The 57,671-nt window shown below is 71.2% G+C and carries 47 protein-coding genes and 2 pseudogenes (1 of these 49 running past the window's edge); 21 read left to right on the forward strand and 28 right to left on the reverse strand.

Going from position 1 to position 57,671, the window contains the following annotated elements; all coding sequences use genetic code 11:
• Positions 1-207: 207 nt before the first annotated feature.
• A pseudogene (locus ACZ7DL_RS32345) lies at positions 208-621 on the reverse strand (IS5 family transposase); the annotation flags it as partial.
• A gap of 291 nt (positions 622-912) precedes the next feature.
• Here ACZ7DL_RS32345 and ACZ7DL_RS32350 point away from each other — a divergent pair.
• From ACZ7DL_RS32350 to ACZ7DL_RS32360, 3 genes and pseudogenes are all read left to right on the forward strand, one after another.
• Positions 913-1,743, forward strand: a pseudogene (locus ACZ7DL_RS32350) (IS110 family transposase); the annotation flags it as partial.
• A gap of 326 nt (positions 1,744-2,069) precedes the next feature.
• Positions 2,070-3,299, forward strand: coding sequence for an IS110 family RNA-guided transposase (locus tag ACZ7DL_RS32355; protein ID WP_470779650.1), 1,230 nt, complete (start codon positions 2,070-2,072; stop codon positions 3,297-3,299).
• A gap of 255 nt (positions 3,300-3,554) precedes the next feature.
• Positions 3,555-4,241: a phosphatase PAP2 family protein gene (locus ACZ7DL_RS32360; protein WP_470779653.1), complete on the forward strand. Its 687-nt coding sequence runs from the start codon at positions 3,555-3,557 to the stop codon at positions 4,239-4,241.
• 12 nt (positions 4,242-4,253) lie between these two features.
• On the opposite strand, the gene ACZ7DL_RS32365 is transcribed toward ACZ7DL_RS32360, so the two are convergent.
• The 21 genes from ACZ7DL_RS32365 to ACZ7DL_RS32465 form a co-directional block, all read right to left on the reverse strand.
• A complete protein-coding gene (locus ACZ7DL_RS32365) occupies positions 4,254-5,597 on the reverse strand; it encodes a glutamate-1-semialdehyde 2,1-aminomutase (RefSeq protein WP_470779655.1) in 1,344 nt (447 codons plus the stop codon).
• A gap of 7 nt (positions 5,598-5,604) precedes the next feature.
• The gene (rfbC, locus tag ACZ7DL_RS32370; protein WP_470779657.1) at positions 5,605-6,156 is read right to left on the reverse strand and encodes a dTDP-4-dehydrorhamnose 3,5-epimerase; all 552 of its coding nucleotides are present in this window, start codon (positions 6,154-6,156) and stop codon (positions 5,605-5,607) included.
• Complete coding sequence (locus ACZ7DL_RS32375; RefSeq protein WP_470779659.1) at positions 6,153-7,385, reverse strand: polysaccharide pyruvyl transferase family protein; 1,233 nt, start codon at positions 7,383-7,385, stop codon at positions 6,153-6,155. The genes rfbC and ACZ7DL_RS32375 overlap by 4 nt, the downstream gene beginning before the upstream one ends.
• A complete protein-coding gene (locus ACZ7DL_RS32380; RefSeq protein ID WP_470779660.1) occupies positions 7,382-8,329 on the reverse strand; it encodes a glycosyltransferase family 2 protein in 948 nt (315 codons plus the stop codon). Before ACZ7DL_RS32380 ends, ACZ7DL_RS32375 begins: the two co-directional genes overlap by 4 nt.
• On the reverse strand, positions 8,326-9,615 hold the full coding sequence (locus tag ACZ7DL_RS32385; RefSeq protein ID WP_470779807.1) for a hypothetical protein: 1,290 nt from the start codon (positions 9,613-9,615) through the stop codon (positions 8,326-8,328). The genes ACZ7DL_RS32380 and ACZ7DL_RS32385 overlap by 4 nt, the downstream gene beginning before the upstream one ends.
• A 5-nt stretch (positions 9,616-9,620) precedes the next feature.
• A complete protein-coding gene (locus tag ACZ7DL_RS32390; RefSeq protein ID WP_470779808.1) occupies positions 9,621-10,895 on the reverse strand; it encodes a DUF4910 domain-containing protein in 1,275 nt (424 codons plus the stop codon).
• Between the two features lie 20 nt (positions 10,896-10,915).
• A complete protein-coding gene (locus ACZ7DL_RS32395) occupies positions 10,916-11,941 on the reverse strand; it encodes an NAD-dependent epimerase/dehydratase family protein (RefSeq protein WP_470779662.1) in 1,026 nt (341 codons plus the stop codon).
• A gap of 3 nt (positions 11,942-11,944) precedes the next feature.
• Positions 11,945-12,592 (reverse strand): PIG-L deacetylase family protein, encoded by a 648-nt coding sequence (locus ACZ7DL_RS32400; RefSeq protein WP_470779663.1) that lies wholly within the window; start codon positions 12,590-12,592, stop codon positions 11,945-11,947.
• Positions 12,589-13,398 (reverse strand): glycosyltransferase family protein, encoded by an 810-nt coding sequence (locus tag ACZ7DL_RS32405; RefSeq protein WP_470779665.1) that lies wholly within the window; start codon positions 13,396-13,398, stop codon positions 12,589-12,591. Before ACZ7DL_RS32405 ends, ACZ7DL_RS32400 begins: the two co-directional genes overlap by 4 nt.
• Positions 13,395-14,630 carry a class I SAM-dependent methyltransferase gene (locus ACZ7DL_RS32410; RefSeq protein ID WP_470779667.1) on the reverse strand — a complete coding sequence of 412 codons (1,236 nt, stop codon included), beginning with the start codon at positions 14,628-14,630 and terminating at the stop codon, positions 13,395-13,397. Before ACZ7DL_RS32410 ends, ACZ7DL_RS32405 begins: the two co-directional genes overlap by 4 nt.
• Positions 14,627-15,868 carry a glycosyltransferase gene (locus tag ACZ7DL_RS32415; RefSeq protein WP_470779671.1) on the reverse strand — a complete coding sequence of 414 codons (1,242 nt, stop codon included), beginning with the start codon at positions 15,866-15,868 and terminating at the stop codon, positions 14,627-14,629. Before ACZ7DL_RS32415 ends, ACZ7DL_RS32410 begins: the two co-directional genes overlap by 4 nt.
• Before the next feature lie 2 nt (positions 15,869-15,870).
• The gene (locus ACZ7DL_RS32420) at positions 15,871-17,109 is read right to left on the reverse strand and encodes an O-antigen ligase domain-containing protein (protein WP_470779673.1); all 1,239 of its coding nucleotides are present in this window, start codon (positions 17,107-17,109) and stop codon (positions 15,871-15,873) included.
• Positions 17,102-18,637: a right-handed parallel beta-helix repeat-containing protein gene (locus tag ACZ7DL_RS32425; protein ID WP_470779675.1), complete on the reverse strand. Its 1,536-nt coding sequence runs from the start codon at positions 18,635-18,637 to the stop codon at positions 17,102-17,104. The genes ACZ7DL_RS32420 and ACZ7DL_RS32425 overlap by 8 nt, the downstream gene beginning before the upstream one ends.
• 9 nt (positions 18,638-18,646) lie before the next feature.
• Positions 18,647-20,590, reverse strand: a complete 1,944-nt coding sequence (locus tag ACZ7DL_RS32430) for a heparinase II/III family protein (RefSeq protein WP_470779678.1) — start codon at positions 20,588-20,590, stop codon at positions 18,647-18,649.
• The gene (locus ACZ7DL_RS32435; RefSeq protein ID WP_470779680.1) at positions 20,587-22,758 is read right to left on the reverse strand and encodes a bi-domain-containing oxidoreductase; all 2,172 of its coding nucleotides are present in this window, start codon (positions 22,756-22,758) and stop codon (positions 20,587-20,589) included. Before ACZ7DL_RS32435 ends, ACZ7DL_RS32430 begins: the two co-directional genes overlap by 4 nt.
• Positions 22,759-22,775: 17 nt before the next feature.
• Complete coding sequence (gene asnB / locus ACZ7DL_RS32440; RefSeq protein ID WP_470779682.1) at positions 22,776-24,710, reverse strand: asparagine synthase (glutamine-hydrolyzing); 1,935 nt, start codon at positions 24,708-24,710, stop codon at positions 22,776-22,778.
• Positions 24,711-24,713: 3 nt separating this feature from the next.
• Positions 24,714-26,276: a Wzz/FepE/Etk N-terminal domain-containing protein gene (locus tag ACZ7DL_RS32445; protein ID WP_470779684.1), complete on the reverse strand. Its 1,563-nt coding sequence runs from the start codon at positions 26,274-26,276 to the stop codon at positions 24,714-24,716.
• Positions 26,273-27,667 (reverse strand): Wzz/FepE/Etk N-terminal domain-containing protein, encoded by a 1,395-nt coding sequence (locus ACZ7DL_RS32450; protein ID WP_470779686.1) that lies wholly within the window; start codon positions 27,665-27,667, stop codon positions 26,273-26,275. The genes ACZ7DL_RS32445 and ACZ7DL_RS32450 overlap by 4 nt, the downstream gene beginning before the upstream one ends.
• Positions 27,664-28,929: a glycosyltransferase family 4 protein gene (locus tag ACZ7DL_RS32455; RefSeq protein ID WP_470779688.1), complete on the reverse strand. Its 1,266-nt coding sequence runs from the start codon at positions 28,927-28,929 to the stop codon at positions 27,664-27,666. The genes ACZ7DL_RS32450 and ACZ7DL_RS32455 overlap by 4 nt, the downstream gene beginning before the upstream one ends.
• On the reverse strand, positions 28,919-30,235 hold the full coding sequence (locus tag ACZ7DL_RS32460) for a nucleotide sugar dehydrogenase (protein ID WP_470779689.1): 1,317 nt from the start codon (positions 30,233-30,235) through the stop codon (positions 28,919-28,921). The genes ACZ7DL_RS32455 and ACZ7DL_RS32460 overlap by 11 nt, the downstream gene beginning before the upstream one ends.
• Positions 30,236-30,309: 74 nt before the next feature.
• On the reverse strand, positions 30,310-31,788 hold the full coding sequence (locus ACZ7DL_RS32465; RefSeq protein WP_470779691.1) for a sugar transferase: 1,479 nt from the start codon (positions 31,786-31,788) through the stop codon (positions 30,310-30,312).
• Positions 31,789-32,390: 602 nt separating this feature from the next.
• Here ACZ7DL_RS32465 and ACZ7DL_RS32470 point away from each other — a divergent pair.
• A complete protein-coding gene (locus tag ACZ7DL_RS32470; RefSeq protein WP_470779693.1) occupies positions 32,391-32,585 on the forward strand; it encodes a hypothetical protein in 195 nt (64 codons plus the stop codon).
• Positions 32,586-33,139: 554 nt separating this feature from the next.
• Here the strand turns inward: ACZ7DL_RS32470 and ACZ7DL_RS32475 are convergent.
• Together ACZ7DL_RS32475 and ACZ7DL_RS32480 are read right to left on the reverse strand one after the other, a co-directional pair.
• Positions 33,140-33,403: a hypothetical protein gene (locus tag ACZ7DL_RS32475; protein WP_470779694.1), complete on the reverse strand. Its 264-nt coding sequence runs from the start codon at positions 33,401-33,403 to the stop codon at positions 33,140-33,142.
• Positions 33,404-33,418: 15 nt separating this feature from the next.
• On the reverse strand, positions 33,419-34,471 hold the full coding sequence (locus ACZ7DL_RS32480) for a hypothetical protein (RefSeq protein WP_470779695.1): 1,053 nt from the start codon (positions 34,469-34,471) through the stop codon (positions 33,419-33,421).
• A gap of 687 nt (positions 34,472-35,158) precedes the next feature.
• Between ACZ7DL_RS32480 and ACZ7DL_RS32485 the strand changes: the two genes are divergently transcribed.
• Together ACZ7DL_RS32485 and ACZ7DL_RS32490 are read left to right on the forward strand one after the other, a co-directional pair.
• A complete protein-coding gene (locus ACZ7DL_RS32485) occupies positions 35,159-36,031 on the forward strand; it encodes a trypsin-like serine protease (protein WP_470779697.1) in 873 nt (290 codons plus the stop codon).
• A gap of 168 nt (positions 36,032-36,199) precedes the next feature.
• Positions 36,200-36,460, forward strand: coding sequence for a hypothetical protein (locus ACZ7DL_RS32490; protein WP_470779817.1), 261 nt, complete (start codon positions 36,200-36,202; stop codon positions 36,458-36,460).
• On the opposite strand, the gene ACZ7DL_RS32495 is transcribed toward ACZ7DL_RS32490, so the two are convergent.
• The gene (locus tag ACZ7DL_RS32495; RefSeq protein ID WP_470779698.1) at positions 36,453-37,337 is read right to left on the reverse strand and encodes a TIGR03619 family F420-dependent LLM class oxidoreductase; all 885 of its coding nucleotides are present in this window, start codon (positions 37,335-37,337) and stop codon (positions 36,453-36,455) included. The two genes, ACZ7DL_RS32490 and ACZ7DL_RS32495, sit on opposite strands and share 8 nt — an antisense overlap.
• 366 nt (positions 37,338-37,703) lie before the next feature.
• On the opposite strand from ACZ7DL_RS32495, the gene ACZ7DL_RS32500 reads away from it, so the two are divergent.
• The 7 genes from ACZ7DL_RS32500 (at position 37,704) to ACZ7DL_RS32530 (ending at position 44,764) form a co-directional block, all read left to right on the forward strand.
• Positions 37,704-38,705: a 3-oxoacyl-ACP synthase III family protein gene (locus ACZ7DL_RS32500; RefSeq protein WP_470779700.1), complete on the forward strand. Its 1,002-nt coding sequence runs from the start codon at positions 37,704-37,706 to the stop codon at positions 38,703-38,705.
• Complete coding sequence (locus ACZ7DL_RS32505; protein WP_470779702.1) at positions 38,702-39,442, forward strand: glycosyltransferase family 2 protein; 741 nt, start codon at positions 38,702-38,704, stop codon at positions 39,440-39,442. The genes ACZ7DL_RS32500 and ACZ7DL_RS32505 overlap by 4 nt, the downstream gene beginning before the upstream one ends.
• Positions 39,442-40,920, forward strand: a complete 1,479-nt coding sequence (locus ACZ7DL_RS32510) for a class I adenylate-forming enzyme family protein (RefSeq protein ID WP_470779703.1) — start codon at positions 39,442-39,444, stop codon at positions 40,918-40,920. The genes ACZ7DL_RS32505 and ACZ7DL_RS32510 overlap by 1 nt, the downstream gene beginning before the upstream one ends.
• Positions 40,917-41,681 (forward strand): glycosyltransferase, encoded by a 765-nt coding sequence (locus tag ACZ7DL_RS32515; protein WP_470779705.1) that lies wholly within the window; start codon positions 40,917-40,919, stop codon positions 41,679-41,681. Before ACZ7DL_RS32510 ends, ACZ7DL_RS32515 begins: the two co-directional genes overlap by 4 nt.
• 44 nt (positions 41,682-41,725) lie before the next feature.
• Positions 41,726-42,799 carry a cytochrome P450 gene (locus tag ACZ7DL_RS32520; protein WP_470779706.1) on the forward strand — a complete coding sequence of 358 codons (1,074 nt, stop codon included), beginning with the start codon at positions 41,726-41,728 and terminating at the stop codon, positions 42,797-42,799.
• The gene (locus ACZ7DL_RS32525; RefSeq protein WP_470779708.1) at positions 42,796-43,707 is read left to right on the forward strand and encodes an NAD-dependent epimerase/dehydratase family protein; all 912 of its coding nucleotides are present in this window, start codon (positions 42,796-42,798) and stop codon (positions 43,705-43,707) included. The genes ACZ7DL_RS32520 and ACZ7DL_RS32525 overlap by 4 nt, the downstream gene beginning before the upstream one ends.
• Positions 43,708-44,149: 442 nt before the next feature.
• On the forward strand, positions 44,150-44,764 hold the full coding sequence (locus tag ACZ7DL_RS32530; protein ID WP_470779709.1) for a hypothetical protein: 615 nt from the start codon (positions 44,150-44,152) through the stop codon (positions 44,762-44,764).
• Between the two features lie 278 nt (positions 44,765-45,042).
• On the opposite strand, the gene ACZ7DL_RS32535 is transcribed toward ACZ7DL_RS32530, so the two are convergent.
• Together ACZ7DL_RS32535 and ACZ7DL_RS32540 are read right to left on the reverse strand one after the other, a co-directional pair.
• Positions 45,043-45,660, reverse strand: a complete 618-nt coding sequence (locus ACZ7DL_RS32535; RefSeq protein ID WP_470779711.1) for an SUKH-4 family immunity protein — start codon at positions 45,658-45,660, stop codon at positions 45,043-45,045.
• A gap of 264 nt (positions 45,661-45,924) precedes the next feature.
• Entirely contained in the window at positions 45,925-46,926 is a 1,002-nt protein-coding gene (locus ACZ7DL_RS32540) for a ScbA/BarX family gamma-butyrolactone biosynthesis protein (protein WP_470779713.1), read from the reverse strand.
• Between the two features lie 142 nt (positions 46,927-47,068).
• On the opposite strand from ACZ7DL_RS32540, the gene ACZ7DL_RS32545 reads away from it, so the two are divergent.
• From ACZ7DL_RS32545 to ACZ7DL_RS32560, 4 genes are all read left to right on the forward strand, one after another.
• Entirely contained in the window at positions 47,069-47,692 is a 624-nt protein-coding gene (locus tag ACZ7DL_RS32545; RefSeq protein WP_470779715.1) for a ScbR family autoregulator-binding transcription factor, read from the forward strand.
• Entirely contained in the window at positions 47,689-48,558 is an 870-nt protein-coding gene (locus ACZ7DL_RS32550; protein WP_470779717.1) for an NAD(P)H-binding protein, read from the forward strand. The genes ACZ7DL_RS32545 and ACZ7DL_RS32550 overlap by 4 nt, the downstream gene beginning before the upstream one ends.
• A 206-nt stretch (positions 48,559-48,764) precedes the next feature.
• The gene (locus ACZ7DL_RS32555) at positions 48,765-49,532 is read left to right on the forward strand and encodes an SDR family NAD(P)-dependent oxidoreductase (RefSeq protein WP_470779719.1); all 768 of its coding nucleotides are present in this window, start codon (positions 48,765-48,767) and stop codon (positions 49,530-49,532) included.
• A 405-nt stretch (positions 49,533-49,937) separates the two neighbouring features.
• Positions 49,938-50,519: a TetR family transcriptional regulator gene (locus tag ACZ7DL_RS32560; RefSeq protein WP_470779721.1), complete on the forward strand. Its 582-nt coding sequence runs from the start codon at positions 49,938-49,940 to the stop codon at positions 50,517-50,519.
• 85 nt (positions 50,520-50,604) lie between these two features.
• Here ACZ7DL_RS32560 and ACZ7DL_RS32565 read toward each other — a convergent pair whose 3' ends face one another.
• Entirely contained in the window at positions 50,605-51,723 is a 1,119-nt protein-coding gene (locus tag ACZ7DL_RS32565) for an IS701 family transposase (RefSeq protein WP_470779723.1), read from the reverse strand.
• A gap of 655 nt (positions 51,724-52,378) precedes the next feature.
• Here ACZ7DL_RS32565 and ACZ7DL_RS32570 point away from each other — a divergent pair.
• The 4 genes from ACZ7DL_RS32570 to ACZ7DL_RS32585 all read left to right on the forward strand — a co-directional run.
• On the forward strand, positions 52,379-53,617 hold the full coding sequence (locus ACZ7DL_RS32570) for an MFS transporter (protein ID WP_470779724.1): 1,239 nt from the start codon (positions 52,379-52,381) through the stop codon (positions 53,615-53,617).
• 988 nt (positions 53,618-54,605) lie between these two features.
• Positions 54,606-55,061, forward strand: a complete 456-nt coding sequence (locus ACZ7DL_RS32575) for a winged helix-turn-helix transcriptional regulator (RefSeq protein WP_470779726.1) — start codon at positions 54,606-54,608, stop codon at positions 55,059-55,061.
• A gap of 265 nt (positions 55,062-55,326) precedes the next feature.
• Positions 55,327-56,124, forward strand: coding sequence for a ParB/RepB/Spo0J family partition protein (locus ACZ7DL_RS32580; protein WP_470779728.1), 798 nt, complete (start codon positions 55,327-55,329; stop codon positions 56,122-56,124).
• Positions 56,125-56,782: 658 nt separating this feature from the next.
• Positions 56,783-57,671: the 5' portion of an NAD(P)/FAD-dependent oxidoreductase gene (locus ACZ7DL_RS32585; protein ID WP_470779729.1), read on the forward strand. It continues 128 nt past the right edge of the window; the window shows 889 of its 1,017 coding nt (coding positions 1-889); it begins with the start codon at positions 56,783-56,785; the stop codon falls past the right edge of the window.

Raw genomic sequence — 57,671 nt, forward strand, 5'->3', positions numbered from 1 at the left:
GAACTCCTCGGCGACATCACGGAGGAGCAGTACGCGACTGCGGTCTCCGTGCTCCAGCGCGTCACCGACAACCTCGCCCAGGGGCTGTTGTGAAGGTTCTGGTCGCGGCAATCCGTTGATGGCCGCGACCAGCACGGTCGCCTCGTGGCGAACGGCAAGCTTCGCGGGCCAGACCACCACCCAAGGCGGCACCCCAACATCCTCACAGTCGTATCTCGTTGCCACCGCGCGGTGGCGCTTGAGGCGATTGATCCCGCATTCAACCGCATGGCGCTCTTTGTAGTCGGCCTTGTCGAACTTGGGCGGGCGACCGCCACGGAAGCCGAGTTTCTTGCGGCTGCGGATCTGGTCGGCCTTCTCCGGGATGGTGCAGCGGATGCCGCGCCTGCGCAGGTAGGCGCGGTTCGCGTGGGAGCCGTACGCCTTGTCGGCGCGGACCCTGTCCGGCTTGTTGCGCGGCCGACCCGTGCCGATACGGGGCACGCGGATGCCCTCCAGGACCGGCTGGAACTGCGGGCTGTCGTGCCGCTGACCGGCGGTGACGGGCAGAGACAGCGGCTTCTGTCCCTGCTCGACCGCCAGGTGAAGCTTCGTTGTCAGCCCACCGCGCGAGCGCCCGAGGCCGTGGTCGTCGGGTTCGCTGCCGACGCCACCGGGAGGCTCCTTCTGCATATCCCCGTTACCTTTTCCACGGCCCCGCTGTTGGGGCTCCGGTCTCCGGGTCCGGTATGACTTGGTCCCCTCGTCGACATGATCGAAAAGGTGGTGTCACCGGGCCGGGAGGCATTGGCAGACCGCTGATCAGGGGCATGACCGCTCACATCCGCACCATGGATGAGCAGGCCTTCGTAACGTGGATGCCGGCACGCTGATGCCGCACGCGAGACCGGGTAGAGGCTGCTGGGGAGGGGCATGAACCACGACGGTGAGATCGACATCTACCTCGGTCTGGACGTTGGCAAGGGCGAACATCACGGCACTGCGCTGACTCCGGCGGGCAAGAAGGTGTTCGACAAGCCGATGCCAAATAATGAATCGCGGCTGCGTGAACTGTTCGAGAAGCTGCAGGCCAAGTACGGCAACGTGCTGGTCGTGGTAGACCAGCCGGCCTCGATGGGTGCTCTCCCACTGGCAGTAGCTCGCGATACGGGCTGTCGGGTTTCCTATCTGCCAGGGCTGACGATGCGGCGCATCGCCGACCTCTACCCGGGCGAGTCGAAGACCGATGCCCGCGATGCGGCGATCATCGCCGATGCCGCCCGCACCATGCCCCACACCCTCCGCGACCTGGCCCCGGACGACGAAACCGTCGCCGAGCTGAACATGCTCGTGGGCTTCGACGACGACCTGGCCGGCGAGGTCACCCGCATCAAGAACCGTCTGCGCGGACTGCTGACCCAGATCCATCCTTCGCTCGAGCGGGTCCTGGGCCCTCGACTGGACCACCCGGCAGTGCTGGTCCTTCTCGAACGACACGGCTCACCAGCCCAGTTACGGAAAGCCGGCAGGCGACGGCTGGTGACCCTGCTGCGACCCAAGGCGCCACGCATGGCAGAACGACTCGTTGCGGACCTCTTCGACGCACTCGACGAGCAGACTGTCGTCGTTCCGGGCACCGAGGCCTCCACGCTGATCGTCCCAAGTCTGACTGTCTCGCTCTCCGCGGTGCTTGACCAGCGCAAAGTCCTTGCCGCAAGGATCGAGGAATTGCTGGAGGCACACCCTCTTTCGCAGGTCCTGACCTAATGGCGGTGCACGACGGTGACGGAGGGCCGGAGGACGTCTGGTCCTGACCCGGAGCTCGACTCCTGCTTCATTGAGGCTGTGCGCAACCTGCCCTCCGTTTCCGGCACGTCGTGATCATCCGCTGGGTAGTGCGTCTTCCGAGCCGCCAGCAAGGAGACCTCTCATCGACACCAGAGCCACCTGCTCCGCATACAGAGCGAGGCCCTTGCCGACCGCTGGGGATGCGAACTGCCAATCGGATGCCGGACCTGCGAGTCCTCCCATTAGGGCGCGGCGTGTCCCTGCACTGGCTCCTGCACCATCTGTGTTCGAGGAGGACCTACTTGAAGATCTTCTGCGGCATCGACTGGGCGGAGGACCACCACGACGTCGCCCTGGTCAACGAGCGGGGCGACCTGGTCGCCAAGCAACGGATCAGCGACGACCTCGCCGGGCTGGAGACCCTGCAACATCTTCTCGCCGAGGCCGGGGACGGGCCCGAGGATCCGATCCCCGTCGCGATTGAGACCTCCCGGGGCCTGCTGGTGGCCTGCTTGCGAGCTACCGGCCGTGCCGTCTATGCCATCAACCCCATGGCGGTCGCTCGTTATCGTGAGCGACGCTCGATGGCACGGGCCAAGTCGGACCATGCGGACGCTCTCGCTCTGGCGAACGTCCTGCGCACGGACGCGGACCACCACCGCCCGCTGCCCGCCGACTCCGAACTCATCCAGGCGATCGCCGTCCTGGCCCGGGCCCAGCAGGATGCGGTTTGGAACCGCCAGCAGCTGGCCAACCAACTCCGGTCCCTGCTGCGCGAGTTCTTCCCGTCCGCACTGGCCGCCTTCCAGGTCAAGAACGTGGGCCTGGCCCACCCGGAGGCCCGCGCTGTCCTCGCCGCAGCTCCCACTCCTGCCACGGCTGCCGCGCTGAGCAAGGCACGGCTCCGCTCTCTTCTGCGCAAGGCCGGCCGCCAGCGCCGTATCGAGACCCGGGCCGAGCACCTCGCCGGGGTCCTGCGTGAGCCGCACATGCGTCAGCTCCCGCGCGTCGAGGAAGCCCTCGGTCAGCAGGTCAGGGCACTTGTCCTGCAACTCGATGCCGCCGCCCAGGCAGCCGACGACCTCGCCGCCGCATGCGCCGAGAGGTTCACTGAACACGAGGACGCGGAGATCATCACCAGCTTCCCCGGCCTTGGTGAACTCACCGGCGCCCGCATCCTGGCCGAGATCGGCGATGACCGGTCCCGGTTCGCCGACGGCCGGGCGCTCAAGGCATACGCAGGCTCGGCCCCCATCACCAGAGCCTCCGGCAAGAGCTTGATCGTCCACCACCGCAAGGTGAAGAACCAGCGACTTGCCGCAGTCGGCTACGTCTGGTCCTTCGCCGCTCTGTCCGGATCCCGCGGAGCTCGCGGCCACTACGACCGCCGTCGAAGTATCGGGGACCGGCACACAGCCGCTCTGCGCAACCTCTTCAACCGGCTCCTCGGCCAACTCCACCACTGTCTCATCACACGCCAGAACTACGACGAGAACACCGCCTTCCCCACCCCGCTACCGGCCGCGGCTTGACGTCATAGACCGATCGGATGTCTCGATGCCCGGCATTGGGGTCAGGACCGCAAATGGCAGACAAGGACGTCACCGAAAGCAGGCCGGGTAGTGTTCAAGGGGGCCTGGAACAGGGGAACAGTAGGCCGCTGATTCAGGGCTGCCCACCGGTCGGACGAAGGGCCGCACCCGCACGCTGTCTCAAGGAGTCAAGATCCGGAACGCCATCTACCGATTCCGGCAAAGTACCGCCGGTCGACCGGACGCGGTGGGCGTGTGACCGGCCGGCCGGCGCCCGCGGTGCTGGCGTCGTCGCTGCGCGTGGGGCTGGGGCTGATCGCGGTCCTCGCCGCGCTGGTGGTCGGCGTGCTCGGGGTCCTGTACGCCGGCCACAGCGAGCCCGGCAGGGTGGACAGGTGGATCATCCGGCCGACGGCGGACAGTGTGCGGCCGCCGTGGCGGTACGTCGCTCTGGCCATGGACTTCTTGGGGGAGCCTGCCGGAGCGGCGACGCTGGTCGTGGCCGCCGTGACGGGCTGCCTCCTGTTTCGGCGTCCTCGCGCAGCGGTGCTCGTCGTTGCCGGCGCTGCCATGACCGTGGGGACGGCGACGCTGCTCAAGCACTTGGTGGGACGCACCATCCACGGCGACGGCAACCTGTCCTATCCGAGCGGGCACACCGCCTTCTTCACCGCACTCGCCCTCATCGTGGCGCTGCTCGCGACGGGCCGGCTCGGCCTCGGCGGGACGGCCGGCACGTCACTCGTGCTCGCCGCGGCGCTGTTGGCCGGCGCCGCGATGGGATGGGCGCAGGTCGCCCTGGGCGCGCACTATCCGACCGATGTCCTCGGTGGCTGGTGCACCGCGCTGGCGGTGATTCCGGCGACCGCGTGGCTGGTCGACAGGATGGCTGACCGGCTGTGCGATCGGATGGCCGACGCCGGTCGGCGGGAGGGTCGCTGACGTCGCGTCATGTCACGCCGAGCGGCGGAACACGGGCTTCACCGGTCGTCCGGCCAGCCAGGGGGTGGGGTCGGCGGCGTCCAGTGCTTTCCGGTACACCGCACATGCCTGGGCCACCACGTCGACGGTGTGATCGATGTCGGCGTCGCTGAGCGCGCTGCTCACCACGAACGACGGGGCGAGCACCCCACCCGTGAGGAGCCGGCGCAGGAACAGGGTGCGGTACTGCTGCGACGGCTGCCGGTTCTCGTCGAGGGTGGCGAAGACCAGGTTGCTGGCCCGGCCCCGGACGACGATGTGGTCGCCGACGCCCATGCCGGCCGCGGCGTCGCGGACACCGGCGGCCAACCGCTCGCCGAGGGCGTGCAGCCGCGCGGTGACGCCCTCTTCGACGTAGGTGGTCTGCACGGCCATCGCGGCTGCCAGGGAGTGCGTTTCCGCACCGTGCGTGGTGGACAGCAGGAACACCCGGTCGCCGGAGTGACGCAGCCCGCCCAGCTCCATCAGCTCGCGGCGCCCGGCCAGCGCGGAGACGGCGAACCCGTTGCCCAGCGCCTTGCCGAACGTGGAGAGGTCGGGGACGACGCCGTACAGGCCCTGGGCGCCCGCCTCGGACCAGCGGAAGCCGGTGATCATCTCATCGAAGATCAGTACGCAGCCGTGCCGGTCGGCCAGCTCGCGCAGGCCGGCGAGGTACCCGGGCGGCGGTTCGGTGTGGGTGGCGGGTTCGAGGATCAGGCAGGCGACCTCGTCCTGGTACCGGGTGAGCAGTTCCTCCGTGGCGGCCAGGTCCCCGTAAGGGAAGGCCACGGTGAGCTCGTTGGTCGCCGCCGGAACACCGGCGGACATCGGCGTGGTGCCGATGAACCAGTCGTCGACGGAGAAGAACGGATGGTCGGCACAGATGGCCACCCGCGGGCGCCCGGTGGCGGCGCGGGCGAGGCGCACCGCGGCGGTGGTGGCGTCGGAGCCGTTCTTCGCGAACTTCACCATCTCGGCGGTCGGCACCGTGGCCAGGAAGCGTTCCGCGGCCTCAACCTCCACGATGGATGGCCGGACGAAGTTGCTGCCGCGGTCGAGTTCCCGCCGCACCGCCTCGATCACGCGTGGGTGGGCGTGGCCGAGGCTCACCGACCGCAGGCCGGAGCCGTACTCGACGTAGCGGTTGCCGTCGATGTCCCACACGTGGGCACCGCGGCCGTGGCTGATGACCGGGGCAAGGTTCTCGGGGTACTGGTCGTCGCCCTTGGCGTAGGTGTGCGCGCCGCCGGGGATCATGGCGTGCAGCCGCTCGTTCGCCGTCCGCGACCGCGGCAGGACGAACTCCCGGGACTCTCCGGTGTCTTCGGTGTCCACGCCGACCTCAACTCTCTTTCTGCTTCAGGGCCTCGGCGAGGCTCGGCGCCTCCCGGTCCCGCTGGGACATCGATGTGACCGGCAGCGGCCACGGAATGGCGAGCTCCGGGTCGTCGAAGGCGATCGTCACGTCCTCGGCCGGATCGTGCGGGCGGTCGATCCGGTACGAGACGTCGGCGGTTTCGGTCAGAGCCTGGAAGCCGTGCGCGCACCCCGCCGGGATGTACAGGGTCGCCTGCGTCTCGTCGGACAGCTCGATGAAGGCCCGGCCCAGGTATGTCGGCGAGTCCGGCCGCAGGTCCACGACGACGTCGAAGATCTGCCCGTACGAGCACCGCACCAGCTTGGCCTCGCCGGTGCCGGAGCGCAGGTGCAGGCCACGCAGCACGCCCCGGACCGAGCGGGACAGGCTGTCCTGGACGAAGGCGTCCGGGTCGAGGCCCACCGAGCGGACCACGTCGGCGTCGAAGGTGCGGCAGAAGAAGCCGCGCTCGTCGGCGTACGGCGTCGGCTCGAAGAGGTACGCACCCGCGATCGCCGGGACTTCGGTCGCTTTCATGGTGCCTCCCGCAGGGCGTGGGTGTGGTCGGTTGCCGGGAACAAGGCCGCGGTCAATGCGGTGAACTGGTGGGCGAGTTGCCGGGCGGCGGCCAGGTTCCGTTCGGTGAGGGTCTGCCGTAGCTCGGCCGACCGCTTCTCCAGCGTCCGGAACTGCTCGAGCAGCCGGTCGGCGTCCACCTCGCGGGCCGGATGGCAGTACGCGCCGAGCCCCATCCGAGCCATGAGCGCATCGCTCTTCGCCGCATAGCTGACTGCGAGCGTCGGCGTGCCGGCCTTCAACGCGCAGATCAGGTTGTGGTACCGGATCGCCACCACGGTGTCGGCAGCCGCCGTCTCCTTCATCAGGTCGGCCAGCGAGGCCGCCTCGGCAGCGGTGACCAGCGGGGAGTCCACCGCGTCGAGGATCGCGGCGACCACCGGCGCGTCGCACTCGTCGCCGGTGAGCAGCCGGACCGGCCTGCCGTCCTCGACCAGCGCGCGGACGAACCGGGTCGTCCCGTCGAGGTAGCGCCGGTGGATCTCCTCGGCCCGGGCGCGGTCGTCGTTGCCGCCGTGGAAGGCCATGACACCGACGCAGACCAGGCCCGGCGGGCCCGCGGGCGCGCTCGCCCGCGGCGTCGGCAGGGCGAACGCGAGGTCCGGGTAGACCTCGTCGCGCGCGGTGTCCACGCCCATCGCCCGGATCGCGTCACGGGACGGGGCGTCCCGGTACGACCGGTACGCGGCGAGCCGCGCCGACCAGCGCACCAGGGCTCGGGTCGGCCGGCTGCCGATCGCGGCGGCGCCGACGCCGACCAGCGCGACCCGGGTGCGCAGCAGCCGGCCGGTCGCGCACAGCAGGAACAGCGAGTACGGGAAGCCCCACGGCCGCAGCGGCAGCGTGGCCTCCAGGACGCCCATGCCCGGCACGATCACCACGTCGTGCCGGCGCACCCAGGCAGCGGTGCGGAAAGCGTCGACGAGTTTGCCCAGACCCTTCGCCGCGATCGCGCCCGCACGCGACGCGGTCCGGTACTCCCCGCGGTACCAGTGCATCCGCGTCGCGGGGATCCCGTACCGGGTCGCGACGACCTCGGGTCCGCCGCACAGCGCGTCCACGACCGCGTCCGGGTGCTCGGCGCGGAGATACCCGAGCACGGCCTCGAGCGACCCGTCGTTGCCGAGGTTGCCGGAGCCGAGCAGGCCGAACACCCCGACGCGCACCGGAGTTTCGTTCGCGGGCTTCATGCCTGCCTCCCCTCGCGGCCGGCGACGAGGGCGTCGACGGAGACGGTGAGCAGGGCCGGGTCGACCGGGGCGCGGTCCTCGACCCGCTCGCCGGCGCCCGGCCGGACCCGGCTGGTCATCCATGCGGCCAGGTGGCGGTAGCACGCGCGCCGGTCGGCCGGGGACAACGGCGCCCGGCGGATCGCCGAGACGAAGCCCCAGACGTACTCGGCGAGCAGTCGGGGCGTCGGATGCAGCGGGCCCGCCCGGCGCGGGTCCAGGTTGACGCACCGGGAGCGCTTGCTCGGGTTCGCCCGCTCGGCGCGGGTGGGGTGGTCGCGGCGGAAGTAGAGTAGCTCCGGCACCTGGTGGAAGGGCCCGTGCAGGGCGATCTCGGCGACGAACGTGCGGTCCGCGTGGTGGTAGCTGTCCATCGGCTTCACCCGGCGCAGCACGTCGGCCCGGATCACCCCGTAGAAGTCGTCGCCACCGGGCTCGAACAGCAGGCTGCGGAAGCGCTCCGGCGGGTGCGGCGAGTCGGTGGCGAGCCCGTACTCGTACGGGACCTTCACCTGGCCGTCGCCGTCGATGACCGCCTGGTCGCTGTGCGCGAGGATCACGTCCGGCCGCTCGTCCAGCGCCTGAACGCAGCGCCGCAGCAGGTCCCGGGCGTACAGGTCGTCGTGCGAGGCCCACTTGAACAGCTCGCCGCGGCACTCGGCGAACACATGGTTGTGGTTCGGCGTGGCGCCGATGTTCCGGGGCAGCCTGATGTACCGGATGCGCGCGTCCTGCGCGGCGTACTTGCGGCAGATGTCCTCGGTCCCGTCGGTCGAGGCGTTGTCGGAGATGACCAGCTCGAAGTCCTCGTAGGTCTGGCCGAGCAGGGCGTCGAGCGATTCGGCCAGGTACTCCTCGCCGTTGTACACGGGCAGGCCGATGCTCAGCCTGGGTCGGGCGGTCATGGCGTCCTCACTTCGGGGATGGAGTCGTGGTGGCGCTCGCGCAGGGCGGACCGCAGGTGCAGCCACCACACGGCCGAGCCGCTGACGGTCGCGGCGGCGACGCCCCAGGCCGAGCCGACCGTGCCGGCGACGGCCGCCCCGCCGAGCCCGCCGCCGACATAGCAGGCGGAGGCGAACAGTTGAGAGCGCAGGCTGCGCCGGGCCGCGCCGAGCGCGCGCAGCCCGGCCGCCGCGCCGGTGCCGAGGCCCGCGCCCGCGACGCCGAGGGTGACCGGCACGATGAGGGCCGCGGCGGAGTGCCAGACATCGCCGAGCACGAACTCGCCGAGCCGGTCCGGCATCAGCAGCAGCGCCCCGCCCCAGAGCAGCGCGGCGGCGGCCTGCCCGCCGCCCAGCAGAAGGCAGAACGAGCCGAGGCGGTGCGGGGCCTGCCGCAGCACCCGGGCCGCCTCCGGGACGGTGACCAGCGAAAGACCCATCAGCACGGCGAGGAACGGGCCGAGCAGGAGCTCGGCGCCCCGCACCGCACCCACCGCGCCGACCCCGACGATCGCGCCGAGCCCGTACGCCCGCAGCTGGCTCGCGCCGCTGAGGCTGACGTTCTCGACCAGGTAGCGGTAGCCGAGATCGCGCTGCTCGCGCAGCCACCCGCGTGCCCCGGTCACCCGGGGCCGGATACCGGACTGGAGGTAGCCGTACCCCGCGGCCACCGTGGCGGACGCGCCCCAGGCGAGCACGAAGGCGGCCACGGTGCCCACGTGGGCCGCCACGACCATGGCCGGGACGAGCGCGACGCCCCATACGACGTCATTGACGAACGCCTTCCGCCCGGAGCCGGCCGCGAAGAACGAGAACCGCCAGGCGTCCTGCAGCAGCAGCCCCGGCAACATGACGCCGAGGCAGACGAACGCGGGCCCCACGCGGCCGCCGAGAGCAAGGCCGACCACCAGACACGCCGCGCCGAGTGCGGCACCGACGCTGAGTGCGGTACCCGACGACCGGGCCACCGCGCCGCGCCAGGACGCGTCCGACACGCCGCTGAAGCGCACCACGAGCGGATCGGTGGCCAGCCCACGGGAGACGTTGAGCACCACGCCGTAGGTCACCCAGGCGAGGCTGAACACGCCGAACGCGGTCACCCCCAGCGAGCGGGCCACGTAGATGCCCACCGCGAAGTTGCTCATGCTGGAGGCCGCCTGGTCGGCCAGCCCCCAGGACAGCCGGCCGACGAGGGCCCGCTTGGCGGATCCGGCCGGTGCCGTCGCCTTCTCCCCCTCGGTGGTCATCGGCGTCATGCCTTGATCAGCCCGGCGCCGTGCAGGGCGCCGGCCGCGGCGGCGACGGTGTCGAACGGCAGCCCGGACCGCTCGGCGACGTCCAGCAGACTGTGCTCGCCGTCGGAGAGGCTGAGCACCCAGAGCATGGCCATCTGGGCCTGCTTCGCGTCGCTGCGGCCGCCGAGCGAGTCGTACAACCCACGTCGGCCCAGCTGCGGTTCGCCGTAGGGGCTGAGGTTGACGTACCGCCGGTTGCGGTCCAGCACGCCGAACGCCTCGCGGCAGACGGCGAGGGTGTCCGCCATCGCCTCCGGGGAGACGAAGTCCAGGTTGTCCGCCGAGGTGTGATACTCGGGGTAACCGGCGTACGGGGTCCGGCTGAGCGAGCCCACGCCGAGATTGAACCCGGGCGAGCAGAACTGCCGCTCGTCGTAGCCGTACGGAGTGAACTCGGTGACGCGGTGCGGGCGTTCGGAGGTGGCCAGCACGCGCCGCATCACCCGGTCGATCTCCGCGTCACCGCGCCTGCTCTGCTTGTACGTCAATGGGCCCGGGTCGCCGGCGCAGGCCAGCACCAGCCCGTGCTTGACCCGTTCCACCCGCTCCGCGTTGCGGGCCAGCCAGGTGATCGCCCCGATGGTGCCGGGCGCGAACAGGAACCGGTAGGTGTGGTACGGCGTCTGCTCCGCCAGCGCCCGGGCCAGGAACGTCGCCACCGCGATGCCGGCCAGGTTGTCGTTGGCCAGCGACGGGTGGCAGACGTGGCAGGAGACGATCACCTCGTCGGAGACCTGCCCGGGGACGATGTGCTCGGCGTAGGTGAGGTGGCCGTCGGTGAGTGTGGAGTCGATGCGCACCTCGTACTCGCCGTCCGGCAGCGCGTCCAATGTCTCCTGAGCCAGACAGAACCCCCATTCCGGCTTGTAGTAGCTGGTGCGGTACGGCACCCAGGCCGGGTGGTCCGGCAGGGTGTGCAGGTGCGCGCGAAGCTCGGCCAGCGGCATGGTCGCCGACACCGGCACGCTGTAGCCGAGCACGTGCAGGCTGGACGCGGCGAAGTCGACGACCCGGTTGCCGGTGGTGTCGGCGATGTACGCGTCCCGGATGTTCCACTCCTTCGGCACCGTCCAGTCGAGCACCTGAGTCCCGGTCGGCACCTCGTGCACCTGCAGCGGAACGTACTCGTCGACGATCTCCAGGGTGGCGCGCACACCGTCGCCGGTGATGCTCCGGCACAGCGGGTACAGCCGCTCCACCAGCGCGTACATCTCTTCGCCGGGCGTGGTCATCGGCTGGTCGCCGGCCGCGGTCACCGGCGCCACCGCAGGGTGCCGTCGACGGCGCCGGCGTCGGACGCCGCCCGCAGCACGGCAAGCCGCGTGAAACGTCGCTCGAAGTCCTCCCGGGTCAGCCCGTGTTTCCGGTAGGCGTCCGCGAGTTCGAGCGCGCCCTGCTTCACCGTCCACTCGCAGTCGAAGCCGGGCACCGCGGCGCGGAACCGGGAGAAGTCCACCCGGTACGAGCGCGGATCGGCACCGGTCTCCCCGGTGATCACGACCTTGGAGCCGGATACGGCCTCGGCGACCTGCTCGGCGATCTCGGCGACCGTGACGTTGTTGGTCTCGCTGCCGATGTTGAACGCCCGGTCGTGCACCGCTTCGCGCGGCGCGGTCAGCGCGGCCGTGAAGGCCCGTGCGATGTCGGCGGCGTGCACCAGCGGGCGCCACGGGGTGCCGTCGGAGAGCACCAGCACCTCGCCGGACAGGAGCGCGTGGCCCACCAGGTTGTTCAGCACGATGTCGGCGCGCAGCCGGGGTGAGTAGCCGAAGGCGGTGGCGTTGCGCATGTACACCGGGCTGAAGTCGCCGTCGGACAGCGCGTGCAGGTCGTCCTCCACCCGCACCTTGGACTCTGCGTACGGCGTCACCGGGCGCAGCGGGGCGTCTTCGGTGACCAGGTCGTCGCCGCCGGCGGCGCCGTAGACCGAGCAGGTCGACGCGTACAGGAAGCGCCGCACTCCGGCGTCGCGGGCCAGCCGGGCCAGCCGCACGGACGCGTGGTGGTTGATGTCGTAGGTGAGCTCCGGCGCCAGCGATCCCAGCGGGTCGTTGGACAGCGCGGCCAGGTGGATCACGGCGTCGACCCCGGCCACGTGTTCTTCCGTGATGTCGCGCAGGTCCACCCGCGGCCCCGGCGGGTCCGCGGGCGGCGGGCCCAGCACGCAGTCGGCGAACAGGCCGGCGTCAAGGCCGACGACCTCGTGCCCGGCGGCGGCAAGGACCGGGGCCATCACGGTGCCCAGATAGCCCTGGTGTCCGGTCAGCAGTACGCGCAAGGTTCAACCCCCCAGGTTGAGCGTGAGTTTGGTGACGGCGAACGCCTCGGCGTATCGCTCGTGGCATTCGATGCCGCGGATCCGCGCAAGCCCGAGGAAGGCCTCCCGGTCGTACCAGGGCCGGTGCCGCTGCGAGGGGTAGTGCTCCTGCAGCAGCCGCACCTTCTGTTCGGCGATCTCCGGCGACAGCGGCTGGTACGCCGCCGGACGGCCGAGATCGCCGTCCCACTTGACGATCTCGTAGCCGAGCACGAGGTGGTCGCGGAAGGCGGTGGGTATCAGCTTCGCCAGGCCGCGGTGATCCTGGTGCGCGTCATCGGTGCGCGGCGCCAGCACCAGATCCGGCTCGGTCTGCGTGCGCAGTTCCTCGACCGCGGCCTTGGCCTCTTCCCAGTGCACGGGCAGCCGTCCGTCCGGCAGCTTGTGCACGGTCAGCCGCAGGTCGGCGCCCGGGCAGAAGGCGGCGAGCGCGGCCTGCTCCTCCTGCTCCCGTTCGCTGCCACCACCGGAGAGCACCAGTGCGTCGACACGGATACCCGGACGTGCGAGGCACATCGCGAGCAGCGTGCCGCCGGCGCCGATGGCGATGTCGTCGCAGTGCGCGCCCACCGCGACGATCCGGTCCAGGCGCCCGGCGCCGAGCCGTATCACGCGGTCCTCGTTCCGGCGGCCGCCCCCGAGCCGTCCCGTTCCCACACGGCCCACGGGCGGTCGCCCCGGGCGTAGGCGTCGTCGAGCGCGGCCCGCTCCTTCACGGTGTCGGTCGGCTTCCAGAAGCCGCGGTGCTGGTGCGCCACCAGCCGGCCGCGCTTGGCCAGTTGGGCGCATCCGTCAGCGACCAGGTCCCCGTTCTCCGGGATGTGGTCGAAGACCTCCTGGCGGAGCACGAAGTAGCCGCCGTTCTCCCACAGCGGCAGTTCGCTCACCGGAGTGATGCCTCCCACCAGGCCGTCCTCGCCGAGGTCCACGCAGTGGAACGACGACTGCGGCGGCACCACCATCATCGACGCACCGGCGTCGCGGCGGGCGAACCGGTCGATCATCTCCGGCAGCGGGGCGTCGGTGAGGACGTCGGCGTAGTTGGCGAGGAACATCTCGTCGCCGTCCAGGTGGTGCCGCACCCGGCGCAGCCGCTCTCCGATCGGTGACTCGATGCCGGTCTGCGCGAACGTGATCGTCCAGTCCGAGATGTCGGTGGACAGCAGCTCGGTCCGCCCGCCTCGCAGGACGAAGTCGTTGGACGTCGTCTCCTCGTAGTTGAGGAAGAAGTCCTTGATGTGGTGAGCCCCGTACCCGAGACACAGGATGAACTCCGTGTGCCCGAAGTGCGCGTAGTAGCGCATGACGTGCCAGATCAGCGGTCGCGGGCCGACCATCGCCATCGGCTTGGGCACGTCGTCCGCGGCACCGCTTCGCATCCGCATCCCGTAACCGCCGCAGAACAGGACGACCTTCATCGCTTGACCTCGACAATGCTCAGTTCCGGGATGGGGAAGACCAGCCGGCCGCCCCAGTCGTGCACGAAGGACAACTGCTCGACCAGTTCGGTGCGCAGGTTCCACGGCAGGACCAGGACGTAGTCCGGCCGGTCGGCCGCTATCTGCTCGGGCGCCAGGATCGGGATGCGGGTGCCGGGGGTGAACCTGCCGTGCTTGTAGGGGTTGCGGTCCACCGTGTACGGGAGCAGGTCGGGCCGGATGCCGCAGTGGTTGAGCAGGGTGTTGCCCTTGCCGGGGGCGCCGTAGCCGACGACCGTCTCGCCGCGCTCGGCCGCCTCGATGAGGAACTTGAGGAGGTCCCGGCGCACCTTGGCCACCCGGGCCGAGAACTCGGTGTACCCGGACAGCTCCTGAAGCCCGGCGGCCTTCTCCCGGGCCAGCACGTCGGTCACCCGCGCGGTGGGCTCGCCGGCCACCTCGGCCGGCCGGGCCCACAGCCGGATGGAGCCGCCGTGCGTGGGCAGCAGCTCGACGTCCACGAGCGTGAGCCCGCCGCTCGCCAGCGCCCGGATCGCGGAGGCGACCGTGTAGTACTGGAAGTGCTCGTGGTAGATCGTGTCGTACTGGTTCTCCTCGATCAGGGTCAGCAGGTGCTGCACCTCGATCGAGACCCAGCCGTCGTCGGCGACCAGCGAGCGAAGCCCGCGGGTGAACCCGATCACGTCGGGGATGTGCGCGTACACGTTGTTGGCCACGACCAGGTCGGCCGGACCGTGCTCGGCGCGGACGGCGGCGCCGGTGTCCGGGTCCAGGAACGCGGTGAGCGTGGGCACGCCCGCGTCCCGCGCCGCGGCGCCGACGTTGACCGACGGCTCGACGCCGAGGCAGCGGATCCCCCGGTCCACCACGTGCCGCAGCAGGTACCCGTCGTTGCTCGCGACCTCGACCACGAACGCGTCGGTGCCGAGGCCCACCCGCTCCACGGCGTCGGCGACGAAGGTGCGCGCGTGCTCCACCCAGGAGGTCGAGTAGGAGGAGAAGTACGCGTACTCCTCGAACGTCTCCTCCGGCGTGATCAGCGCAGGGATCTGCGCGAGCCAGCAGTCGGTGCAGACCCGCAGATGCAGCGGATACGCCGGCTCGGGCCGGTCCAGTCGGTCCGCGGCGAGAAAGCTCTCACATGGTGGCGTCGCCCCGAGATCGACGACGCTCGCCATCGCTTCCGAGCCGCACAGTCGGCATCGTGTCATGTGCTGTCCCCATCCCCCCTGCTCGCACGGGTGTCCCCGCCGCGAGCCGGTGCTGACCGACCCGCGATCGCGGAGCGGTACCCCTCCTCCAGGCGCTTCAGCCCGACGTCCGGACTGAAGCCCTGCTCGTAACGGCGCCGGGCCGCCTGCCCCATCTCCCGGTTGAGCGCCGGATCAGCGGTGATCCGGCGCAGAGCGGACGCCAGCGAGGCGGCCTCGCCCGGCCGGTGCAGCAGCCCGGTCACCCCGTCCTCGACGAGTTCGACGAAGGCGCCGTGACCGGCGGCGACGACCGGCACTCCGGCCGCCATCGCCTCCACGACCACCAGGCCGAACGCCTCCAGCCACGTCGAGGGAGCCACCACGGCCGCCGATCGCGCGACGGCCTCGCGGCACTGCGCCGTGTCGTACAGGCCGACGTAGCGCACGTCGTCCCGGCCCGCCGCCCAGGCGGTCACCTCCGGCTCCAGCGGCCCCGTGCCGGCGATCACCAGCGGCATGCCCGGCCCGCCGCCGGAGGCGAGCTCGTCCCATGCGGCCATGAGCAGCCGCACGCCCTTGGCCTCCGCCAGCCGGCCGAGGAAGAGCACGTGCTCGCCGGGGCCCGCGCGCCTCACGCCCGGCTCCGGCACGAAGTTGTGCTTGACCGCCAGCCGCTCGGCCGGCATGCCGGCCCCCGCCAGGACGTCGCGCTGCGCCGCGGAGATGCAGAAGAACCGCTCCACGCCGGACCACCACCGCCGCCGGTTGACCGCCAGGCCGACCGCGAGCGGCACCGTCGCCAGCCGGGAGTTCCGGTAGCAGCCGTGCCGGACGGCGGGCAGCGGCGAGGACCCCAAGCACTGCGTGCACGGCCGGCCGTCCCGCTGCAGGGTGCCGGGCGGACAGACCTGCGTGTAGTTGTGCAGCGTGGCCACGGCGGGCACACCCGCGTCTGCGCACGCCGCCAACACCGCCGGCGACAGCAGCGGGAAGACGTTGTGGACGTGCACCACGTCCGGCCGCTCCGCGCGCAGCTTCGCGGCCAGCTCCGAGCGGACCGCCGGGTTCCACGGCACCAGCAGCGGCACCGCGGCCTTGCCCAGCAGGGACCGGGCGGCGATGTCGTCGCTGCGCCGCTCGAACATCTCGACCCGGTGGCCGGCCCCGCGCAGCAGAGCCACCTCCTGGTCGACGACCTTGTTCTCCCCGCTCGGCTGCGCCGAGGCGTAGCGGTTGTGCACCACGAGGACGTGCATGCTCAGATCGCCTCCGATCTCAGGGCCCATCGCGGGACGCGCCGGCGACGGACTTCGGGCGTCGAGAGGGGAGGGGCCGCGGCAGGTGCCGCCAGCAGCGAGGCGGCCACGGCCAGATGCAGGAGATACGGCGAGGCGTCGCCCAGCCCCGCCTCGGTGTACGACGCGATCGCGCAGTAGCTGATCAGGAAGATCGCGCAGGCCCTCGACAGCGACGGTGGCCGCAGCAACGCGACGCCGCCCAGCACGATGATGATCGTCGCCACGAGGGCGACGCCGGCCAGACCCTGTTCGTGGAAAACGGCCAGCCAGCTGTTGTCGATCGGCAGCCCGCCGAACGACTTGTCGCCCAGGCCCGTGCCGAACAGCTGCTCCGAGGCCGTCCGGGGCGCTGCCAGCAGGGCGTCCCAGACCTTGGCCCGACCGGTGAGGCTGGAGAAGTTCTCCTTGCTCTGTCCGCGCAAGAACCACGCCTGCAGCGCGGAGCCGAGCGCGACCGCGGCCACGGCGGCGCACAGCACCGCCCAGGCGAAGAACCGGCGGGCGGCGGCGCTGGTCAGGACGAGCGAGCCGATCGCCAACGCCAGCCCGATGAGCAGGCCGAGCGTGGCCGTCCGGGTATGGGTCAGGGCGAGCAGGACGAGTGAGGGCACGATGACCACCGCCGCGCTGGTCCTGTCGGTCCGGCGGCCCAGTACGAGCAGCACGGTGAGCCCGATGATCACCGCGGCGTACTGTCCGATCTGCGGCGGGGTGAGCGGCCACAACGCGCCGACCAGCCGCCCGCCGTAGAGCTCGGGCATGGCCGCGCCCGGTGAGACGATCAGGCCGGCGGCCACCGACCCGAGCACGGCGAAGTACATCCGGATGTGGTGGCGGACGAACGTCAGGCCGCCGTTCCACCAGCGGCTGAGCAGCCACAGCGTGCCGACGAAGAGAGCCAGCCGGGCGCAGCGGAACAGCGCGCCGAACCCGGACTCCAGGTTCGCGCTGGAGATCACGCTCGGCACCAGCAGCAGGGTGAGCAGGAACACGTAGGCGCTGGCTCGGATGCGCAGCCGGAGATTGACCGCCAGCGCCAGCGCGAACGCGGCGACCAGCGCCCCCATGGTGACCATCTGGATGAGGGAGCGGGGCAGCGGGATGATGGTCTTCGCTCCGGCGGAGCCGAGCGTGTTGAGGACCAGCAGCCCCCAGACGATCCCAACGGTCTTAGGTGTGTCCTCGCCCACCTCAACCACCGGCCCGTGGGTCGAAGGCGCTGCCCGCGTCCTGCCGGTACGGCGTGCCCTGCCACTGCCCGTAGTCGAGTGTCCGGCTCGGGTCGTGGGCGACGAACTTCCATGGTCCGAGGTAGACGTTGTCGTGCCAGCGGTTGTGCTGCTTGCGGGTGATCGCCTCGGCCACCCGCTCGCCCTGGTACGGCGACCAGTCCGGATAGGTGCCGTAGTTGGCCAGCACCGCCATCCGGTCGCAGTTCACCGTGCAGCCGACGACGGACTTGTCCAGCACGAAGCGGTTGCCGTGGATGTCCACCCGCTGGGTCTTCCACCGGCAGTCGGCGTAGAGCGGTGCGGTGGCGATCGCCGGCTGTGCGCAGCGGTCGGTGTCCTTCACCAGCAACGTGCAGTCACCGGACGAGGTGTTGGCCGGGCTGTTGCAGAACCGGTCGGCGTTTTCCCACAGGGTGATCCCGGACCAGTTGTTCTCCAGTACGTTCCCGTAGATCTCGATCTTGTCCGTGCGGGCTCGGATCCGTGGTTCGCCGCCGGACTCGGACAGGTAGACGGTCGCGAACGGGAAGTTGTCGCCGCGGTCGGCGTACCTGCGGCCCTCGACCCAGTTGTTCCGCCGGATCGTGTTCTTCCGGATGACCGCGTTGTAGCTGGTCTCGTAGATCAGCGCGGCACCTTCGTTGGCCTCGAGCACGTTGTCCTCGATACGGAAGTCGTTGTTGTTGGTGTCCGCCCACAACCCGGCTCCGCGGTTGTCGTGCACCCAGTTGCCGCGTACATCGGCGCCGTTGACGGCCCAGAACTTCACGCCTCCGGTGCAACCGCAGCCCGGCCGCCGCCGCTCCCAGCCGTCCCTGTTGTTGCCCACGATCTCGTTGCCCTCGACCACCAGGCCGCGGACAGGGCCACCGGCCTTGTACGCGTTCATGCCGTACTGTCCGTTGCCGCGCAGGCAGCTGGCGCGGACCCGCTGGTGGGCACCGGCCATCAGCCCGGCGCCGGAGTTGTTCTGGATCGTCGCGTGCTCGATCACCCACCCGTCGGCCGAGTCATGGTTGACCACGCCTTCGTTCTGCGGCGCGACGAAACCTTGCACGGTCAGATAGCGGATGCTGACGTCGCGGGCGGTGCCGCCGAACGCGTACTGGTTCTTCTGCCGGCCGTCGAGCACCGCGCCCGGCGCACCGAGATAGCGGTTCCCCTCCTTCGGGACGACCTGGGCATAGCGGTCCGGGTCGAGCCTGTGCTTGCCCGGTCGAAGCCAGAACGTGGTGTTCGGGGGGTTTCTCTTGGTCTTCGCTGCCAGGTCACCGACCACCGCGGGGTCGACCGTCACCGCGCCCGCCGGTGCCTTCGCCGGCCCGGCCGCGGGTTCGGCGCACACCCGGGCCACGGATCGGGCCGCGGACGTGGACGGCGCAGCCGCCGGCTCCGCTGCCCGGGCGCCCGGCGTGCTCTCACAGCCGGTCGCCGCCAGCAGGGCCAGCGCCAGCGGTGCCGCCGCCAACGCCCAAGGCCGCCTCTCGATCCCCACGCGCCCCCCTTAGCCGCGGAACCTGAGTACGGTGGTGAAGCCCTCCGCGCCGTCGGTGAAACCGGTGCCGACCAGCGTGGTGGTGGGTTCCTTGCGCCCGAAGCCGGCGGAGTACCAGCCCAGCGGCGGGTCGCTCTCGCCGCGATGCACCCGCCAGGACAGCTGCCCGGGCAGCTCGAGCACCGCGGAGCGGTCCTCACCGTCCCGGGTCCAGGTGAGCACGGCCCGGTTGTCCGCCAGGTCCGCGGCGATCGCCGGCCCGAGGTGGAACGCCAGGTGCGCGGCCCGGCGCGGGCCGCGCACCTCGTCCACCACCCTCAGCTCCTGGCTCGCGGCCGTCAGCTCCACCCGGCGGCGGTGCACGGAGCGCTGGTAACCGTCGTGCTCGGCACACCAGCGGGCCATACCCTCGTCGGATGTGTCCGCGACCAGGACGCGGCTCTTGGCATGCCGGGTCCACAGGAACGGGCCGCCGGAGACGGACTGGTCACCGCCGTCCAACTGCACGGTGTTGTGGCCGAGGGTCGACCGGAAGTACTGCCGCCACTCGGGCTGCCCGTGGTAGCAGTACGTCCCCGGGTCGGCGAGCACGTCGACCCCGTCGTGCCGGACCTCCACGGACAGCGCGTCCGCGTGGGCATGTGCGGCGATGGACAGGAAGCCGTGCGGGCCGCCGTCGCAGCGGCACCAGATCTCCGCCGGACCGCGCAGGATGGTCATGCCCGCGTCGGCGAAATGGGCCGGTCGGCTTGCCGGGCGAGATACGGAGAGTTCAGTGGGCTTGATGAGGGCGGCCAGCAGCGGGGTGCGCACATCGGTGCCGGTCACCGTCGGCCACCAGGCGAGCCGGCCGAACACGGCGTCCCCGGTGGCCAGCAGTGAGGCCCAGCGGTCGGTGCCCGCGCCGTCCACGACCAGACCGTGCCCGTCGTCCGCGTCCCCCTGGCGCGGCGGCCGCAGGTGGCTGTCCACGATGGCCGCGAGCGCGTCGGTCATCCGCAGCAGCACCAACCGGATCGACGCGGGGACCGGCACGCCGGCGGCATCCGCCTCCGCCACCGCGGCCAGGCCGAGCTCCAGCACCAGTCCGTGATACTCGGTGGCCAGCTCGCGGTTGAGGCCGGAGTCGAACGTGTTGCCGCGCAGGTGCCGCTCCAGCGACCGCAGCGCGTCGGCTCGCCAGCGCGCCGAGGAGGGAAACCACCCGAACGCGCAGGCCGCGGCGAACTGCCCGGCGGCCTCGGCGATGACGTGGTTGTTCGCCGACGACCCCCGGCTGGGGAAGGCGGACAGCCAGCGCTGGTGGTGCCAGATCTGGTTCAGCGCCACCGGGTTGCCCTCGAACAGTCCGGCCGCGCCCGGCCAGCCGTCGAGGAGCCGGCGGATCCACACCCAGGACAGCAAACGGATCCCCAGCTCGATGCCGCTGGTCCAGTGCACTCCGCGCAGCGGCGGGTTGGCCGCCCACCACGACCGCAGGTGCTCGGCCACCCGCTCGGCGTACCGCTCGTTCCCGGTGATCGCGTAGGCGGCGGCGAGCTGGGTGAGGTACTGATGCCGGGACAGCTCCCAGATCTGCTTGATGTCCCCGACCGCGTCCTCGTTCCGGTACGGCACGTCGAAGGCGTAGCCCGCCGGAGCCCGGCGCCCGGTCTTCGGGTCGTACCACCAGTCCGGGTCGGCCAAGTCGTCGCGGACCACCCCGAAATACTCGGCGTGCCCGGCCGTCAGCCGGTCCGCCTCGGCGACGAGGCGTTTCGCGGCGTCCGGCGGCACCGCGGCGATCGCCCCGGCGGGCAGGACCGCGGTGAACCGGGCGCCGGTCACGCTCGGGCAGTCCGGCCGCGCCGACCGCCACCACCGCCTGCGCACCGCGTCGCCCACCCGGCCGCCGACCTCCCGCAGTCCCATCCGGGACAGCCGCCGCAGGTACCAGCCCGCGCTCATGGTCATCGCGCCCCCGCCAACGTCACCGGCGCGCCGCCCGCCAGGCCGGCCTGCACGGCGAGGGTGGCCGCCGTGGTGGCGACCAGCGACTGAAGCGGCACCGGCATCGGCCCGCCGGTCCGCACGGCCTTGATGAACGCGGCCAGTTCGGCGTTCTGGCCCTTGTCCCGGGCCTTGGGCAGCCGCGAACTGACCCACCGCTTGCGGCCGTAGACCGAGGCACGCACGAAGTCGTCGAGCCGCAGCACCTTGCCGTCCGCGACCAGGTCCAGCGTCTCCTTGGGAAAGCCGGCCGCGCCGGTGGTGACGTAGCTGATGGTGGCGGTGGACCCGTCCGGGTAGCGCAGCACGACCTGCAGGTCCTCGTTGCCGGACGTGCCGACCGCGTACACCGAGGTCGGATCGGCCCCGAGCAGCCAGCTCGCCGTGTCGATGAAGTGCCCGCCCTCGCCGGCGAACCGCGAGCCCTCGGTGCCCTGTTGGAGGTACCAGCTGCCGTGCTGCAGCCGGCCCGCGTTGACCAGGTAGCGGAGGCTGGCCGGACCGGTCCGGGCGCCGAACCGCTCCCTGGCCTCCCGCAGCAGCGGCGCGAACCGGCGGTTGAAGCCCACCAGCAGCCGGTCGTTGCCGGACTTCTCCACCGCCGTGAGCACACCGGCCAGCTCGTCCTCGGTGAGGGCCAGGGGCTTCTCCACGAACACCGCCTTGCCGGCCAGCAGCGCCTTCTGCGTCAGGTCGGCGTGCGAGCTGTGGCGGGTGACCACGAACACCGCGTCGATGGACGAGTCACCGAGCACGGCGTCGAGATCGGTGGTGGCCTCGGCGAAGCCGAACTTCCGCTGCGCGTTGGCCCCGGACAGCGCCGTCGTGGTGACGACCGTGGACAACTCGACGCCGTCGCGCTGTGCCAGGTGCGGCAGCAGCATCGACGTCGCGTAGTTCCCCGCGCCGACGAACGCGAGCCGCACCGGTGTCTTGGCGGCCCGGGCCGGACTCCGCTTGACGTTCACCGCGGGCACGGCCACCGCAGGGGCCGCCGCCTCCGCCGTGTGGTCGGGGTAGCGGAACAGCACGGCCACGGCCTTCAGGTCGCCGTCCTTCAGGCGCTGGTACGTCTCGACGGCGTCGTCGAATTCGGCGATGTGGGAGACCAGGGGCTCCACGTCGACTCTGCCGCGGGCGAGGAGATCGAGGAAACACGCCAGGTTGCGGCGCTCGGTCCAGCGCACGTAGCCGATCGGGTAGTCCCGGCCCCCGAGCTCGTACTCCGGGTCGTAACGCCCGGGGCCGTAGGAGCGGGAGAACCGGACATCGAGCTCCTTCTCGTAGTACGCGTTCCACGGCAGGTCCAGGCGGCACTTGCCGATGTCGACGACCCGGCCGCGGTCCCGGCTCATCCGGGCGGCCAGCTCGACCGGCTCGTTGCTGCCGCCGCCGGCGGCCAGGTACACCTGGTCCACGCCGTGACCGCCGGTGAGTTCGGCGACGGCGGTCTCCACGGCCGCGGAGGCCGGGTCGCCGCAGGCCGCCGCGCCCAGGCGCTCGGCGAGCTCGCAGCGCGCCGGGTCGGGATCGGCGCCGATGACCCGGACCCCGGATGCGGCCAGCAGCTGCACCACCAGCTGTCCGATCAGTCCGAGGCCGACGACCAGTGCCACTTCACCGAGCTGTGACTCGCCCTGGCGGACGCCCTGCAACGCGATCGACCCGACGGTGCCGAAGGCGGCGTGCCGTGGCGCGAGGCCGTCCGGCACCCGTGCGTAGAGGTTCTTCGGCACCCAGTTCAGCTCGGCGTGCAACGCGTGCTCATTGCCGGCGCAGGCGACGAGGTCACCGACCGCCACATCGTCGATCCCGGCGCCGACCTGCTCGACCACCCCGCACAGCGAGTAGCCCAGCGGCGTGTAGGAGTCCAGCTTGCCCATCACCTTGCGGTAGGTGGCGGGCACCCCGTTGGTGGCCACGCTCTGCATGACCTTGGCCACCTGGTCCGGCCGGGAGCGGGCCTTGCCCAGCATCGACATGCCGGCCTCGGAGACCTTCATGAGCTCGGTCCCGGTGGAGATCAGCGAGTAGGCGCTGCGGACCAGCACACCGCCCGGCTTGCACCCCGGCACCGGCACGTCGAGCACCGCCAGCTCGCCGCTCTTGTAGTTCTGCACAACCTGTTTCACCCGTACTCCTCTGATTCCTAAGCCGTCAACCGAGTGCTCTGGCCGGACCCAGAGGTCGCGTCGCGATACCAGTACTCGAGGGTCAGCACATGCCACAGATGCTTGGAGTAGTCCCGCTGCCCGGCGGCGTCCTCGGCGACCATCCGCGCCAGCGCGTCGCGGCGCAGCAACCCGGAACTGACGAGCACGCCGTCGTGCACCACCTCGCGCACCAGCGGTGCCAGATCCCGGCTCATCCAGGCGCGCAGCGGGGCGCTGAAAAGGCCCTTGGGCCGGTACACGATCTCCCGGGGCAGGACCGAGGTGGCCGCCTCCTTGAGGACTGCCTTGCCCTGCCGTCCGACGATCTTGCGATCGCCGGGTACGGCGAACGCCGCCTTGACCACCTCGACGTCCACATACGGCACCCGCACCTCCGTCGACGCGGCCATGCTCGACCGGTCCGTGTAAGTGAGGTTCAGGCCCGGCAGAAACATCCGGGCGTCGCCCAGGCACATGCGGTTGACGAAGTCGTCGAGGTCGTTGTCCTGGTAGATGTCCGCATGCTCGGTCAGCACGTCCTCGACCGTTCCGGCCAAGTCCGGATCGACCAGGGCGAGCAGCTCGTCCTGGTCGTACATGGTGTAGCTGCGCCGGAACGCGGTCTCCTCCGGCAGATCGGCGAAGGAGAGGAACCGCTTCGCGAAGCGCACCGACCGGTACCCCCGGCGGGACGTGGCGACCGGCAGCCGGTCCACGGCCCTGGACACTCCGCGCCGCAGGGGCCGCGGGACGCGCTGGTAGCGCAGCGCGAGCAGGTTGGCCAGGTGCTTGCGGTACCCGGCGAACAGCTCGTCGGCGCCCATCCCCGAGAGCATCACCTTGACCCCGGCCTCCCGGGCGGCCGAGCAGATCAGAAACGTGTTGATCGCGGCGGGGTCGCCGATCGGCTCGTCCAGGTGGTACGTCATCTGCGGCAGCAGGTCGAGCACGTTCGGAGCGATCTCGATCTCATGCAGGTCGACGCCGAACCGCTCGGCCACCCGCCGGGCATGGCGCAGGTCGTCCGGCATCGCCTCGAACCTGGCGTCCTCGGCGCGGAACCCGATCGTGTAAGCGGAGATCCCGGGTTGGTCGCGGGCCGCCAGCGCGGTCAGGTAGCTGGAGTCAAGCCCGCCGGAGAGGAAGGTCGCCACGGGTACGTCGGAGAGCAGGTGGCGCCGGGTCGACTCCTCGACGATGGCGGCTATGTCCGGCTGCTCGCCGGCCCGGGCCCGCTCACGGCCCTCGGCGGCGACGTCCTTCAGATGCCAGAACCGGCCGCGCTCCACCACGCCGTCGGGCCGGCATCTCAGCCAGCTCCCCGGCGGCAGCTTCTCCGCTTCGCGGAACGCGCACCGTGAGTCCGGCACCCAGTAGTACAGCAGCGAGGCCACCAGCGCCCCATGGTCCACCTCCAGCGTCCCGCCGGTCGCGGCGGCGAGCGCCTTGAGCTCGGAGGCGAACACCAGGCCCTCGCCGCGCCGGAGCAGGAACAGCGGCTTGATGCCGAGCTGGTCGCGGGCGAGCACCAGGTCACCGGTTCGCTCGTCGAAGATCCCGAACGCGAACATGCCGCGCAGCCGGGGCAGGCAGTCGGTGCCCCAGCGCCGCCAGGCCTCCAGCAGCACCTCGGTGTCGGAGGTACCGCGGAAGCGCACCCCGGCGGCCGCCAGTTCGGCACGCAGCTCGGGGGCGTTGTACAACTCGCCGTTGTACGTCACGACGAGGCCGCCCGAGACCATCGGCTGGGCGCCGGTCTCGGACAGGTCGATGATGGCCAGCCGGCGGTGCCCGAGGTGCACTTCGCCGTCACCGGCGGGGTGGCTGTACCGGCCCGCCCCGTCCGGACCGCGATGGGCGAGGGTATCGGTGAGCCGGTCGGTCACGACCTTCCCGTCCGGCCATCGGTAAGTGCCTGCGATGCCACACATGTCCTACCGCGCCTCCTGGTCGCTGTCCGGGACCCGTCCCGCCCACATCGGCAGCCGCTCCGTCCGCCGCCGGCCCTCCCCCACTGCCTGAACGGCGTGGGAGGTACCCCCACCGTTCTGCCGGGCGAGCCGCTCGTCCTGGCCCCGCAGCGCGATGTGCAGCCCGTCCCACAGCGTGCCGTCGGTCCGGTCACGCGGATCGGGGTCGATCAACACCACACCGATCACCGGAATGCGCTGGTCCGCGAGCTGCCGCGCCACGGTGTGCAGCCATGCGGCGCTGCCGTGCCCGGCACGCACGACGAGCACGGTCTGGGTGCCGAGGTACTGGAGGTCGGTCCACGCCGTGCCGGGCGCGACCGAGCCGACGCCGAGCCGGAGCCCCTGATGAGGCACAGCCTCGGCACCCTCGCCGCGGACCACAGCCGGGTCTCCTGGCTTCCGGCGGCGGCCCGCGAGCTGCCGGCCGGGCAGACCGTCGATGATGACCACTGGCCCCTCCGCCGCCAGTGCCCTGGCGACGTTCAGGGCGATCACGCTCGTGCTGCGCGCACAGCCCAGTTCCAGCAGCGACACCGGTTCCGCGGAGCCGCGCACGGTGCGGGCCAGGGACGCGGTGAGCCGTTCGCGTGCCGCCCGGGTCCTTCGGCGCTGCCACAGCCCGGCCGGCCGGCGGGGCGCGCGGGGCAGCTCCGCGATGACCGAGGCGCCGAGGTTCGCCGCGATCTCCCGGCGCAGCACGGGGCGGTCCGCCACCACCGCGCCGACCGCGGCCACCGCGAGCCCGAGGACGAGCCCGAGGACGAGCCCGATCACGGCGTCGGTGACAGCGGCCCTGGGCAGGGAGTGCCGCACCGCGCGCGGGGCGTCCACGATCTGCGTGCCGGCGACGAGCTGGGGCGTGCCCATGCGCGCCTCCTCGGCGCGCTGGTCGAAGTCGGCGATCCGCGAGGTGAGTTCGGCCCGGCGGGCGAAGAGCGACTCCATGCTCGCCGACGCCGTCGGGTCGCTCTCCGGCGGTCCGTCTCCGATCGTCTTGTTGACCTCGGCGAGTTCCTTCCGCATGCGGTCGCGCTGGTCGAGCAGGGCCTTGGCCTCGGCCTTCGCGGTCTCCCGCATCCGCCTCACATGGTCCGCGACGAACGCGTCGGCCAGCGCCTCGGCCCGGGCCACCGCTTCCGCGTCGCTTTTACCTGTCACATCGATCTGCAGCAGGTTGTTGGTCAAGCCGGTGCCCCGGTAGTCCCGCATGAAGTCTTCCGGGTTTTCCGGGGACTTGAGGGACCGCAGGGCCTCGCCGGCGATCCGCGTGGTGTGCAGCAACGCGACGTCGGTGCGGATCAGCGTTCCGGTGTCGTTCGGCTGGTCCTCCTTGTGCGCGACCAGCACCTTGGTCACCGCGGTCGGCGGCGGCGGCAGCAGGACCGCCACCGCTGCGCCGACCAGCAGCCCCAGCAGCGCCAAGGAGGACCAGAGGCGGCGGCGCCTGCGCACCGCCACCACCAGCGCCTGCAGATCCAGCAGGGGAGCGGCGGCCGACGACTCCGAAGTCTTGCTCGTCGTCACACTGAACCTCCCGTCGCGTTGCCGCGAACCGCGAGCGCCGGAGTGGCCTCATCCGGAGGACGGCCGGCGATCCGCGTCGAGGCCCGGACCGTGCCGGCGACGACGATGCCGACGACCTCATGCCCCGCGTCCGCACATGCCTCGGCGATGCCGGCGAGCTCCCCTGCGGTCCAGCTGCCCGCGCTGAGCACCACCAGGGCACCGGACTCGGTGTCGCGGTCAGGCACCAGCGGCCGGGACACCGAAACCCCCACCACCCGCAGCACGGGGTATCCCCTGCCCGAAGAGCTTGGGGAGGGATCGCTCTCGGCCTCGGCGACGAGCTGCCCGGCGGCCCGGCGGGCGATCTCGTCGCCGTCCGGTACGACAACCAGCAGCCGCCGGGGAGCCGGCAGCTGGTCCCGGAGGCGAGCACACACCCGCCGGTAGCGGATCTGCCTGCCGGCCTCACCGCCGGACGGCTGCGGGGCCGGTACGTCCCACCGGGTGTCGACGCCCAGCAGCCAGCCGATCCAGGCCCGCGGGCCACGGCCCTTCGGCCGGCGCGCGGGCCGTTCACCCGGTACGTCGACGGTGCCCAGCAGCGCGGAGCCCAGCGCCGCGGCGATCTCCGGTGCGGTGCGCAGTCGGCGACTCACCCGTGCGGCGGCGAGATGGCCGATGACCGCGAGCAGGAAGAGCAGCAGCGCCCCGGCGACGATGAACTGCATCCTCGTCGGCGCTGCCTCGCCGGTCGGCCGGGCCGCCGGCCCCATGACGACCATGTTGGCCCTGTTGGTCGCCGGGTCGGCCTCGTCCAGCTTTTTCATGGCGTCCTGCAGCGCGGTACGCAGCTTCTCGAGCTCGGTGCGGGCCTGCACGCTCTCCACGGTCTGCCCCGGATCGGCCGCCTCGGCAAGGTCGGTGATGCGGCGGTTGGTCTGCACGACCATCTTCCGCAGTGCCTCGGGCCCGGCCGCCGATTCGGGGTCGGTGTCGTCGCCCGCGAGCCGCGCGGCGAAGGTGACGAATTGCTGGGCCACCTGGTCGGAGAGCCGCTGCGCACGCTCCGGGGAGTCGGCCGTACCCGATATCTTGATGATGTTCCCGTCGGTGGCCTTGGCGCTCACCCGGTCCCGCAGCTCGCTGCCGCTGACCCCGGGCCAGCCGAGTGTGGCGGCCGCGCGGTCGACCACCACCGAACTGGTCGCGATCTCCGACTGAGTCAGCAGCTCACGCTCCTCCCACTGTCCCGGCAGCAGTACCGATGCCGACGTCGTGTACCGCGGCGGAAACAGCAGAGAGGCGCCGTAGCCGACGAGCGCGCCCACCACGGCGAGAACGGCGAGAAGCCGCCAGCGCCGACGGAGAATCCGCCCGATCGTGACCAGGCGTATGGTGTCATCGCTCAACGGCGCGGCCTCTTCCCAGCCCGGTCCGGGTCGCCCGCCGACACCGGAGCGTGGTCACGGCAGGCAGCGGCGTAGGCGGCGAGCAGTGACGCCTGCGAGTTCCGCCAGGAGAGCGGCCCGCTGATCCGCTCCTGGCCGATCTTGCCCATCCGGGCCCGCTTCTCCGGATCGTCCAGCAGCAGCGCGATGAGCTTGGCGAACTGGGCCTCGTCGTTGGCGGGCGCGTAGACGGCGGCGTCACCGGCGGAGACGCGCGCCTCCTTCAGGTCGAACGAGACGATCGGCCGGCCCATCGCCATGTACTCCAGGACCTTGTTCATGGTCGACACGTCGTTGAGCGGATTGCGCGGGTCGGGGGAAAGGCACACGTCCGCGGTGGACAGGTAGCGCACCAGGTCGGCGTCCGGAATGCGCCCGGTGAACTGCACCTGCTCCGTGAGCCCGAGCCGCCGGGACAGCTCCACCATCGCGTCGAAGGCGTCGCCGGAGCCGACGAACACCGCGTGCCAATCGGTCCGCCCGAACTCGTCGCGCAGCTTCGCCAGGGCGCGCAAGGCGTAGTCGACGCCGTCCTGCGGGCCCATGACGCCGAGATAGCACAGCAGATGAGGCTTGCCCCGCTTCAACTCCGGTTCGGGCGGAACCGGTTGGAACCGCTCGATCGCGGGCGCGCTGCGCACCACGAACACATCCCCAGGGCGTCGACCGCCACGGCGCATCGCGACGTCCCGGTAGCTCTCGTTCGTGGCGAGCACGACGTCCGCGGCCCGGTAGGTCAGCCGTTCCAACGCGCACACGGCGCGGTAGAGCAGGTCTTCGCCGCGGTCGAACCGGGAGAGGTACAGCTCGGGTACCAGGTCGTGCTGGTCGAAGACGAACCGTGCGCCGCGCCGCTTCAGCCACAGTGCCGGCAGGAACAACAGGTCGGGCGGGTTGCAGGCGTGGACCACGTCGACCGGGCCGACCTTGCGGGCCAGCCGGGCCGTGTGCCACAGCGCCGATCCGTACTCCCGCAGGTAGCCGGCCGGCCCTCCGGTGGCCGCGCGTAACGGGTAGCGGTGGATCCGCACCCCGTCGATCTCCGCCTCCGGCTCCGTGTCCCGTTTGCTCCCCCGGGGACAGATGACGTGCACCGTCCAGCCCGCGTCGCGCAGCGTCGTGCACTCCTGCCACACCCGCCGGTCGAAGGGCACAGACAGGTTCTCCACCAGGATCAGCGCGCGCCGGTTCGACCCGTCGCCGCTGGTTGCGTTACCAAGCAAGGCCCATGTACCCCGGTTCAGTTCGGCGCGTCTCGGCGTCGGGAAGGCGGATGAGGTCGACGATCACCGGGCCGTCACCATGGGGCAGCGCCGACAGCACGTCCGGATCCCTGGTCCCGACCAGGCACACCTCGGCGTGGTCGAGCACCTCGTCGACGGAGTCCGCGAGCAGCTGCGCGAGGTGCGGCAGCCGGGTCTCGATGTACTCGCGGTTCGCGCCGATCAGCCGGGAGAGGCTTACGTTGGCGTCGTGGATCCGCAGGTCGTACCCCTTGCCGAAGAGCCGCTCCGCCAGCTCGACGAGCGGGCTCTCGCGCAGGTCGTCGGTGCCGGGTTTGAAGGACAGCCCGAACAGGCCCACCCGGCGCTTGCCGGTGCGCTCGACCAGCTCCACCGCGCGCTGCAGATGGTCGGAGTTGGAGGGCAGCACGTGAGAGAGGATGGGCACCGAGATGTCGGCCCGCTGCGCCGCGTGGACCAGGCTGCGCAGGTCCTTGGGCAGGCAGGAGCCACCGAAGGCGAAGCCGGGCCGCAGGTAGGCGGGGCTGATGTTCAGCTTGCGGTCGGCCAGGAAAACGTCCATCACCTGGTGCGAGTCCACCCCCAGCGCCTGGCACACCGCGCCCAGCTCGTTCGCGAAGCCGATCTTGAGGCCGTGGAAGGCGTTGTCCGCGTACTTGATCGCCTCGGCCGTCGGGACCGGCACCCGGAACACCTCGCCGGGCAAGCCCTCGTACAGTGCCGTCACCGCATCGCCGCTTGCCGGGTCGAGCTCGCCGATGACGGTCTTGGGCGGGTCGAAGAAGTCCCGCACGCTCGTGCCCTCGCGCAGGAACTCCGGGTTGACCGCGACCCCGATGTCCACCCCGGCCGTACCGCCGACGTACTTCTCCAGGATCGGTACCAGCAGGTTCAGGCAGGTACCCGGGAGCATGGTGCTGCGGAAGACGACGGTGTGCCGTCCGCCCCGCTCGGCCAGTGCCGCGCCGATCTGCTCGGTGACCCGCTCCAAGTACGTGGTGCACAGGCTGCCGTTGGGCTCCGACGGCGTGCCCACGCAGACCAGCGACACCTCGCTGCCGGTGATCGCCTCGTGGACGTCGCCGGTGGCGCGTAACGCTCCGGTCCGCACGACGTCGGCGATGAGCTCGCCGATCCGCTCCTCGACCACCGGGGCCTTGCCGTCGTTGACCAGGTCGACCTTCACCTGGTTGACGTCCACCCCGATGACCTCGTGGCCCATGCTGGCCAGGCACGCGGCCGACACGCAGCCCACGTAGCCGAGCCCGAAAACGCTGACTCTCATGACCCGTTCCTCCCCCCCAGGCAGGCCTGCCGGCCTGCGGTTCGCGCGCCGGCCGGACGACGACCCCCCGCGCATCAGTAGGCGCCCTGCCCGTAGAGCACCGCACGCAGCGTCTTCCACAAGATCACTGTGTCCAGGGCGAGCGACCAGTCCTCCACGTACCGCAGGTCCAGCCGGACCGCCTCCTCCCACGACAGGTCGCTGCGTCCGCTGATCTGCCACAGACCGGTGAGTCCGGGCTTGACCAGCAGCCGCCGCCGGATGTCCGGGCCGTACGCAGCGGACTCCTCCGGCAACGGAGGCCGCGGACCGACGAGCGACATCGATCCGGTGAGCACGTTGAAGAGCTGCGGGAGCTCGTCGATCGAGTACCGGCGCAGCACTGCTCCCACCCGGGTCACCCGCGGATCCCGGCGGAGCTTGAACAGCGGGCCGGCGCCCTCGTTGCGGTCGGCCAGCTCGGCACGTGCCCGGTCAGCCCCGGCGACCATGGTGCGGAACTTGAGAATGGTGAACTCGCGGCCGTCCTTGCCGACCCTGCGCTGGCGGTAGAACGCCCCACCCCGACTGTCCACCAGCACGAGCAGCCCGACGAGCACCATCAGCGGTGCGAACAGCACCAGCAGGATCGCCGCGCCCATCCGGTCGACGGCCTCTTTGACCGCCCGGCGACCCCCGGTGAAGGTCGGCATGCTGACCCGCAGCAGCGGGATCCCGAGCACCGCGTCGACGTGCAGCCGCGGGCCGGCCACCTCCATCAGGACGGGTGCCACGACCATCTCGGCGTCGCTGCCTTCGATGTTCCAGGCCAGCCGCTGCAGCCGGTCCGGTGACCAGTGCGGGTCGGGTAGGACCGCGACGACGCGGTAGCCGTCGTGACGGACGTGCTTGGCGACGTCAGCCAGTTGACCGACGACCGGCACTCCGTCCAGTTGGTCACCGTCGAGCCCGCGACCGTCCGTCGTGCACACCGCGTCCACGCGCCAGCCGATGTGCGGAAACTTGCGGGTTCGGGTGATCAGGTCGCGCACGGTGGCCACACTTCCGGCGGCGAGCACCGGTCTCAGGCACCGTCCCTCCTTCCGCTGTTTGTGCAGCCACAGGCGCAGCAGATACCGCGCGGTCATGGTGACGAGCGCGATCGCGGGGATAGCGACGAAGATCCAAAGCTTGATGTTGCGTGAGGTGAGGGCGATCCCGCCGAGCGCCAGTACGACGGTCGCCGTGAACAGTGAGCGTCCGAGCCGCCGGAATTCCTCGGCGCCCTGGCCGAGCGCGGCCGGAGCCCACGCTCGGCTGACCGCAAGCGCCCCCAGCACCAGCAGCTCGGTGCCGAATGCGAGAATCCCCCACTTCTCGTGCCAGTTGGCCGCGTCCCGGGCCCCGAAGAAGTTACCGATCGACGCCACCACGAAGGCGGTGGCCACGGTATCGCTGATGATCACGGTACGGCGGTACCGCTGCTCCCAGTCGATCGCGGGCCGGCTGATTGCCCCGTTCGCCAGACGCTCGCGCGCCGACGGAACCGGGCTGACAAGTCCCCCTTGCCGCACAGAACCCCCCCAGGTCCCAGTGGTTCGACGTGTTCGCCCAACACTGTTCCTCCCCTCGGGAGGCCCTTGCCCCCCGGCACCATTCCTCCCCTCAGAAGTCCTCCGCCCCCCGGCGCATGCCGTCCCGGCTATTTCAGAGCTACTTGAACAACCCACCCTGGCGACAGCGGATTCGCATGTCCTGCCAGACGCTCAAGATGCTCGGGAACCCGTCGAAACCTCGGGTGCTCCCCACACCCAACGGCCCCTCGGGATCCAATAATTGATCATCCACCCGTCTGGCGCCGGGGACGCGAGTGCTGACTTCCCGTAACGCCGGACCTGAAGATCATTGTTGGTCGCCTCGTGTCCGAACAGCTGAAGCACGGTCAATCTAGACCATCGGGGCCGATATGAAGAGAGGATGTGTGGAATTTGTGCTCAGGCTTTCAACCTTCCACCGATCGGTGACCGCCTACGGGTGCCTTTTCGCCACCGCGTGCTCCAGCAGCTCACCCGGCCCCGGGTGCGGCTTCTGCGCGGCGAGCTGCAGCGGGCCTTCTACGGCGCCCGGTTCGGCAACGACTTCCCGCTGTTCGTGCACTACCACTACAGCGTGCGCCGTGGGTGCCCGAGGTGGGCGGGCCATCGCCCCGATCGACGAGGCCCACGACTTGATCGTGTCGGTGTTCCGCGGCATGTCCAAGGGCGAGCGCAACCGCCTCGACGTCCGGGTGCATGGCGCGATGTCGGCCCAGGCGCTGATGGAGGGGGCGCGGACAAGAACGGCCGGTGTTCGAAGTGCGGGGCAAGCCTGATCAAGACGCTGAAATGACGCTCGTGACGCTCAATTGAACGCTCGTTCTGGTGGGGTGCCAGACGTGGTCTGTCGATGGTCAGGGGCACTGGTGTGCCATACGGTTATGCGGCATCATCGAGGATTTCGTGGATTTACACGGCTCAGTTAAGCTATGGGGCGCTCAGCAGTTCTCCGTCTGCTGGTGATACAGGGCTAATGCACGGTCGGCTGACCTGCGTAAACGGCACCGTTCGCTTTAGCGAGACTGTCGGTCCGGGAATGGCTCGGATCTTGATCGCTGACGTTCCTCAGGCTGTGGGCTTGGCCGGATCTGCCCACGTCCCTGTCAACTGAGCCACCCCCGCAGGCGGGAGGACAGGGTCTGACCGTTCCCAAGGGATCGCGCGCGGGGACGACGTGCTGCCGCGCCGGCCGACATGAGGACGGCGGTGGGTGGGCGCGGTGACGGGTGCCTGCTGCGGTGCGGTGAGCGTGCCGGCCGACTGACTCGACGAGGTGGAACGGCACCCACGTGCTGCGTCGGTGCCCGCTGTGCTCCGTTCCGCGGGATGGTCAGGGCCCGCCGGCGGGGCGGGAGCCGCTCCCTTCGTGTTCCGGCCCGGTGAGCCGGGTCGCGAGGCGGTAGGAAACGGTGACGTCGTGGTACTCCAGGCCGGGCACGATCCTGTCGGGGAGGCGGGTCCGGTCGCTGTGGCTCTTCGACTCCCGCTCCCCGGTGCCGGGGAAGCGGACGGCTGTCCGGGGTTCCTCCGTGAAGCGGAGACGCTCGGCGTGGACCGTAGACCGGAACGAGATGTCCCACGCCTGGCTCTTCATCGCTGCGCATGCCGTTCAGGGCGGCTCCTCCCGCTCCTCGGCGGTGCGGCGGCGACGGGGCCGGGGTGCCGGCTTGCCGTCCTCGGTGCGTACTCGGCGCGCGCGGGTGCCTTCCTGGCTCCGGACGGCCCGGCGCCGGTCCTCGTCCGCGGGCCTGCGGGGCGCCCCCCGTCCGGCGGACTCGGGGCGGGGTGCGGTGCCGGCCACCGCGCCCGATGCGTCCGCGATGGCGTGACCGCTCTCCCGCACCGCCTCGCCCGCCGCCTCGGGCACACCCACGGCCTTCTCGACCACCTTCCCGGTGGTCGCGCCGACCCCCGCACCGGTCTCGCCGACGACCCGGCTCGCTTCACCGCCGACGTCCTCCACCACGCGCCCGGCACCGGTGCCCACGTCCCGAACGGCCTTTCCGGCTCCTTGGCCGACGTCCTGGGCCACGGACCCGACGCCGCGACCGACGTCCTGTACGGCGGCCCGGGCGCCCAGGCCGACGTCCTGGACGGCGCTTGCGGCCCCCGTGCCCAGCTCGCCGATGGCCTGACCGGCTCCGCCACCGACGTCCTGCACCGCGGACCCGACCCCCCGCGCCAGCACGTGCAGGATCTCCGGATTGCGGTCGAGCGTGGTGAGCACGCGGTTGATGATCGAGGCGACGTTGTCGAGGCGCACCCTGAGCTGGGCCTGCGCCTCCACACCCGAGATCCCCAGGTGAACCCTGCCCAGCGAGACATCGGCGCCCACGTTCAGCTTCACCAGGTCGAGCACCTCGGCCTGCAGCGAGACGTGCGCGCGCAGGTCCTCGACATCCAGGTCGATCTCGTCGACCTTCAACACCGGAACGTCGAGGAAGACGTCGGGGTCCGCACCGGCCGCGACACGCGCGCCGGCTGTCTCACCGCCGGGGACGGCCGTGGCCTCATGAGCCGTGCCGGCCGTGCCGTAGGGCTCCGGCTCGGCGTCGTACGGCTCGGGCTCGGTGTACTCGTCGATGTCCTCGGCGTCGGGTTCCCCGTCGTACTGGTCACGCTCCTCGACGGCCCCCTCGCCGTTCCCGGCGTTGCCCTGCATCACCGCGCCTCCATGATTTCGCCGTCACGTACGTCCATTTTGTTCCAGAATGGTGATCGGTGCGTTGTCCATCTCCAGCCGAGGCGGTTGGAGGGGCACGCGGGGCCGGGGGAGAGTTCCCCCATGGCATCTTCGGAGCCTGGCCGTATAAACAGCGCCTCGGGCACGACGTCCGTCGCGGCCGGCGTCCGCGAGGGGTTCGCGGTGTGCGCTGGGTGGAGGAAACCCCGTGAATGCACCGCAAACCCAGGGAGTGCCATAGCAGGCATCGTTCGCGGCGCTGCCGACCGCGAAGGCGATCATGAGAAGCCCCGGACAGTCCGAGACGCAGCCACTCCACTGCGGCCCGGGCCGAGCGGGATGCAGGGACCATGGTGGTCGAGGGCAACATCCAGCCGTACGGCCCGCTGCACGGCGATGTGCGAGTCCGTCGTCAGTGACGGGCCGGAGCGAGGGGTGTCCACCGGCCGAGTGATCTGCCTGCTGCGGGACGTCCAGCCGGGCGCGGCGACCACACCACGCGGACGAACTGACCACCCACAGCCCCACCTGGGGAAAACACAGCCCTGCATAGGGAAAACCCCTGAAGGGCCGCCGTGTTCTTGTGGCTGCCGCCCCGAGGCGCTTCACTGGCGCTGCTCCGCCCCCCACAGGAGAACACCCGTCCCATCGATAGAAGCGTTTCTCTTGACCGCTCTACGCGCCTCCGCTGTCGCCGCCGCGGCCTGTGCCGCCGTCCTCGCCACCGCGCTGCCCTCCTCGGCCATCAACTCGTACAACGCGACACCCGCACCCGAACGCACCGAGGTCGGCGCGCTCATCGCGACCTGGGACAACGACGGCGACCCCACGACACCCGACCGGGTCGACTGGGTCTGCTCCGGCACCATGATCGACGCGGACACGTTCCTGACCGCCGCACACTGCACCACCGACTGGCCCGGCAACGTGAAGTTCTACGTCTCCCTGGACCAGAACGTGCAGGCCGGTCTCGACGCCGTCGCGGAGAAGTATCCCGGCGATCCGGCGGCGCAGGCGAGCGCCGTCGCCGTCCAGGGCACCGCCCACAGCCATCCCGACTACCCCGGGCCCGCGTCCGACGCCCACGACATCTCGGTGATCGAGCTGTCCGCGACCAAGGTGAAGGCCCGCTGGACCTTCACCCCGGCCAAGCTGCCCACCGCCGACCAACTCGACGCGCTCGGCCCACAGGCGCTCAACAGCACCCACTGGTTCGTCGCCGGATACGGCACCCAGGAGGCCCAGCGTGGCCCCGGAGGGCAGACCCATCCCGGCGGCGGTGTCCGCATGAAGGCGCCCGTCACCTTCGACGCCCTCAACGCCGCGTGGGTCCGCCTGGCGATGACCGAACCCCAGGGGAACGGCGGCGCCTGCTACGGCGACTCGGGCGGCCCCAACTTCGCGGTGATCGACGGTCGTAACGTGCTCGCGGCCACCACGATCACCGGCGACGGCCCGTGCTACGCGACGAACGTCTCGTACCGCTTGGACACCCCGGGCGCCCGCGCCTTCCTGGAACCGTTCGTGAAGCTGCCGTAGCCCCCGCCGGGCAGAACGCGCCACCTCCGCAGCGCCTTACCGCGCTGCCGGGCCCGCCGTCGACCACGGCTCCGACGAGTCGTCGCCGGCGGGCCGATCCGGCGATGGGACTTGCCGTACGTCCTGTGCACCCGCCGCTCCCTCAACGCGGTTCGTGCTGCTGGCGGCATGGCCCTCACGGTCGGCACGCTCGGACGCGTCCTCAGTCTCTTCCAAGGTCACATCCCCAGCAGCAGCGCGGCGCTCAGTGCGACCTCGTCTCTTTACCTGCGCCGGCGCAGCACCAACGCCCGCCACCCCGACATGCTCGCCGCACCACGCAAGGAACGCGCCCGTATCCGCAGCGAAAAGGGCATCCGCTGGGGCGGACCCCCCTCGATGCGGCAGCTTGATCACTCCGGTGGTTTTGCCGGCCATGGCATCAGGTGAGTCGGGGCGCCACCTCGGCCGCAACCCACTCCATAGCCTTTCCGACATGCTCAGCCGCGACAGGCAGCCATATGGTGCAGTCGGTGAGCCCTGCCTCGGCGAGCCGCCCGAGGTCGTCGGCGACGCTCGCTGCGGTGGGCGCAGCGCCGCCGAGCGGCCGTCCCGGTGGCCGAACCGCCGCAGGGACACCGGGCGGAGCGAGGAACGCGGCTGAAGCGAGGGTCAGGCGGTCGGCGTTCTCTGCGCCGGCGAGGTCACGCAGGCGGCGCCGGACGTCGGTGACCTCCGCCGCGTCGGCGCCGGTGCCGTACCAGCCGTCACCGAAACGCAGCACACGGCGCAGGGCGGCGTCGCTGTGGCCGCCGACCCAAACGGGCGGACCGCCGACGGTGACCGGAGGCACTCCCAAGTGCGCGGCGTGCAGTGTCGTGAACGGCCCGTCGAAGTCTGCGGGCCGCCGAGTCCACAGGGCCTTGGCGGCGGCGAGGTGGTCGTCGGTGCGTGCGCCGCGTTCACGGGCGGGTACACCGACGGCGTCGAACTCGTCGGGATTCCAGCCGGTGCCGACGCCCAGGACCAAGCGGCCACCGGATACGACGTCCAGGGTGGCCGCCTGGTTGGCGAGCACCAGCGCCGGATAGTACGGCGCGACGAGTACGGACGTCAGCAGTCGCAGGCGCGTCGTCGCCCCTGCGACGGCCGACAGCAGAACAAGTGGGTCCGTGTCGAGGCCGAAACCGCTGTCCAGGAGGCGGTTTCCGACCGCAACGTGGTCAAAGCCCAGATCTTCGGCGTGGCGTGCGGCGCGGAGCACACTGGCTCCGTCGTGGAGCGGCCAGCGCGGTTGAAGAGAGACGCCGAGGCGCAACAGGGACATGAGGTTGCCTTTCCGTCAGCCGTCCGGTGGCGACACGACGGTCACCGACCGCCCTGTCGCCACACCCAACTCCCGTACCGCCACCGCTATTTCATCACGTCCGGGGCGCCACGGATCACCTGCCACTCCGTCTCGCGCCCGCAGACCGACGCCGCGAACTCCACGAGCCGGTGAACCTTCCCGGTCAGGGCACCAGTGGCCCCGGAGGTGGGACCACCCGGACAAGCCCCCGGTGTGAACGAGCCAGGTCCGCTGCGGAAGGCAGCGGCCATTCACTCATGCCGGCCTGAGTACGCGTGCTCAGGCGAGCTGCCCGGAGCGGCTCGTAGCGTCCACCGCATGCACACAGATCACGTTGCTCAAGGCATGGTGCCGCGAGTCGGCATCACCGCGGTGGGTTCCTGCCTGCCCGAGTTCGCGGTGACTTCTGAGCAGCTGCAGGAGCACATCACCGCGGCACCCGGGCTGTCGCTGCCGGCGCGGATCCTCGAACGGGTCACCGGCATCGCCTCGCGTCGTGCCGTGGCCGAGGGCGAGTACGCCTCGACGCTCGCCCTGCGGGCGGCCCGTACGGCGTTGGCCCGGGGCGGGTTCACGCCGTACGACGTCGATCTGCTGGTGTTCGCCTCGGCCACACGGGACGTGGCCGAACCAGCCACCGCCCACATCGTCCAGGCCGAACTGGGCTCCCGAGCACACGCGCTGGACGTGACGAACGCGTGCAACAGCTTCGTCAACGGCATCGACACAGCGCGCGCAATGATCCTGGCCGGCCGGGCCCGTCGGGCTCTCGTGATGACCGGGGAGACCCCCAGCCGAGCGGTTCGGTACGCCCCGGCCGACCCTGGGCAACTCCGGGACGGCTTCGCGGGCTACACCTTCGGCGACGCGGGAGCCGCGGTCGTGCTGGAGGCCGTGGATCGGGGGGGCATCCTCGACGTGGACACCGAGACGCACTCCGAGCACTGGTCGGTCGGCGGGATCTTCGGCGGCGGTTCCCGTCACCCGCGCGGAGACGAGCACACCTACTTCCGGGGCGACGGGGCCGAACTGCGCGAGGTGTTCGAGAAGGTCGGCACCTCGGTCCTGGACCGGATGCGGCAGCGCACCGGCCTGGCCTGGGACGACTTCCGGCACATCCTGGTGCACCAGGTCACCGTGCCGTACCTGGAACGGTTCGTGGAACTCACCGGCGTCCCCCGGGACCGGCTCGTCGTCACGGTCCCCGAACTGGGCAACATGGCCAGCGCCACACTGGGGGTACAGCTCGACCGCGTGCACGACGGGCTGCGCCCCGGTGACCGGGTGCTCTTCGTGGGCCTCGGCGGCGGTGTGAGCATCATGACGATGGTGTGGGAGAAGGCATGAGCACCCTCTGGGTGGTGGTGCCCGCCCACCAGGAGTCCGCGCGGATCGGCGCCACGCTGGACGCGCTCGCGGCCCAGCGGGACCGGAACTTCACTCTGGTCGTCGTGGACAACGCCTCCACCGACGCCACCGCCGGCCTCGCGCACGACTTCGCCCGCCGGGCGCCCTTCCCGGTCCATGTCCTGCGCGAGGAGGAGAAGGGCGTGGGCTGCGCGGTGGACACCGGTTTCCGTTACGCCATCGAGCACGGCGCGACGCTGCTCGCGCGTACCGACGCCGACTGCCTGCCGCGGCCCGGCTGGACGGCCGCCGCCCGGAGCGCCCTGGGGAGCGGCGCAGGCCTGGTGTGCGGTCGCATCGACGCACGCCGTGACGAGCACGGTCCTCTCGGCCGCGCGGGGTTCCGGACTCTGGTGCGCCTCGCCGCCCTCTTCGGCCGGATACGCCCGGCCCACCGACGCCGGCACGGCTACCTCGCCCCCTACCGGATGCACGCCGGGAACAACATGGCCATCACCGCCGCACTGTACGAGGCCGTGGGCGGGATGCCACGCCGCCCCTCACCCACCGACCGGCTCTTCCTGAACCGCGTGCGCCGCCACACCGCCGCCATCGTCCACGCCCGCGACATGATCGTGGAGAACTCCACCCGGCGGCTGCGCGCCTACGGCCTCCTCGGCACCGCCCGCTGGTACCTCGACAAGGGTCCGGGCCGTCGCGGGGAGGACCCCCGCTGATGCTCGACGCCCTCCCGCACGCCCTGCGCGCCCACGCCGGCCGGCCCGCGGTTCTCGGCACCACCCGGACGGGAGCCGTCCGCGTCAAGGCCACCTACGGGGACCTGGCCGACCTCACCGACCGCTACGCCGCTGCCCTGCACGCACGCGGCATCGGGCGGGGCGGCACCGTCGGTGTCGCCGTACGGCCCGGGCCGCGCGCGCTGGCCGTCATGCTCGCGGTGCTCCGACTCGGCGCGCGGGCAGCGGTGCTCGACCCGGGCGCCGGGCCGGACGTGCTGCGCGCCCGGCTGGCCATGGCCCCGCCGGGCCTCGTCCTCGCCGACGCGACCGCGCAGGCGGCCGCCGGGTGGGCCCGGCCGCTCGCCCGCCGTGCCCACCTCGCGCTGCCGCACCTGGCGGAGCTGGGGCCGGTGGTCACCGTCGGGCCGCGGCTGCCCGGCTGCGCGCCCGCCCTGGACGGTGGCACGCGGAGCATGGTGCCGCCCCGGCCGGTGGACGAGGACGCCGACGCGGTCATCGTGTTCACCTCCGGGACCACCTCCCGGCCGCGCGCGGTGGTGCACACCCGCTCCTCGCTCGCCGCAGGCATGACGACGGTGGCCGACTTGGTCCGCCCTCGGGCCGGGCAGCCTGTCCTGGGCGGGACGTTCTTCGTTCTCGTACCGTCGCTCGCGAGCGGCGCCCCGGTCGCGCTGCCCGCCCGTTCCGCACGCGTCGTGACCCGGCAGCTGCGCCGGCTTGCCCCTCAGGCCACCTATCTGACGCCGCCCCAGCTGCGGGCGGTCCTGGCCGAGGGGGCCCGGTTCACCGGCCGGGTGTGGACGGGCTCGGCCCCGGCGAGCGCGCGTCTGCTCACCCGCGTGAAGCAGGCGGGCGCCGAGGAGGCGTGGGGCGTGTACGCGCTGACCGAACTGTTCCCCGCGGCGGCGGTGGAACAAGCCGACAAGGCTGCCTACACCGGCACGGGCGACCTGGTCGGCGTCCCGCTGCCGGGAGTGGCGGCCAAGACGGACCCCTCGGGCGAACTACTGCTCACGAGTCCCGCCGCCCGTCACCGCTATCTGGGCGAGGAACCCGACCCCTGGGTCGCCACCGGCGACCGGGCACACCTGGACGGCGACCGCATCGTGCTGGCGGGCCGCAGCAAGGACATGGTGCTCAGAGGAGCCGAGAACATCTACCCGGGTCTGTACGAGCCTGCGCTGCACGTGCCCGGCGTCGAACTGGCGCTGCTGGTGGGCGTACCGGCCGATGACGGCGACGAACGCCTGGTCGCCGTCGTACAGCCGGGCAGGGGAACCGACCGTGCGGCGCTGCGGACCGCGCTGCACGCGCCGCTGGCGCGAATGGGACACGCCCGGCCCGACGCGGTCCTGCTCGCCGAGATCCCGCTGTCCGGGCGCTCCCGCAAGCCCGACCGGGCCGCAACCGCCCGGCTCGCCGCCCGCCGCCTCGCGGAAGGGGACCGGGGATGAACGCTCCGCCGCTGTGGGTGGTGGTGCCGGCCTACAACGAGGAGGCCGCAATCGGGGCCGCCCTCGCCGCGCTCGCCGCCCAGACCGACACCGACTTCGCGCTGGTCGTCGTCGACAACGCCTCCACCGACTCGACCGCCGATGTGGTGCGCCGTTTCGCAGCCCTCGCGCCCTTCCCCGTGCACGTGGTCCAGGAGAAGGAGCCGGGCACCGGCGCAGCCGCCGACACGGGATTCCGGTACGCCATCGATCGGGGCGCTGCGCTGCTCGTCCGCACGGACGCCGACTGCCTGCCCGCCGCCGACTGGATCGCCGCAGCCCGCGCCGAGTTCGCGCGCGGGACGGAGCTGGCCTGCGGCCGGAGCATCCCGCGCCCGGACGAACACCCCTCGTTCGCCGAGCGCTACGTACCGCCGGCGGTGGTGAGGACGAGCGCGCTGTACGGCCGCTGGCGCAAGGAGCACCGCCACCCGCGCTACCGCACGCCCTACGTCCTGTGCCACGGCCACAACCTCGCCGTCACGGCCGCCCTGTACCTGCGCTGCGGAGGCACCCCGCGCGTGCCGCTGGAGGGACCGCCCGAGGACGTCATCCTGCTCAACCGGGCCCGCGAGCACAGCGACCGGATCACACGGGCCGAACGGATGGTGGTACACAGCAGCCTGCGCCGGCTGCGGGCCTGGGGAGCCCGCAGGACCCTGCTGTGGAACTGGGACCGCCGCTACCGCCCCGCCGACCCGCGGCAGGTGCACATCCGATGACCACCATGTCCAGGTTCCGGGCGGCACGACGCCGGGACCGACGCGTGTACACCCGTTCTCATCCCGCGCTGTTCGCACTGCTCGCCCTGTCCGGCCACCGGGCCGTGACCCGCTTGGGCGGCACGGTGCTGGTGCACGGCGACGAGGCGTACCGGCACGCTCTCACCCGCATCCCACTGGACCGCACCGCCGATGGCACCACCGGTGGCGCCGCCCGCGAACTGTCCGCCGGCGGAGCGCTGTTCGACCAGGAGGGCACCGGTCACCGCGCCGCACGGCGCACGGTCGCCGACCCTCTTGGCGCCGCCGGAGTGAAGCGGCTGCGCCCGCTGTGGCGGGAGGTCCTCGACCGCCGCCTCGCCCCGCTGGGCGCGGGCCACGCCGTCGATCTCGTACCGCTGGCCCGGGAACTGGCCGGCGTCACGGTCCGTGCGCTCCTGGACGTCCCCGGGGACCCCGAGGACATCGCCGAGGCGGCCGCCCGTGCGGCGGCGGCCACCGTACGCGATCATCTGCCCGGACCCCGGCCGCCCGGCACGGCCCGGGCGGCCGTCGCGGCGGCAGCACGGCTGGAGGCTCTGCTCTGCCCCGCCGCGCCCGGCGAGGAGTCGGCGCTGCGGGCGATGCTCGCGGTCGCCGCCGTCAACACCACCGTGGCGGCGCTCCCGCGCGCCGGCGCCTGGTGCGCGGACGCGGCGCTGTGGGACCAGGCTGCCGACGACCGTCTGCGCCCGGCCTTGGTGAGCGAACTGCTGCGGGTGACGGCGCCCTCCCCGGTGCTGCCGCGCGTGGCGGCGGCCGACGCGAACCTCGACGGCTGCCCGGTGAAGGCCGGGAACCGTCTGATCCTGGTGGCCCGGCACGCCGCGCGCGCCCACAGCGATCCTCCGGACGCCCACCACCCGGCTCCGCCTACCGTGGCGCACCTCGTCTTCGGCGCCGGTCCCCACGCCTGCCCCGGTGCCCGCCTGGCCCGCGCCCAGCTCGACGACGCCCTCGCCGCGCTGGCCCCGTACCGTCCCGCAGTCGTCCGCGCCCGCGTGGACCGCCACGCAGCGCTGCCCGGTTGGCGGTCGCTCACCGTCCATGCCACCAGCACACCGGGGGAGAGTCGATGACCACGATCGCCGTCACCGGCGCGAGCGGCTTCTGCGGTTCCCACGTCGCCGTCACGGCCGCAGCCCGGGGGCATGAGGTGCTGTGCGTCGGACGGCGTCCCGGGCCGGTCGGCCGGCACGTCCCGTGGGACGCCGCCCGTGAGGTGCCGGATCTGTCCGGCGCGGACCTCGTCGTGCACTGCGCGGCGGCGGTCGGCGATCCCGTGCCCGGCTCCCGCGCCGAGGCCGCGATGCGAGCCGTCAACGTCGACGGCACAGCGCGGCTGATGCAGGCAGCCACCGGGCGGCCGGTGGTGTGGGTGAGCAGCGCCAGCGTCTACGAGCCGGGCCCCGGCCGCTCCCGCATCACCGAGGACCATCCGGTGCGCGGCCAGTTGAACGCGTACGGCCGCACCAAGGCCGCCGGCGAGGCCCTGGCGCTCGCCGGCGGAGCCGTGGTCCTGCGGCCCCGGGCGGTCTACGGTCCCCGCGACCCGCACCTGGTGCCCCGGCTGCTCTCCCGAGTCCGACGCGGCCTGCTCCTGCTGCCCGGCCCCAGCGTCCGCCTCAGCCTCACAGCCGTCGAGAACCTCACCGACGCGTGCCTCGCCGCCGCCGACTGGCCTCCAGGGGCCTACAACATCGCCGACCCCGCGCCGTACGACCGGGACCAGGCCGTCCAGACCGTCTTGCAGGCCCACGGCGTACGAACGCGCATACGGCACATTCCGGTGCCGGTCGCCCGTACCGTGGCCAGGACTGCCCAGCTTCTGACTCAGCTGCGTTCGAACACCGAGCCGGTACTCACGCCCTACGCGGTAGACCAACTGGCCACCTCGGTTGTTCTCGATGTGTCCAAGGCCCAGTCCCAGGGGTGGACAGCCGGTCGCCTCCTGATGGACTACACGCGTGCCCTGCCGACGAAGTGAGCGGCCACGACACGGCCGGGTCCCTGTGTTTTTCCGTGGCTCGTCGGGTGAAGCCCCGCCCCTGCCGGCGGGCCGGGGCGTTGCCTGGCGGCACTCCGAAGGCGTGCCGCGCCTGGGCGTAGGGCCGAGGCGCAGCGGGGTGGTGCGCCGCGACGGGCACGAGCCGCTGGACCTGGCGGCGGCGATCGGCGCGCTGGTCACCGAGCGACGGCGGCCGAGGTGCCGGGCTGGGAATCAGGGACCGTCCCCGCGGGCGCCTCCGGCCCCGGCCGGGCGTACCGCCTGACGACCCGCCGCGACAGCGCACAGGGAGACAACGCCTCTCAGCACCGGCGCACGCCACACTTCTTCACGGTATGCCCGCGCCTCGGAGGCTGCGTGTCAGCAGGTCAGCGAATTCTGTCGGGGTGGCCTGGCTGTGCCGGGCTTAGCATCAACGCCCGTGGGTGCAGATATCGATGGCGTGATCGAGTACCGCTCGGCCGACGGATGCTGGGAGATGGAGGTCGACCTTCTGGATCTCAAGCTGGGGCGGGACGGCGAGGCGTGGGGGTGTCTTTTCGGCTTCGGCGGGACGGGGGGTGTGGAGCGTCCGCTCTTCGCCGACCGTGGGCTCCCGAGCGACACCTCGGACCCGGTACGGGATACCGGTGCCGAGGACTATCAGCACAGCCACACTTATGCCACCTGGGCCGAGGTCGCCGCGGTCGACTGGGACGCCCCGCTCGCCGACGCGCCTGCTTGGTACTGGGCGGGCTTGTGGCGGCCGGGTGACGACGGCGAGTTCATCCAGCACGGCATCGTGTGGGCCTCAGCCACGCCCGGCCTGGAGCAGGCCGCGGCCGATACATTCGGCGGGGATATGGACAGCCCATCGGAATGGCCGCCGGGCGGCGAGGTCCACCTGGACGGAGCCGTGTACCGCCCCGTGATCCTCACAGCGCGGATGCTCGCTCCTCCGGACCGGGCGCCCTGGGCCACTATCTGGCAGACGATGCGGGGCCTCGCCGCCGAGCACGGAGACGAGAACGTCCGGCTGGTCGTCTGGTTCGGTTGACACCCGGGCCGCGGTCACCGATGAGATGCGGCTCGTGAGGTGAGGGGCTCGCACAGGTGGGCGGCGGCTCGCCGGGGCTGAGGACACGGAATGCTTCGTGGCTCAGCTCGATCTCGCCCCGGCCCGGTCTCCGCAGCAGGTCGCCGGCTGAACCGGCCTTGGCCTTGCGCATGTAGAGCCAGGTCTGGTCGGGCAGGTCGAGGATGAGACCGGTCCGCTGGAAGGCGGCCTGCGCACCGCGTGCACCGCGCGGTGCGTGGGCGACATCGGGCCGGCGATCAGCCGTAGAGCGAGCGGGCTCCCGGGCTGTCGCCCTTGAAGCGCTGGCCCGCGGCGATCTCCTCACCGACCACCGACCAGACGGTCTCGTCGTCCTGGAAGGGGAGCGGGTCAATGCTGCTCGTCTCCTGACGGATACGCTCGACCTCGCGCTCCAGGCACTCGAAGTCGGCTTCCTCGTCGCCGTCGTCGCCGCTGAAGGTGAATTCCTCGAGCAGGCACTGGAACCGGAGAGTGACCTGGACGAGGGAGGAGACGTCCGTGTGGAGTTCCTGCACGGTCTCCTCGTCGGCGTCGAAGGCGTGCACCTTGCCGGAACCGGGGGCGAGGGCGAGGTGGGCGTTGAGCAGCCAGCCGATGACGGGCCAGTCACCCGCGCCCTCCGCGGCGTCCTCGAAGTCCTCGATGTGGACGACGTCCTGGACGAAGGGCAGCAGGCCGTCGTCCTCGTCGGGCTGACGCAGCCAGAGCGTCCCGGTGGGGACGCCGACGGTCTCCAGGAGGCGGGCGCCCTCGGTGGCCGCGGTGGAGGGCGGGAAGGCGGTGGCGGGCAGGGTCGCGATCCGGCCCTCGCCGAAGATGTCGGCGAGTTCGGTGCGGGTGACGTCGAAAAGCACTGCCGGAACTCCGAACTCCGCGGCGGCACGGGCGCCGTGGGACTCTCTGCGGGTGGAAGCGGTCACAACAACAGCGCTGCGGATCGAGGCGCTTCCGACGACTCCGATGCCGCCCCGACCGCTCACCCGCCCTCTTGCGGACCGAACGTGTGGTCCGAGGGCGAGAAGTTCCACACCTCCGGCCGGCAGAGGGGCGGAGTCGGTCGGCGGCTCGAGGTATGCCTCCGGGGACTGTGGGGGGCGGTTCTGCGGCTGGTCGTGGGGTCAGGCGATGGGGTGGTCTGCTGTTGGCTTTCCGCTGAGGGGGTCTGTGGTTCGCTGACTGGTCGGGGAGGGGGTGCGGGGGGTGTCGATCGCGTGTGGGGGGTGGTGTTGCCGGCTTTGACAGGGTGTTGTTGTTGGGGTCGGCAGGGTGGTGATGGTGACTTCGCCGGTCAGGCAGGTGTGGTGTTCCTGGGTTATGACGGCGTCGAGTGTGCCGGGGCGCTGGGGTTGGACCGAGACCCAGGCGGGGGTGTCCAGTTCCACCCAGTTTGTGAAGGACACAGCCATCGCCGTCACCATGCTGTCGGTGGCGGGGCGAGTCGCGTGGGCGGCTTGGCGCAGGGCTTCCAGGAGGAGCATGCCGGGGGCGTGGTCGACGGGGTGGTCGAAGAGGATGGTGTGGTTGAGGTCGGCGCGTAGTTGCCACCGGTTGGGGTGTTGGGTGGCGGCGAGGACGACGTTTTCGCGCAGGTGGTGTCCGACGGTGGCGGGCGGCAGGGCGGGTGGGAGGGGTAAGGCGTTGTGGTGGAGTGCGGCTGGGTGGTGTGTGCCGCGTAGCCGGCGGTAGACGGCGGGGGAGTGGTTGGTGAAGCGGGTGCTGGCGTTGCCGATGCGGTGTCCGTTGAGGCGGACGTCCGCGTGCATGGACATCGAGACGAGGCAGCCCTTCCTGGTCCGGACGTCCGTGCAGGTGATCTCCAGGACGACGTCGGCCGGGGTCTGGGGAACCAGCATGGCCGTTGGCTGGATTTCGAAGGCGAAGTCGTCCCAGACCAGGTGGCTGCCGTGGGGCACGCCGTAGGCGACGTGGGAAAGCAGCGGGAAGGTCTGGCGGACGGTTTCGACGAACAGCAGGGGGTCGAAGTGTCGGTTGCGGGGCCGGTAGAAGGTGTGGAAGCGGGGCCAGTGGGCGTGGACGGTGTGCCGGTCGTCGGCGTGAGTGGTCCAGCCGGTGAGCAGTACCTCGTTCGGCGCGTGCTTGTGTACGAGTTGCTGAGGCACCTTTGGGATGAGCCGCGCTCGGTCGTGTCCGAGAACGTAAGAGTGGGACATGCCAGCCCTTTCCCCCTGAATGGATGGCTCGTTTGCAGCGGTGCGGCTAACATAAAGTACGTTATCTATGTCTGTCGAGGAGTGATTGCGAGTGTCAACTGTCAAGGCGGAGCGTGCTGCTCGGACGCGACAGAGGATCCTGCTGGCGGCAGCCGAGGTCTTCGACGAGACCGGTTACGAGAAGGCCGCAGTGACCCAGATCGTGGAGCGGGCGGGGCTCACCCTTGGCGCGCTCTACTTTCATTTCGGCTCGAAGCAGGGCCTTGCGGAGGCGCTGATGAACGCCCAGCCGACGACGATAGAACCGCACCTGAAGTCGACCGGGTTGCAGCGTCTGGTGGACATCACTTTGGTGTGGGCGGACCGCATGACGCGTGATCCGATCCTGCGCGCGGGAGTCCGTCTCGCCGTGGAACAGGGCAGTCACGGTATGAATGACGCCTCTTCCTTCGAGGAATGGCGGGCGCTGATGCGCAGTCACCTCGATGTGGCGCGGTCCGGGGGTGAACTGCGTGAGGGTGTCTGCCCTGATCGGTTGGCTCGGTTCGTCGTCGGTGCCTGTACCGGCATGCAGGTCTACTCGCAGCTCGCCACCAACCGCGCCGACCTCATGGAACGCGTCTGCGACATGTGGGAACTGCTCCTGCCCAGCGTCGCGTCCGCGTCGGTGGTGCACGGCATCCTGGTCGGCGCCGAGCGTGTTCCTGCTTCATGACCGGGACAGCTGCCCCCTGCCGGAAGACCGTCCTCACCGGAGCCACCGGACAGATCGCACCTTTGATGGTCCGGCACCTTGCGGCCCACCACCGCATCACCCTGACCAGTCGCACGGCTCGCCCCGGTGTGCAGGGTCCCGGTGTGGAACACGTCGCCTGTGACTACGACGATCCCGAGAGTCTCGTACGGGCGTTTCGTGGTGCCGACGCTCTTTTCGTCGTGACGAACGATCCCACACGTCCCGAACACGACCGGAACATCGTGCAGGCGGCTGTCGAGGTGTCGGTGGGGCACATCGTCAAGCTGTCGGCGGCGGCGGTGCACGACGACGCGGCGGACGATCTGATCACCAGGTGGCAGCGCGGCAACGAGGAGCTCATCAAGTCGAGCGGGATCCCGTGGACGATGATTCAGCCACGTTCGTTCATGTCGCATGCCCTGGGCTGGGCGTCGAGTATCCGGAGCGGTGGTGTCACGTACGGGCTGTACCCTCACAGCCGCAATGCCTGCATCGCGCCGGAGGATGTCGCGCAGGCGTCTGCCCGGGTCCTGGGCGAGGCCGAGCACCACTTCCGGTCCTATCGGCTCACCGGTCCACAGCCGCTCTCCGCCCATGAACAGTCCGCCGTCCTCGCCGGCCTGCTGGGGCGCCCCCTGGTCTGCCGGGAGCTTTCCCGCGAGGAGGCTCATGCGCGTTGGGTGCGCCGGTACTCGCCGGCGATGGCTGACGCTCTGATCGCGAGCGCCGAGCGGCAGCTGGCCGGCGCCAAGGCGCAGACGACGGACACGGTGGAGCGGCTCACGGGCAGGCCGGCGACCACGTTCGCCCAGTGGGTGGCCGGCCGCCTCGACTGCTTCGTGTGAGGAGGAGCGGGGCGCGGTGGACGCGGAAGCCGTGCGCGCAGCACCACCTGCGTGGCGCGGTGGTCCGGCCGGGTTCCGGCAGGTGGACCGGCCCGCGGGCGCGGCTTGCGAGCCGGGCTGCCGTGGCGTGACGATCTTCGTGACAGGTACACCGAAGCACGCGCCTTTCCCTCGGGAGGGGTGCGATGTCCATGTTGAGGAGAGCCATGCCCGCACGGGGGTTGCTGCACGGTAAGACAGTCGTCATCACGGGTGCGAGCAGTGGCATCGGAGCGGCGGCGGCAGAGCTCTTCGCCCAGGAGGAGGCGCGCGTGGTGCTGACCGCCCGCCGGGGGGACCGGCTGCTGGAGATCGTGGACAGGATCGGCGCGGCAGGCGGGCAGGCCACCGCCGTGGTGGCCGACGTCACCCGCGCCGAGGACATGCAGGCGGTCGTACGGACGGCGCTGGAGAGGTTCGGCAGCCTCGATGCCGCCTTCAACAACGCCGGGTGGACCTCCACCGGAACCCCGATGCACCTGATGGGCGATGACGAGTACGACCGCATCATGGACGTCAACGCCCGAGGCGTGTGGAACGCGATGCGGGCACAGATAGCCGTGATGCTCGAACACGGCGGCGGTTCCATCGTGAACACCTCGAGCGTCGCGGGAGTCCGCGCGACCGGCAGCTCCGCGCCGTACATAGCGGCCAAGCACGCTGTCATCGGTCTGAGCCGGGCCGCGGCCGACGAGTACGCCCGGCAGCACATCCGCGTCAACGCGATCGCCGTCGGCAGCACCCGGACCGAGCTGATGGACCAGGTGCTTGCCGATACTCCCTCGCTGCTGGAGCCTTTCACCCAGCGTGCCATTCAGCAGCGTTTGGCGGATCCTGTGGAGATCGCTCAGACGGCTGCGTGGCTGTGTTCGGATCGTTCGTCGTTCACCACGGGTGCGGTCATCCCGGCCGACGGGGGGTGGACCGCCCGGTAGCCGCACCCGCACCGCGGACTTGCCAAGAACGTTGTGGGTTCGTCCTGTTTCCATGTTCGTCGCCCGGTGCTCACCGTATGGTCGGACCGCTTGCCGAGCTGCCGCCGCGGGCCCTTGTGGCCTGCGGCCACGGGCAGTTGAAGCTGGGGAGGGTGGGTGAGGGACCTGACTGGCCTGGTGACGGCGAACGGCAGCCGAGAGCGGGTAGCGCAGGGGGAAGGACCTGCTCGGTGCTGCGGTGCCACCTGTTCCGGGGCGGCCGGGGCGGTTCGCCGGCAGCGTTTGCTGATCCGGCCCGGCCCCTGAGCGGAGCCTGATTCGACCCGGCCGGCCTCGTGTGCGCCTCATTGTGTGCAGGGTTGGCCGGTGCTCTGACCTGTCGTCGCGATCCTCGAAGGCGCCGTCATGAAGAACACGGAACGAGCCGCAAGAACCCGCGCGAACCTTGTCCTGGCAGCAGCACGCCACTTCGACCGGCACGGGTACGACGGTACGACGCTCAAAGCCGTCTGTGCCGAGGCGGGCGTCACGCTGGGGGCCCTCACCTTCCACTTCCGCTGCAAAGCGGCGCTGGCGTCGGCGGTGGTGGAGGAGGGCGTCGGCGAACTGCAAGGTATCCGCACAGCCGGCTCCGGTGGCGGTCGGCCCCTGTGCGAGCTGTCCGCGTTCGTGCTCGAGGTGGTGAGGTCGCTGCGCGGCAGCGTGCTCACTCGGGCTGCCGCCCGCCTGGTCGAGGAGGGGTGCGTCGAATCCGGCTGGCCCGGCATCTTCCGGGAGGAGGTCCTGCGGCTGCTGGAGAGGGCCTTGGCCACCGGTGACCTTGTCGCGGATGTGCGGCCGGCCGTTGCCGTGCGCCTCGTCATGTATGTGGTGCAGGGAGCTGTGGTCGAGGCGCGGAGTGCCGAGGCACAGGGTGTTTCGGTGGCACGTGACTTCGCCGAGGTGTGGCGCGTCGTGCTGGGCGGCCTCGCCGTGGAGAGGTGCTGAGGACGTCGTGCGGGTGCTCCCCCCGGACACCCACCCGGCCCGGCCGTGCATCGCCGGCCCCGGCGCACACTCAAGGCCCTCGTTTTCAGCGCGGTTGGTTGTGGGTTCGGCAGTAGGCGTAGGCGGCGGACAGGAGTGTGGTGTGGTGGTGCCAGCCGGGGAATGACCGGCCCTCGAAGTCCTGGAGACCGAAGTTTTCGCCGAGGGTGTCGATGACGGCTGCGGCCTGCCGAGGTTGTTGCATCAGGGGGAGCAGGTCGGGCAGGGGACGTTCGTCCAGGTTGGTCAGCCAGGTGCGGGGTGGGCCATCGGGCCGGTGCTGGGCGAGCAGGCGGAGCGGGGCGTGCTCGGTCGAGGGGCCGGGGAGTGCGACCGTGCAGGTGAGCAGGTGTTGTCGCTTTTCCGCGTCCGCTGGTTCGTGGCTTGCCAGGAGGTGTCGGACGGTGGGTGTACGGGCGTTGGCTGTCAGGGGTGTTGCGGGCTTGACGCGTGTGGTGTCGGGGATTTCCACGAAGAAGGGCTGTTCGCGGTGGGCGAGGTGGGCGAGGAAGGTCTCGTGGTCGGGCAGCCAGGACAGTTCGGCGGTGAGAGGGATCTGGCGGTGAGGGGACCAGGAGGCGGCTCGGTGCAGGAGTCGGGCGGCTTGTGCCCAGAGGGGTCCGCAGGCTTCGTCAGGTATGCGGGCTTTGGAGCGCAGCGGGGAGTCGTCCGCCCATTCCCGGGGGATGTGTAAGTGCCAGTCGATGGGCAGTGGGCCAGGGGTGCTGGTGGCGAGCAGGGTGATGCCGAGTTGGCCGTTCGTGGTCCGGCCCAGTCCGGGGTGGAATCTGCGGTGGACTCCGGCGGAGTGTGTGCCGCGTTTGGGGATGAAGGCGGGCGCCAGTGTCCAGGCGCTCGGTGTCTGGGTGGTGTGTTCTGTCCAGCGCAGCAGGTTGCGGCGTGCTGCGAGCCAGTCCCATGGGCTGGCGTTGACGAACTGGTGTATGGCCTGGGGCGCTGTGGGGGAGTCGGTGACGGATTGGGCCAGCCGTCGTAGCGATTTCTTGCCTGGTGTGTGCAGGAGCGCCTTGATGTAGAGCTCGGCCCACTTGCGTTGGTCCGCCCGTGGCAGACAGGCGAAGACCGTCTCGACGAACGCTCGTAGCCGGGCGGTCGGACCGGCCTCGGCGAACGCTCTCGGTGCCGGCTCGTGCAGCAGTGCCATCGCGACTTGTCCCCTCCCACACCACGCGGCCGCTGTTCCCGCTCGATGGGCGACGTGGCCGCTGTCCCCGGTCGATGCGTGGACGGTCCCGCCGTCCGTGACGGGGGATTCCCGGACGGCGGGACCGAGGACAAGCATAGAGAGCACTATTTATGTATGGGCGGCCGGGGGGAGGTGCGAGACGACTTGGCCAAGTTCAGAGGCGACTTGGCCAAGTCCGGTGGTGCGAACCGGCTGAAAAGCTACAAGTGCCGGAGCGTGCCGGCGTGCAGCCGCCCCGGCCGCGGACCGGCTCTCGATCGAGGCCGTCGCCGAGCGCGGCCCCGCCCTGCGGGCCAGGACCGTCGCCGGGGCCTTTCGGGTGTACCCGTCACCCCTCTGCCCACCGCCGGCCGCGGGCTGCGCCGGGCAGCGGCAGCACCTCACCCGTGCCCTGGACCCAGCCGCCGGCGACGCGGTCGAGCGCTGAAGCACGCCCGAGGAGCGGGGCGTTGCGGGGCGGTGGTGTGAGGTGCACGGCCTGGGGTGGACGGGCGCAGGGCGGGCGGTCGCGCGGTGAACGGCCAGGGGACTCCCCTCGGTTGGGTTGCGATGTGAAACCGTCATGCCCTACGGTCGAATCAGTTTCAATCTGCTACCGATTGGGGTTGCGTGAATGGATGCGTGGCGGCGGTTGCTGCTGGCGGTGGTGTGCGGTGTGGCGGTGGCGAGTATTTACGCCGCGCAGCCGGTTCTGGAGCCGATGGGACATGATCTGGGTCTGCCGGCCGAGTTCACCGGCTGGATCGTGGCCACGGGTCAGTTCGGTTATCTGGCGGGGCTGGTGCTGCTGGTGCCGCTCGGTGATGTGGTCGACCGGCGCCGGCTGATCGCTGCGCATTTGGCGGTCACCGCGGCGGGGATGCTCGTGACGGCCTTGGCGTCGGCCGCATGGGTGGCGTTTGCGGGGCTGGCGGCGGCCGGCGTGTTCGCGGTGGTGGTGCAGACCACGGTGGCGTATGCGGCGTCGGTCTCGCTGCCTGCCGAACGCGGGCGGAACATCGGTGTGGTGACCTCGGGGGTGGTGGTCGGGATCCTGGGTGCGCGGGTGGCGACCGGCACGCTCGCCGAGGTATGGGGCTGGCGCAGCGTATATGTCGTACTCGCGGTGGCGTCGCTGGCGCTTGCGCTCCTGGTCCTGGTGGTGCTGCCGCCGGAGGAGCGTCCCGGGCGGCCTGCGGGGTACGGGCGGGCGGTGGCTTCCGTCGGCCGGCTGTTCGGGCAACGCCTCTTCCTGACGCGCGGGCTCATCGCGTTCTTCCTGTTCGCGTCCTTCGGAACGCTGTGGAGCGGTGTGTCCCTGCCGCTGGCCGACGCTCCGTGGCAGCTGAGCGAGAGCCGGATCGGGCTGTTCGGCATCGCCGGACTCGCCGGCGCGCTGGGTGCGGCGCGCGCGGGGCGGTGGGCGGATGCGGGACGGGCGGTCCCGGTCACCGGTTCGGCGCTCGGCCTGCTCATCCTCTCCTGGGCGGTGATCGCGCAGCTGCCGTGGTCGCTGTGGCTCCTTGCCGTGGGGATCGTGCTTCTCGACTTCGCGGTCCAGGCCGTGCATGTGAGCAACCAGCACCTGCTCACCGCGGCGCATCCGGATCGCATCAGCAGTGTCATCGGCAGCTACATGGTCTTCTACTCGCTCGGGTCCGCCCTCGGCGCGGCCGCGACCACCGCAGTCTTCACCGCCTGGGGCTGGACGGGCTCCAGTGTGCTGGGGGCCGGGTTCGCGGCCTGCGCGCTGGCCGTCTGGGCGGCCGACAGGCGTGTACGCGAGGGTGCTGGCCTGCGCCCGGAAGATGCGGGCACGCGCGGGGCGCGCAAGGACGCCCAGGATGCCGACCGGGCCGGACAGGCTCTGTAGGTGCGACCAGACGGCTCTGTGAGTGCGACCAGGTCCTGCGTGGCGCGAGGCTGGTCTCCGGGGCACCGGCCCGCTCACGGCGCGGGGGAGCCTCACCGGCTGCGGCCTGCCGCGTGCGGCTTTTGAGGCGGTTGGGGCCGCTGGACTTGGCAAAGTCGTGGCGCACCTGCCTCTGCGTCATACATAAATAGCGCTATTTATGCTTGGCTCGGTCTCGTCGTCGGTGAATCCCCCGGGCACCGGCGACGAGGCCGTTCGCGCAGGGACCGGGGGCAGGCGGCCACGTCGTGTGGGAGGGACGGTCCCCGATGGCACTGTTGCTCGAGCCGGCGCCGAAGGTGTTCGTCGAAGGCGGCCGGAGCCTGCCGGCTCCCGCCGTTCGTGGAGGCGGTCCTGAGCTGTCTGCCGGCCACGGACCGGCGCCCGCGAGCCGAGTGGTGCGTCGAGGCGCTGCTGCACGGGCCGGCCGGGGCGCGGTACCGGCGGCTGCCGGCACGCTCGGCGACGACAAAGGCGCGGGGAACCGGCCCGTCGTTCCCGGCGCGAAGGACCCCGTCTTCCCCGGAGCGCGGGACCTGCTCGTCCCCGGCGTGCGGGACCTCGTCGTCCCGGGTGCGAAGGATCCAGTCGTCTCCGGCGTGCGGGACCTCGTCGTCCCCGGCGCGCGGGACGGAGCACGGCCGGTCGCCGAGTCCGGTGCCGTACCGGCATCGCCGGCACCCGTCCCGCCGGCCATGGTGGCGGGCTCACGGCTCGCGGTTCTCCTTGCCCGGTGCGCCGTGTCGGCACCGTCGGCGCTCTTCTCGCCGGCCGCCTCGACAAGCTCACCGCTTGCGGCCTTCCTCGCCCGGTGGTCCCTGCTCTCGGGTGGTCGCGGGGTGTGCCTGGTCGCCGGCGCGGGCCGTGGCTTCTTCCTGCGGGTAGCGGATCGCGATCATTTTGCCTGTACGGCATGATGGTTTCGTTCCGCAACTTATTGGGAGGTGTCATGTCCCGCGTCAGCACGCCTGGCCCGAATCCTGACTGGACGGATCCCGACTGCCCTGTCGCCCGCACGCTGGATCTCGTCGGGGACCGGTGGAGTCTTCTGGTGGTCCGTGACGCGATGGACGGGGCGCGATCGTTCACCGAGTTCCAGCGGCGTACCGGTATTGCCCGCAACATTCTTTCCGACCGGCTGCGGAAACTGACCGCTCAGGGGTTTCTCGCCCAGCGCACCGCACCGTCGGGCCGTCGCCGGGAGTATGTGCTCACCGATGTCGGGCGCGATCTGTTTTTGGTGATTCTCGCTTTGCGTCAGTGGGGAGAGCGTCATGCCTTCGCGCCTGGCGAGACCCACTCGACCCTTGTGGACGAGCACGGTGCTCCTGTGCCGCTGATCGCGCCGGTCGGAGCCGACGGCACGCTCCTGGACGCCTGCAACACCCACGTTCGGAAAACCTGACAGAAAGCAGACCTCGGTGCCTTCCAGCCTTTCCACCACCTCGCCTCGCACGCGCCTGACGGACCGGTTGGAGACAGCGGTCCGCAATCCGCAGCCCGCGACGAAGAGTGAGTGTGCCGGTGTCCATCTGGTGCCGGTCGCCTCCTTGGTGCCTGCCGACTCGCCCCGTCTGGGCGGGACCAGCCGGGCCCATGTGGAGGTTCTCGCACAGGGTGACATCGAGCCGATACTGGTGCATCGGGACACCCGGCGTGTGGTCGACGGGATGCATCGCCTTCAGGCCGCCGGACTGCGGGGGGAGGAGATGATCGCGGTCCGGTATCTGGACGGGCCGGCCAGCGAGGTCTTCCTTCACTCCGTGGCGGCCAACGTCATGCATGGTCTGCCGCTGACGCTCGAGGACAGAAAGGCCGCGGCCGAGCGGATCCTCGTCTCACACCCTCATCTGTCGGACCGCGCGATCGCGCGCATCACCAGGCTGTCACCGAAGACCGTCGGTGCCGTCCGCCGCGTTTCGAGTGAGGAGGTTCCTCACTCGAAGGTCCGGGTCGGGGCGGACGGCCGTTCCCGCCCGCTCGATGCGGCGCGGCGCAGGGAGGCGGCCCGCGCTTTCCTTGCCGAGCACCCGGACGCCACGCTCCAGGAGATCGCCGCCAGCGCGGGGGTGTCGGTCAGCACCGCGTGCGAGATACGGCAGCGGGTGCGGCGCGGCGGGCAGGACCCGGCGCCGCCGCGACCGAGCCCCGCAGGCGAGGCCGGGGCCGGCAGTCGGGCGGGCACCGGGGCGGCCGAGGGCGACCGGTGGGCGCCACAGGGTCGCGCGCAGTCCGTCATCCAGACCTTGGCGAAGGATCCGTCACTGAGGCTCACCGAGTCCGGGCGCGCGCTGCTGCGCTGGCTGAACGAGCGCGCGCCGGATCTGGAGGCGGGGCGGCAGCTGATCGCGGCGGTGCCGCCGCACTGCGCCGCCGCGGTCGCCGACCTGGCCCACTCCTACGCCCGGCAGTGGCAGCACTTCGCCAGCGCACTGGACCGGGTGGCCGGTGACGCGGTGGAGGAGTAGAGCGCGCCCCGGCGGGCGGAGCGTTCCACCGGACCTGGCCCACTCCTGCGCCCGGCAGTGGTAGCACTTCGCCGGCGCACTGCACCAGGTGGCCGGTGACGCGGTCGAGGAGTGGAGTGCGCCCCAGGCGACGGAGCGTTCCACCGGACCTCGCCCACTCGTACGCTCGGGAGTAGCAGCACCTCACCAGTGCCCTGGACCCGGCTGCACAGGCGACGCGGTCGAGCGCTGAAGCACGAGGGACGGGGCGCTGCGCCGGTGGTGCGAGGTGCGTGGCGGCGGTGAGGGCCCCGCCCTGGTCCGGCCCGGGCCGTGAGAACAGCCCCTCTCATTCCCGCCCCATTCTTGCCCCCCCATTCACACCCTCCCTCATTTCTGCCCGCGTATATGAGCGGCGGAATTCCGGCCTCTTTTCTTGACGGCGTGATCAGGTCCATGAATGATGAAATAGCGCTCGGTGGTGAGCGTCCTCGACCGGACGTGGATTCCGCTGTGGTGTTTTTGTGAGCGGCGTGGAAAACGCCGGGCGGCATGAATGGAAGATCCCCGGTCGTCTGACCGGGTGACCGGCAGCCGCGGGATTTTTCGAGATGTCCGAGCTGTTCGACCGAACGCCGAAAAGAGCCTGGAGTTCAGGATGAACCGAGCGGGGGATCGAGTGGAGACGATCTTGGCCGGCGCGGAGACGAGCGTGGATGTGGCCGTCGTCGGGGCGGGTCCGGCCGGCCTGTATGCCGCCTACTGCGCCGGGTTCAGGGGGCTTTCCAGTGTGATAGTCGATTGCCTGCCCGAGCCGGGGGGCCAGATAGCGGCTCTGTACCCGGAAAAGAGGATCCATGACGTCGCCGGTCATGTGGCCGTGCGAGGCCGGGAACTGGTCGACAACCTGGTCGAGCAGGTCGAGCAGGTGGCGCCGTTCGCTCCGCGCTATCTGCTCGGCCGGACGGTTCTGTCCTTGACACCGCGCCAGGCGGCGGGCTGGATGATCGGGCTGGAGGACGGCGGGCGGGTCCGTGCGGGAGCTGTCGTGATCGCGGCCGGCCTGGGCCGCCCCGTCCCACGCACGCTGCCGTGCCTGCAGCCCTACCAGGGGCGTGGCGTGGCGTATCACGTGCCGCGTCCGGAGGAGCACCGGGGCCGTGACGTGGTGATCGTGGGCGGCGGTGACAGCGCGGTCGACTGGGCTCTCGCTCTGGCGCCGATCGCCCGGTCCGTCACCGTCGTCCACCGGCGTTCGGCTTTCCGCGCGCACGAGCACGGTGTCCGGCAGATGTACGCGAGGGGTGTGCGCGTGCTGACCGATGCGCAGGTGACGGCCTGTCACGGCGCGGACCGTCTGGAGAAGGTGTGTGTGCGCGCCGGCGAGGAGGAACGGACACTGCCCGCGCAGGCCCTTGTCGCGGCGCTGGGATTCATCACCCAGCTGGGCCCGATCGCCGACTGGGGGCTTGGGCTGGCCAACCGCCGGATCGAGGTCGACAGGGCGATGCGGACGAATCTGCCGGGGGTGTACGCGGTCGGCGACATCTGCTGCTACGAGGGTCGCG

The sequence above is a fragment of the Streptomyces sp. NPDC036984 genome (assembly GCF_055607665.1).

What these genes read in the sequence shown, in the direction of transcription:
- rfbC (WP_470779657.1), bottom strand. Translation starts at nt 6,156, where the DNA reads ATGAAAGCGACCGAAGTCCCGGCGATCGCGGGTGCGTACCTCTTCGAG.
- ACZ7DL_RS32375 (WP_470779659.1), bottom strand. Translation starts at nt 7,385, where the DNA reads ATGAAGCCCGCGAACGAAACTCCGGTGCGCGTCGGGGTGTTCGGCCTG.
- ACZ7DL_RS32380 (WP_470779660.1), bottom strand. Translation starts at nt 8,329, where the DNA reads ATGACCGCCCGACCCAGGCTGAGCATCGGCCTGCCCGTGTACAACGGC.
- ACZ7DL_RS32385 (WP_470779807.1), bottom strand. Translation starts at nt 9,615, where the DNA reads ATGACCACCGAGGGGGAGAAGGCGACGGCACCGGCCGGATCCGCCAAG.
- ACZ7DL_RS32390 (WP_470779808.1), bottom strand. Translation starts at nt 10,895, where the DNA reads ATGACCACGCCCGGCGAAGAGATGTACGCGCTGGTGGAGCGGCTGTAC.
- ACZ7DL_RS32405 (WP_470779665.1), bottom strand. Translation starts at nt 13,398, where the DNA reads ATGAAGGTCGTCCTGTTCTGCGGCGGTTACGGGATGCGGATGCGAAGC.
- ACZ7DL_RS32410 (WP_470779667.1), bottom strand. Translation starts at nt 14,630, where the DNA reads ATGACACGATGCCGACTGTGCGGCTCGGAAGCGATGGCGAGCGTCGTC.
- ACZ7DL_RS32415 (WP_470779671.1), bottom strand. Translation starts at nt 15,868, where the DNA reads ATGCACGTCCTCGTGGTGCACAACCGCTACGCCTCGGCGCAGCCGAGC.
- ACZ7DL_RS32430 (WP_470779678.1), bottom strand. Translation starts at nt 20,590, where the DNA reads ATGACCATGAGCGCGGGCTGGTACCTGCGGCGGCTGTCCCGGATGGGA.
- asnB (WP_470779682.1), bottom strand. Translation starts at nt 24,710, where the DNA reads ATGTGTGGCATCGCAGGCACTTACCGATGGCCGGACGGGAAGGTCGTG.
- ACZ7DL_RS32460 (WP_470779689.1), bottom strand. Translation starts at nt 30,235, where the DNA reads ATGAGAGTCAGCGTTTTCGGGCTCGGCTACGTGGGCTGCGTGTCGGCC.
- ACZ7DL_RS32475 (WP_470779694.1), bottom strand. Translation starts at nt 33,403, where the DNA reads ATGAAGAGCCAGGCGTGGGACATCTCGTTCCGGTCTACGGTCCACGCC.
- ACZ7DL_RS32480 (WP_470779695.1), bottom strand. Translation starts at nt 34,471, where the DNA reads ATGCAGGGCAACGCCGGGAACGGCGAGGGGGCCGTCGAGGAGCGTGAC.
- ACZ7DL_RS32490 (WP_470779817.1), top strand. Translation starts at nt 36,200, where the DNA reads ATGGCCCTCACGGTCGGCACGCTCGGACGCGTCCTCAGTCTCTTCCAA.
- ACZ7DL_RS32495 (WP_470779698.1), bottom strand. Translation starts at nt 37,337, where the DNA reads ATGTCCCTGTTGCGCCTCGGCGTCTCTCTTCAACCGCGCTGGCCGCTC.
- ACZ7DL_RS32500 (WP_470779700.1), top strand. Translation starts at nt 37,704, where the DNA reads ATGGTGCCGCGAGTCGGCATCACCGCGGTGGGTTCCTGCCTGCCCGAG.
- ACZ7DL_RS32505 (WP_470779702.1), top strand. Translation starts at nt 38,702, where the DNA reads ATGAGCACCCTCTGGGTGGTGGTGCCCGCCCACCAGGAGTCCGCGCGG.
- ACZ7DL_RS32510 (WP_470779703.1), top strand. Translation starts at nt 39,442, where the DNA reads ATGCTCGACGCCCTCCCGCACGCCCTGCGCGCCCACGCCGGCCGGCCC.
- ACZ7DL_RS32515 (WP_470779705.1), top strand. Translation starts at nt 40,917, where the DNA reads ATGAACGCTCCGCCGCTGTGGGTGGTGGTGCCGGCCTACAACGAGGAG.
- ACZ7DL_RS32525 (WP_470779708.1), top strand. Translation starts at nt 42,796, where the DNA reads ATGACCACGATCGCCGTCACCGGCGCGAGCGGCTTCTGCGGTTCCCAC.
- ACZ7DL_RS32550 (WP_470779717.1), top strand. Translation starts at nt 47,689, where the DNA reads ATGACCGGGACAGCTGCCCCCTGCCGGAAGACCGTCCTCACCGGAGCC.
- ACZ7DL_RS32555 (WP_470779719.1), top strand. Translation starts at nt 48,765, where the DNA reads ATGCCCGCACGGGGGTTGCTGCACGGTAAGACAGTCGTCATCACGGGT.
- ACZ7DL_RS32560 (WP_470779721.1), top strand. Translation starts at nt 49,938, where the DNA reads ATGAAGAACACGGAACGAGCCGCAAGAACCCGCGCGAACCTTGTCCTG.
- ACZ7DL_RS32565 (WP_470779723.1), bottom strand. Translation starts at nt 51,723, where the DNA reads ATGGCACTGCTGCACGAGCCGGCACCGAGAGCGTTCGCCGAGGCCGGT.
- ACZ7DL_RS32570 (WP_470779724.1), top strand. Translation starts at nt 52,379, where the DNA reads ATGGATGCGTGGCGGCGGTTGCTGCTGGCGGTGGTGTGCGGTGTGGCG.
- ACZ7DL_RS32575 (WP_470779726.1), top strand. Translation starts at nt 54,606, where the DNA reads ATGTCCCGCGTCAGCACGCCTGGCCCGAATCCTGACTGGACGGATCCC.
- ACZ7DL_RS32580 (WP_470779728.1), top strand. Translation starts at nt 55,327, where the DNA reads ATGCATCGCCTTCAGGCCGCCGGACTGCGGGGGGAGGAGATGATCGCG.